Here is a 55,125-nt window from a genome sequence, read left to right as displayed (position 1 = left end):
GTGTAGACCAGCACCGACGTGATGGCCGCCCCGATGAAGCCGAACCACACGTAGCCGGTCAGGGTCGTCACGCTGAAGACGCTGATCGCGATGACCACGAAGAGACCCGCTCCGGCGTTGACCCCGAGGATTCCCGGGTCCGCGAGCGGGTTGCGGGTGACGCCCTGGATCAGCGTCCCGGCCAGCCCGAACGCCGCGCCCGCGAGCAGGCCCACGAGCGTACGGGGAATGCGGGACTGCGTGATGATCAGGTCGTCGCGGGAGTCGGACGGGTCGAACAGGGCGTGCATGACCGTGTCGAACGGGATGGCGCGGGCGCCGACCGCCAGGCTCAGCAGGGCGGCACCGGCGAGGGCCACCGTGATCACCACCAGTCCGGTGGTGAGCACGGTGGCCCTGCGGTGACGGGGTTCCTCCGGCACAGGGTCAGCCGAGAGCGCTGGCCAGCAGCGGGGTGACCTTGTCGACGGCGTACGAGAGGCCGGCGACGGAACTGCTCGAGAACGCGTTCGAGATGTCCTTGTCGTCCATGTAGGCCACGTGGCCGGCCTTGACCGACGGGACCGCCTGGAAGATCTTGTCGTTCTTGACCTGGTCGAGGGTGGCCTGGATCAGGAAGACCACCGTGACGTTGGCGTCGGCCAGGTCGAGCTGCTCGTTCGACAGCGGGATGTAGAAGCTGTCCTTCTTCAGCGCCTCGATCTTCGGGGCGTTCTTGAAGCCGAGCTTCTCCAGGAAGTCGACGCGGCCGTCGCCGGTCACGTACGCGCCCCAGCCGTCGCCGGTGCGGGCGATCGCGCTCACCGTCTTTCCGCTGAACGACGGGTTGGCCTGGGTGGCCGCGGTGTACTTGGCGTCCAGGTCGGTCTTGAGCTTGGCCGCCTCGGTCTGCTTGCCGAGCGCCTTGCCGATCATGTCGAGCTGCTGCTCCCAGCTCGTCAGGTACATCTCGCCGCCCTTGGGCACGTCGACCACCGGCACGCCCAGCTTGGCCAGCTGGTCGTAGCGGGTCTTCTCGCCGCTGGAGCGGGTGTCGAGGATCAGGTCGGGCTTGAGCGCGGCGACCTTCTCCATGTCGAGCTCGAGCGTTCCCAGGATGGTCGGCGCGGTCGTGTACTTGCCGGCGTTCCACGGGCCCTGCCCGTCGCCGCCGAAGGCCAGCCAGTCGCTGGCCCCGACCGGCTGCACGCCGAGCGAGAGGGCCACGTCGGCGTCGCTCCAGCCGAGCGCGACGACGCGCTCGGGCTGCTTGGGGACCGTCACGTCTCCGAACGCCGTCGGGATCGTGACCGGGAACTGCGCGGCGGCCGAGGACGACGCGGCGGGCTCGGAGGAGTCCTCGGTGCCGGTCGTCGAGCAGCCGGCGAGGACAACCGCGGCGCTCAGGATGGCGACCGGCAGGAGCCGGCCAAGCGGGAGACGCATCAGAAACTCCAGTGGCAGGGAAAGGTGAGCCTAACCTAATGGGATCTACCTGATCTTCAAACTGGAGAAACGCACGTCACACCGTGGCTACTCCTTTACTCCGGCGTTATGAACGGCCGGGACGCGAAGCAGCCGACGTACCGGCAAAGTGGTGGTGACCAGGGCCAACGCCGTCGCTCCACCCAGAACAACGACCCAGCCCATCGGCGGTACGTAGGGGAGCAGGCTCCCGGTCAGCGCGTTCACGACCGCCGTGAGCGTCACCGCCGCGATCAGGGCTCCAATGGTGAGGGCGCCGCCGAGGAGCCCGACCTGTTCCGCGGTCACCATCCGCCGCACCTGGCGACGGGTCACCCCGGCCAGTTGCAGCACAGCCAGTTCCCGCTTGCGGGCCAGCGCCGCCATCACCATCGTGTTGCCGGCGGCCAGCGCCGCGTATCCGACCATCACGCCGATGAGCAGCTTGTTCAGCCAGGCGCTGAGGGCCAGATCGCGGCTCAGCTGACCGGTCAGCTCGGACGCCGGCACGAGCGTGGCCCCCGGAATCTGTACGGCCTCGCCGCGGATCAGCACCTGGTCGTCCGGCCCGGCCACGAGCTGGCGGGGGAGCAGCACATCGGCGAACCCGAGCCCGCGGTCGTAGATCGCCACCACCTTCAGGGTCACCTGGCGGCCGTCCGGCAGCCACAGCGGAGCGGCGGAACCCAGTTTCCAACCGGACGAGTCGGCCCGCAGCTGTGACACCGCGACACTGTTGCCCTTCAGTTCGTCCAGGCTGCCCTTGTCGACACCGAGATCCATCGTGGAGGTCAGGCCGTCCAGGTCGACCGCCTTGGCCGTGGCCGGCTCGCCACCATCGAAGATCGGCACCACCACCGACGTGTTCCGCACGCCCGTCGCGGCCTCGACCCCCGGCGTACGGCGGATCTTCTCGGCCGTTCCCGCCGGCAGCGAGCCCATCAGCGCGTAATCGGCCTTCATGCCGTCCTGGCTCTGCGTGACGGTCTGCCGTTGCAGGTTGTTCTGGAGGAACCAGACCGAACCCCCGAATCCGACGGCCAGCACGAGCGCGGTCAGCACGGCGGCCGAGCCGCGGGCGTTGGCCCGCAAGTTCGCCACGGCCAGACTTCCGGAGACACCCCAGGCCGTACGCAGCAGAGGGCCGAGCACACGAGCAGCGAGGGCGTTGATCCACGGAGCGAGCAGGGCGACCGCTATGACGTACAGATAAAGCAGCCCGATCGCCGACGCCTGAGCGGCCATCCCGGTCGTACCCAGCGCGAAGACGGTCGCGGCGCCACCGGCACCGAGCGTGAGAATGCCGGACACGAACCGGACCTTGCCGCCCCGCGGCGGCTCGACCGCGATGTCACCGAGCGCCTCGGCCGGCTTGATCCGGCTGACCCGGCGAGCGGCGATGCGAGCCGCGACGATGGCGACGAGCAGAATGAGCACGACGGCGACCCCGGCCGCGAGCGGCTGACCGGTGATGGGGAAGCCCTCGGGCACGAAACCGCGGCTGACCAGCTGGTCGTGCACCCAAGTGGTGGCGAGCAGGGCGGCCGGCACGCCGATCACGGCCGCGGCCAGTGCCAGCACAGCGTTCTCGGCCATGACCAGCTTGCGCACCTGGCGCGGGGTGGCGGCGATGGCCCGCAACAGCGCGAGATCGCGGCGGCGGTGCCGCACGGCCAGGCCGACGGTGCCGGTGACCACGAAGACGATGAGCAGCACCACGTAGCCGCCGAACGCGGAACCGGCCTCCATCAGGAACGATCGCGCGTCACCGGCTTCGGAGCGATCGGCGAAACCCCGATCGTCTCCGGCGTACGCCTCGACGCCGTTCTCTTTCGCGAGGCGCTTCACGGCGTCGACCGCGTCGCCCTTCACGCCGAAGGCCGCGACCCGGTCCGGCGTCGGCCCGGGAAACGCTGTCACCTCGGTGACGCCGGGCAGGGCGCGGAGCTTGTCGCCAACGGCGGCGGGGACGGTCCCCTCGGGCAGGGCGGCGGTGGTCACCGAGTTCTCGCCGTCGAATTCCTTGGTGACGATCTCGACCTGGCGGTGGGCGACCACCACGTCCATGGCGGCGTAGCGGCCGGGATCGGGCTTGTAGACGGCGGCCGAGACGATGAAGACGGACAACGTCATCAGGATCATGACGCCGGCCGCGAGCGCGACCAGGGTGGCCACCGAGGTGCCGAGGCGGTGGCGCAGCAGGCGTATCGAAAGCTTCAGCATCTCTTCAGCCCTCCACGGCCACGAGGCGGCGACCCAGCGAGGCCAGCATCTCGGCGATCCGGTCGGCCCCCGGCTGCGGCGTGTCGTGCACGATCCGCCCGTCGGCCAGCAGGAGCACGCGATCGGCGTACGACGCGGCCACCGGATCGTGCGTGACCATGACGACGGTCTGCCGGTAGTCGGTCACGGCCGACCGCAGCAGCGCCAGCACCTCACCGGCCGACGTCGTGTCCAGCGCGCCGGTCGGCTCATCGGCGAAGATCACTTCCGGTCGTATGGCGAGGGCGCGCGCGATGGCGACGCGCTGCTGCTGACCGCCGGACAGTTGGGCGGGCCGGTGCTTGAGCCGCTGCGTCAGGCCGACCCGCTCGACCACTTCGGACACCCAGCGCGGATCGGGCAGGAGGCCGGACAGCCGCCCCGGCAGGAGGATGTTCTCCTCGACGGTCAGCGCCCCGATCAGGTTGAACGCCTGGAAGACGAACCCGATCCGGTCCCGCCGGAGCTCGGTCAGCTTGGTCTCGTTGAGCTTCGACAGCTCGGTGTCGCCGATCCACACCCGCCCCGAACTGGGCCGGTCGAGCCCCGCCGCGGTCTGCAGCAGGGTGCTCTTCCCCGACCCGGAGGGCCCCATGATCGCCGTGAAGGTGCCACGCCCGAAGGCGGCGTCGACTCCGGCGAGGGCCGTGACCTTCTGCCCGTCGGTGGCATATGTCCGAGTGAGCTGCTCGATCCTGATGACTGCGTCCATGCCGAAAACGCTATTTCCGCCGGCCCCGATGATCGATCCGGCTAACTGCCCAGTCCGGGGTATAGCTGGCTGTACTACCGGGCCGCTTCGAGGTAGCGGAGGACGGCGGTGACGCGGCGGTCGGCGCGGTCGTCCGGGGCCAGGTCGAGCTTGGCGAAGATGCTGCGGATGTGTTTGTGCACGGCGCCCTCGGTCACGACCAGCTTCTCGGCGATCGCCGTGTTGCCGAGCCCCTCGGCCATCAGCGCCAGCACGTCGCGCTCGCGTGGGCTGAGCCGGGCCAGCGAACTCTCCGGCCGCTGCCGCGCCAGCAGCAGCCCGACCACCTCGGGGTCGATCGCCGTGCCGCCGTCGGCGACGCGGTGCAGCGCCACCAGGAACTCCTCGACGCGCCCGACCCGCTCCTTGAGCAGGTAGCCCAGCTTGGCCGCCCCGCCGGCCAGCAGATCGGTGGCGAAGGCCTGTTCCACGTACGCCGACAGCACCAGCACCGCCAACTCGGGCCGGCGCCGGCGAGCCTCGACCGCGGCCACGATGCCCTCGTCGGTGTGCGTCGGCGGCATGCGAACGTCGACGATCGCTACGTCCGGCTCGTGCTTGTCGACCGCCTCCAGGAACGGCTCCGGCGAATCGGTCGTCGCCACCACGTCGAGCCCCTCGGCCCGCAGCAACAACGCCAGCCCTTCCCGGAGCAGCGGGTCGTCCTCGGCGATCACGATCCGCACGGCAGCTCCACCCACATCGTCGTCGGCCCGCCCGGCGGGCTCTCCATGGTCAATCTCCCGTCGTACGCCTCGACGCGCCGCCGGATGCCCTTGATGCCCGACCCGTTCGCCTCGTCGGCCCCGCCGCGCCCGTCGTCCTCGACGCGGATCCGCAGGTTCCGCTCCGCGAGGCTCACCGACACCGTCGCGCTGGTCGCCCGGCTGTGCCTGGTGATGTTCGTGAGCGCCTCGGCCACCACGAAGTAGGCCGTCGCCTCGACCGACGCGGCACACCGCCCGGGCAGATCGACCTCGAGCTTGCACGGCACACCGCTGTCGGCGGTCAGCGCCTTGAGCGCACCGTCGAGCCCGCGCCCGTCGAGCACCGGCGGCAGGATCGTCTTCACCACCGTCCGCAGCTCGGCCAGCGCCTGCTCGGCCGCACCCTGCGCCCGCTCGAGAAGCTCACCGGCCCCGTCGGGATCGCGGGCCACCTGTCTTCGCGCCGCGCCGAGCAGCACGGTCACCGCGACCAGCCTGTTCTGCGCGCCGTCGTGCAGCGACCGCTCGATGCGGCGCAGCTCGGCCGCGTGCGCGTCGAGCGCGGCGGCCCGCGTCGCGGTCAGTTGGGCCACCCGCAGGGACAGGTCGGCGCCCGCCGGCGGCGCCAGCAGCGTGCGCCCCGGCCACGCCTGCACCCGGGCCAGGATCGGGTGGCCGAAGACGCAGACGGCCAGCCAGAAAACCCCGTACAGGCAAACCAGCAGTGCGCCGAAAAGCCCGTCCACGTACCAGAAAACGATGCCCGGACCGGTGCCCGCCGGCACCAGCGTCCACCACAGCGGGAAGGTCAGATCCTGCACCGCGTAAAGCGGCAGGCTGATGCCGAGGATGCCGAGAACCATGCCCCACGTGGAGTGGACGGCCACCCAGGCCAGCTCGCGCCACACCACCGGATCGCGGGCCGCCCGCAGCCCCGGCGGCAGCGGATCGGGCTCGATGATCTCGGGACCCCAGCGGGAGAGACGCGCCCGCTCCCGGTCGGCGGCGGCCCGCACGGCCCGGGCCGCGCTGTGCACGAACGGCAGGCCGACCCCGATCACGCTGGTGACCGCGACCGCCGCCACCCAGATCAGCGCGCCGATGGCCAGGATGGCCGTGCCGAGCCCGCCGACGAGCCGCTCCAGGGCGTCGACGGCCGCGCGGGCCCGGTCCATCAGGTTCACGGGCGTCACGTTAGAGCAAGGGTCCGACGGTTTTCGCCGATCGGCCGACGGGTCGACCAGATTCCCGCGTTGAGCGCCGCCCAGGCCACGCCGAGCATGACCGCGGCGACCGTCTCACTGAGCCGGCTCCAGCCCAGGTAGACCCACGACCCGGAACAGACGGTGACGGCGATCGCTGCGATCGTCCACAATGCCACCTGCGTACGCCTGGTCTCGATCCTCTGCACGACGAGCCAGGCCAGCAGCCCGACGACGGCGGCCAGGCGCGCGGTCTCACCGGCGGCCATGGTCGCCAGCGCCGACCCGGCGGCGGCGGACGGTAACGGCCCGTCGAACTCGCCGAGTGACGGCAGAACAAGCGCGTCCGGTTGGGTCCAGTCGACCGGATCGAGCAGTTCGAGGGTGATCGACAGAATCGCCATCGGCAGCACGGGCGCCAGGCACCGGAACAAGCCCGGCAGATCGGGCCGGGTGCCCCGCGCCCAATGGCCGAACAGCCACCCGCCCACCGAGATCGCCGCGGCCACGCCCAGCAGCGCCTCCGGGCTCACCGAGGTGGCGAGATCGAGCGCGAAGAGATAACCGTCCGAGGTCCACTCCCCACGGGCCCAGCGCGCGACCGCCTCGTCGGCTTCGGCCAGACCGCTGAACCGCACAACGGGCGGAATGGCCACCACCAGCAGGATCGCCGCCACCGCGAGCAGACCCAGGCTGACCAGCAGCGGGCTGCGAACCATGACGCCCGCGAGCGGCAGCCTCCCGCGCGCCATGACGCCCGTGAGCGGGATGCGAACCCTCAGACCCGAGAACGGGTGGCGACCCACCCAGCGCCCCGCCAGCACGAGAGCGACGATGAGGGCCGTCAACACGGCCAGGGCGCCGCCGGCTCGTCCGGCGCGGGCGGCCAGTACGTCGTACGAGGCCCCGGCGAAGTAACTCGCACCCACCAGCCAGGTCGCCCAGAGAATGACCGCCGGGGTATGAAATGCCGCGAAGCGGCGATAAGGCACCCGTTTCCGCCCGGCCAGTCGCGGCACCAGCGTGCGCGCCCCCACCACCCACTGACCGAGGAAGACCGCCCGCCCGCCGTAGCGCTCGAAGAGCCGCTCCGCCTTCCGATGCTCCTTGGGCGGCTTGCGTTGCCCCGCGAAGAACGCGAAGTTCCCACCCGCCAGCCCCGCGACCACCGCGCTGGCCAGCGCCGGGCCGATGCCCACCACCCCCTCGTTGGCGAGCAGACCCAGCGCCACCAGCGCGGTGGCCGACGGCAGCACAAGCCCGGCGACGAACGCCGCTTCCCCCGCCACCAGCGCCGCCACCACGACCATTACCAGAACGGGCGGGAGAGCCCCCAGGATCTCGTCGACCACCTGCACCTTCGGAGCGTATGGACGACACCCGATGCCCCGGATCGGTGAGATCCCCCCGCCCGACCCTGATCAGACACCCGTAGTGGCCGGCCGCCGCAGGGCCAGCGCCCCGCACACCGCCGCCACCCAGACCCCGGCCAGCTGAACGGCCTGACCGGCAGCCACCAGCGCACCTTCGTCGCCGCGGAGGTTGTCGAAGCCGGTCCCGCTGATCAGAAAACCCACCGTGATGAACAAACCGAGCACCACGGCGACCGCCGGCACCCACCGCCACGGCGCCCAGGCGACGAATACCGCCCCCACAAGCAAAATGACGATTCCCGGCGGTACCGCCACCGGAAACTCCACCCCGCCGGCCCACAGCAGCCCGATCCCCACCGCGCCGACAACCAGCCCCACCACCGAAAGCGTCTTCATGAGACCGATACTTCGGCGCGGAGCCACGTCACGAATCCGCCCGCGAGCGGCACTGCCGGTACGCCCACAGACGTACGAGGGAACTCGCTCCTTACGGTGAACGACTAACCACGAGCCATCCGTAAACAACGAAGACCCGCCCTAGCAGAAGGACTTCCGACCGATGAGCCGTCTCACCTCTCGCCTGGCGCTGGCCCTGGTAGCCACCGTCGCGGTCCTGCTGCCCGGCGCCCCCGCGTGGGCCCACAATTCCCTGGCCGAGGCGACCCCGGCCAAGAACGCCACGGTGAAGAAGGCCCCGGAAAGCGTGAAGCTCCGCTTCCTGCAAAAGCTGAACCCCACCGCCACCAAAATCACCATCACCGGCGCCACCCCCGTGACGGCCTCCGCCCCGAAGATCGAGGGCGCCACCGGCACCATCACGTTCGCCCCACTGCCCAACGGCGAATACACGGTCGCCTACGACGTCGTCTCGAAGGACGGCCACCCGGTGAAGGGCTCCTACAAGTTCACCGTCACCGCCCCGGCCCCCGCGACCACCTCGCCGGCCCCCGCCCCGTCACCCACACCGACCACCGAGGCGCCGACCACTCAGGCGCCCACCAGTGCGGCGCCGCCGGCCGCCCTGGTCTCCGACGACGAGTCCTCCAGCAACACGGGCTGGGTGATCGCCATGATCGCCGGCGCCCTCATTGTGGTGGGTGGCGTCTTCGTGGTCCTGCGCCGCCGTCGTATCTGACCTACTCCGCCGCTCGGTCGGTGTGGCCGAGGCTTCGGCCGGGGGCTATGCGGTCGCGGACCATGCGCTTGAGGTCGGGGAGCTCGGGGAAACCGCCCTGCTCCTTGCGGGACCACAGCAGCTCGTCGCCGAGCTTGATCTCGAAGATGCCGCCTGTGCCGGGGACCAGGGCCACCTCGCCCAGCTCCTTCTGAAATGTGGTCAGAAGTTCCTGCGCCGTCCAGGCCGCTCGCAGAAGCCAGCGGCACTGGGTGCAGTACTCGATCTCTAGGCGAGGTTCCCTGGTCGTCACAACCGACGATTAGACCAGCTCCGGCACCTTTTCCTCGACCTGGTCGGCGGTCGGCTTCACCGTGCGCAGCGTCCACAGCGCGATCGGCACCCCCACCGCCACCAGGATCGCCGCGACCACCAGCGAGAACTGGTAGCCCGCCAGGTAGCGGTGCATCTCCGAGCCGGTCGCGGCGTTCGACCGGTTTGTCAGGATCGCGCCGAGGATCGTGATGCCCAGCAGGCCGAAGACCTCGCGCGACACGTTCAGCATGCCGCTGGCGATGCCCGCCCGCGACGCCGGCAGCGTCCCGACGATCACGTTGTTGAGCGGGACCAGCAGGCCTCCGCCGACCCCATAGACGAGGAACCAGGGCAGAAGAGCCAAATACGAGGTTCCTTCGCCGTACGAGGAAATGCCCGCCACAGACGCAGCCATCAACGCCAGCGCCGCCGCGCCCGTCCGCCCGGCCCCGAACCGTGCCTCCAACCGCGGCGCGACCGTTGCCATCACCGCCATGACCAGCGCCATCGGCACGAACGCGGCCCCGGCCTCGGTGGGGGAGAAGCCGAGCACGTTCTGCATGTAGATCGCCATGTAGAAGTAGATGCCGAAGACCCCGAACGCCCAGAGCCCCATGGCCAGCAGCCCTCCACTGAAGACCCGTAGCCGGAACACGGCCAGGTCGATCATCGGGTTGGCCGAGCGCGTCTCGATGACCACGAACGCGATCGCCGAGACCAGGGCGGCGCCGAACGCCACGAGGATCCCCGGTGAGGTCCAGCCCTCCGACTCGCCTTCGATCAGGGCGTACGTCAGTGTGAAGAGCGCCAGCGACGAAGTGATCACACCCGGCAGGTCCAGGCCCCGCGTGGTGCCGCGCCCCAGGGCCGGAATGCTCCAGGCGGCCAGCGCGAACGTCGCGATCCCGATCGGCAGGTTGATCAGGAAGATCCAGCCCCAGGACACGTTCTCGCTGAGCCAGCCCCCGGTCAGCGGCCCGAAGGCCAGGGCCAGCGCCCCCACGCCGCCCCAGATGCCGATGGCCGTGCCGCGTTCGCGCGGATCCGGGAACAGCGAGGTGAGCAGCGCCAGCGCCGCCGGTGTCAGCAGCGCCGCCCCCACGCCCTGCACCGCCCGCGCCCCGATCAGCATCTCCTGGCTCTGCGCGAGGCCGGCGCCGACCGACGCCGCCGTGAAGATCGCGAGGCCCGCGTAGAACGCCCCGCGCTGCCCGAGCACGTCGGCGATCCTTCCGCCCGCGAGCAGCAGGCCCGCGAAGACCAGGACGTACGCGCTGGCGATCCACTCCAGGCCCGAGAGCGAGAGGCCGAGGTCCCGCTGGATCGAGGGGAGGGCCACGTTGACCACGTTGTTGTCGAGGTACGTCATGAAGGTGCCGAGCGCTACCGCGACGAGCGCCCACCACCGTCGGTTCTTGTCCATGCCACCCTCCCATACGAGGTACATGTACGGCGTACATGTACCTCGTACATGACACCTGTACGTTGTATGGTTGTCAAGTGGCAGGGGAGAAGCTGAGCAGGACCGCGGTGGCCGAGCGGGCGCTGCAGATCGGTGACGAGCACGGTCTCGAGGCCGTGACGATCCGCCGTCTGGCTCAGGAGCTCGGCGTCACGCCGATGGCCCTGTACTGGCACTTCAAAAACAAGGAAGAGCTGCTGCTCGGCATCGCCGACCACGCGCTGTCCACGGTCCGGGCCGATCGCGAGGCCGACGATCCGTGGCCGAAGCAGGTCCGCGCGATGGTCGAGGCGCTGCTCTCGGTCATGCGGAAGCACCCGATCCTGCCCGACCTGCTGGCTCTGGTGGAGAAATCCCGCACGGCCAGCTTCAGCCGCGCCTCGAACGACGCGCTGATGCTGCTCACCCGGGCCGGTTTCACGGTGCAGGAGGGCTACTGGATCTCGTCATATCTGATGCACGGTGTGATCGGCCTGCTCCAGGCCCAGCCCGAGGGCCCGCCGCACGCGGGCCCGGAGGAGACGGCCGAGTGGCGCCGCCGGCGCCGCATGGAGCTGGTGTGCCTGCCGACCGATCAGTTCCCGATGCTGGTCCAGTTCGGAGAGACGTACGCCGAGGCCGCCGACCCGGAGCGGTACTTCGCGTTCGGCGTCGACCTGCTGATGGCGGCCGTGGAGAAAATGGCCGAAGGCCCGGCGGGCGCATCGCCCACCGGGCCCTGAAGGCAGAACGCGTTACGCGCTTTCGAGCGCGCGGTCGCCCGTGGTGGGCGAGGTGTTGATGGCGATGCGGCGCGGCTTGGCCGCCTCGGCGACCGGAATGGTCAGCGTCAGCACGCCGTCCTGCCAGGTCGCCTCGATCCGGTCGAGATCGAGCCCGTCGCCCAGCGTGAGCCGGCGCTCGAAGGTGCCGGTGGCCCGCTCGCGGCGGACCCACTGCACCTCTTCGTCGGTGCGCGGCGAACGCTCGGCGCGAATGGTCAGCACCCGCCCGTCGACGCCCACGTCGACCGAGCCCGGGTCGACGCCGGCGAGGTCGCAGTGCAGCACGAAATGGTCACCGGACCGGTAGAGGTCGATCGGCATCGCGATGGAGTTGCCACCACCGAGCATCTGCCCCGCGAGACGGTCGAACTCGCGGAAGGGATCGAAAGTCAGCACCACGGAAAACCACCTCCTGGAGACGGCTCGCCGGCCTGCCCGGCGAGCGCGTGGCGCTCGGCTCAGATCAGTTCTGCCGAGGCCGGTGAGCTTGTGAGCAGCACCGACAAGACATTTTTTAGCACTGTCCTCCACCGAGTGCCAAGAGGTTCGCCAAGAAAAATTCGGGCCGCGCGGCCGAGCGGGTGAATGATGAGCTCATGACTCATGTGGTGGTGGGCGGCGGCCTGGCCGGCGCCAAAGCGGTCGAGACCCTGCGCGAGTCCGGCTTCGAGGGGCCGGTCACGCTGATCGGGGCGGAGACCGTCCGGCCGTACGAACGTCCGCCGCTCTCCAAGGGCCTGTTGCTCGGCAACGATTCGCCCGAGAGCGTCTTCGTGCACTCCACCGACTGGTACGCGGAGCACGGCGTCGACCTGCGCCTGGGCGTCACCGCCACCGCCCTCGACCGCGCGGCCAGGTCGGTGCGGCTCGACAACGGCGACGAGATCAATTACGAGAAGCTGCTGCTGGCCACCGGCTCCTCCCCGCGCCGCCTGGACGTGCCGGGCGGCGAGAGGGCGCTCCTGCTGCGTACGCTCACCGACTCGCACCGCATCGACGAAGCCGTCACCAAGGACACCCGTCTCGTGGTGGTCGGCGCCGGCTGGATCGGCCTCGAGGTGGCCGCCGCCGCGCGCAGCCGGGGCGCGCGGGTCACCGTCGTCGGCACGTCGGCCCTGCCCTTGCAGCACATCCTGGGCGACGAGATCGCCCAGGTCTTCGCCGACCTGCACCGGGCCAACGGCACCGACCTGCGCATGAACACCCACGTCACCGAGGTCACCGCCGACGGCGTGCGCCTGGCCGACGGCACGTCCCTGCCGGCCGACGTGGTCGTGGCCGGCATCGGCGTGACCCCGAATGTCTCGCTCGCGACCGGCGCCGGCCTCGCCGTCGACAACGGCGTGCTCGTCTCGTCGAAGCTGACCAGCAGCGACCCCGACATCTTCGCGGCCGGCGACATCGCCAACATCGACCATCCGCTGCTGGGCCGTCGCATCCGGGTGGAGCACTGGGACACGGCGATCCGCAGCGGCCCGGTCGCGGCCCGGGCCATGCTCGGCGAGGACGTCGTCTACGACCGCCTGCCGTTCTTCTTCACCGACCAGTACGACCTCGGCATGGAATACACCGGCCACGCGCCGGCCGACGCCGAGGTGGTGATCCGTGGCGATCTCGCGGGCCGCGAGTTCATCGCGTTCTGGCTGGTCGACGGGAAGGTCGCGGCCGGCATGAACGTCAACGTCTGGGACGTGTCCGACAAGATCGACGCGCTGATCCGGTCGGGCGCCACCGTCGACCGGGCCCGGCTGGCCTCCCCGGAAGTGGAATTGTCCGACCTGACGGCCTAGCGTCTCGCACTCGGTGTCCGTCGCGCCGGGGCCGGTGATCGGTAACGCTTCCCAGGTGGCGGCCTCGCAATGGTGGCCCGCGGAAGTGCTCACCCACGAGCGCCGCGGGTCCGACGTCGTGGTCTTCACGTGCCGCACCCGCCGGGCGATGCCGTTCCGGCCCGGGCAGCACGTGGAGATCGAGTGCCCGTACCGGCCGTGGCAGACATCGCCGTTCTCGATGGCGAACGCCCCACGGCACGACCGGGTGCTCGAGTTCCACGTGCGCGCCGGATCGCCGTCCGGGGTGTCGGCCGCCCTCGTCGAACGGCTCAAACCCGGCGACACTCTCCGGCTCGGCGCTCCGCGCGGATCGATGACGCTCAACCCGTACTCCCGAAGAGATCTTGTCTTCATCACCGGCGGCACCGGCCTCGCCCCGGCCAAAGCGCTGATCGACGAGCTGTCGAGATACAACCGGACACGATGGATCCACCTCTTCCGTGCGGAGCGAAACGACGGCGCCTTCTATGACCGCTGCTCACTGGACCGGCTCGCCGATCGCCATCCCTGGCTGACGATCGTGCGCACCACGGCGGACGTCGCGGAGGCCGTCTCCGCGCACGGTCCCTGGTCACATCACGACTTCTACGTGTCGGGGCCGGAGTCCATGGTGGAGTCGGCGAGGAAAGAGCTGGAGGCGTTGCGGGTGCCCGCGGCGCGCATCCAGCACTCCTTCTCTCAGAGGTAGGCGATCAGAGCGCCGGCCTCGGCCCGCAACTGCTCGGCCCGCTCGGGGCGGCCCAGGCCGGCGTATTCGGCGGCCGCCTGTTCCCGATCGTCCGCCTCGGCCCGGACGATCCGCCGCACGTCCTCCTCGGTCAGTACCCGGCGGGCCACCTCGGTCGCGCCGACGCCCACGGGCAAGGTCTCGATGGCCAGGCTCTCCGGCGGACCTCCCTCGGTTGACACGGCCTCGGCGTTGTCGATCGCCGCGAGCGTCGCCCGCAGGGCCGCGACAGCGGCCCGGTCCCTGGCTTTCATCGCGGCGGGGAGGGCCTCACGGAGCTTCTGCCGAAGCGGGGTGTCAGTCATGCCGAGACGTTATCCAGTTCGGCGAGGTGGGTCCCCTGGTTATCCACAGCCTCCTGGTTATCCACAGCGAAGGCGTTACGGAGGTACGGAAGCAGGGCGCCGAGCGCTACGCTCGCCCGTTTTCGCCAGACGAGAGCGAGCAGCGCCGGCATGCCCACGTCATCGATCGGCAGGGCTCTGAGGTGCGGAAACGCGGCGGCCATGGACTCGCTCAGCACGGCCACGCCCATGCCGCGCGCCGCGAGCTCGGCGACGGTCGCGGGCGCCGACGCGACCAGCGCCACGTCGGGGATCAACTTCGCCGCCACGCAGGCTTCGTCGAGAACGGCACGGATCCCGGTGCCTTGCGGCAGAGTGACGAGGGGGTACGCCATGAGGTCGGCCAACGAGATGCGATCGTTTCCCGCGCTCTTCTCCGGTGGGACGAGCGCGACCAGGCCTTCACTCACGATGATGTGGGCGGCCAGGTGCTCGGGCGGCCCGCCGGCGAGGCCGACGAGCGCGATGTCGATCGCACCGGCCCGGACGCCGGCGACCAGATCGTCCGAGTCTCCCTCGGTCAGCTCGAGCTCGATGCCCGGGTGCTCGGCGTGGAAACCGGCGATCCCCGCGAACAGCGGCGTGACCTCACAGCCGGTCACCATCCCGACCGTCACGTGCCCGCGGACCAGCCCTCTCACCTCGTCCACGGCCTGACGAAGATCGGCTGCGGCGTCCAGCGCGGCCCGAGCGTACGGAAGGGCGGCCAGGCCCGCCTCGGTGAGCCGCGCGACCCGCCCCGAACGGTCGAACAGCTCCGCCCCGAGCTCATGCTCCAGCGCCTTGACCTGCGCGCTCACCCCGGACTGGCTGATGTGCACCTTTTCCGCGGCCCGGGTGAAGTTCGCTTCCTCGGCGACCGTGACGAAGTATTCCAGCTGCCGCAGCTCCATAACCGCGGATTCTAGTTCCCATGAAAACCATGCGTTGGACTTCTCATGCGCCCCCGAGAAGGCTGAACCCATGACCGAACGAGAGAAGGCCCAGCGCCCCGAAGACCTGACCCGCCTGTTCGTCGAGCGTGCCAACGCCAAAGACGCCGAGGGTCTCGCCCTGCTCTACGAGAAGGACGCCGTGATGGCCTACCCGCCCGGCCGCCAGACCGTCGGCCGTGCCGCCATCCGGCGCATGTGGGAGGAAGCGTTGCCACACATGCCGGCCTTCGAGCCCGAGCAGCCCCTGCCGACCCTGCTGAGCGGTGACCTGGCGCTGACCTCCACGCCTCCCCGCGACGGTTCCGGCGCCCGGGCCCAGGTGGTCCGCCGACAGCCCGACGGCAGTTGGCTGCGCGTTCTCGACCAGCCTGAGTTCCAGACTCCGCGGTCGTGATTCCCGGCGCCGGCGACCAGGCGTTTCGCGAGATCGCCGACGGCTGGGAACGGTGATTCACAGGGCCAAGGGCTGGCCCGGGAAGATGCGGTGCGGGTTGTTCAAAGCGGCCCGGTTCAGGCGATATAGGGCACGCCAGCCACCTTCCACGTTCGCCTTGGCGGCGATTGAAGCGAGGGTGTCGCCGGGGCGCACTACGTAGTAGCGGCCTGTGGATGACCTTGTGGAAGGAGCCTTGGCGGTGGATTTGCGGATGGCGGTCCGGCTGGCCGCTAGACCTTCTGTGTTTGTGCTGCGATATTGGCGGGTAGAAGAAGCTTTTCGGCCGCAAGTAGGCCACGCGCCCAGGCCTTGGGAACGGCGTACCAGCTCGGCGATTTGGATTTGTTCCGCGCGTGATGCCTGGTCGGCGGTGCGGGCGAAACGGTGTCCGCCGTGGGAGCGCCACGTGCTGCGGCTGAATTGCAGGCCGCCGTAGTAGCCGTTGCCGGTGTTGATGCCCCAGTTGCCGCCGGATTCGCACTCGGCGATGGCGTCCCAGTTGACCGAGCCGCCCTTCGCGAGCGAGGCGGCTGAGGGTGAAGCGAGCGCCGGGGTAACGGGGGTGGCCAGAGTGACGACTGCGGCGGCCAGACCCAGGGTTACGCGGGCAGGTTTGCACATGTGTGCCATGACAGAGAGTCCTCCACGCCTACGAGGTCAGCTGTCGGGTTCGGGCTGAGGTGCCCGGCCGCGCGTGCGCGGCTTCACCCCGAGGCGCGCCAAAGCGCCGAAGAACTCGGGTCCCCCGCTCCATGCCGTAATGATGTGTTCCGTCGGGCGGCGGCAGGATTCGGCGTTCCGCCCGCACGGACCGGCGGCGCCCGCGAAAGGGCGCCGGCCGGATTCTTATAGGAATAGGCGAGACCGACGTTATCGTGTCGCGCGCATTCATGTGGCTTGTTGGAGAATTGGCAACCATGACCGAGCACGACATCGTCGTCTACGGCGCTTCCGGCTTCGTCGGTGCGCTGGTGGCACGGCATCTGGCCGAGCATTCCCCCGATGGCGTCCGGATCGCGCTGGCCGGGCGATCCGAAAGCAAACTCGACGCCGTGAAACGCCGGCTCGGTGTCGATTGGCCGATCCTGGTCGCCGACGCCGGTGATGCCGACGCGGTCGCCCGAGTCGCGGCGGCGACGCGGGTTCTCGTCACGACGGTGGGTCCGTACGCGAAATACGGCAAGCCATTGGTGGACGCCTGCGCCAAGGCCGGAACCGACTATCTCGACCTCACCGGGGAGGTTCTTTTCGCACGTCAGAGCATTGACGACAACCATGAGGTGGCTCGGGGCACGGGCGCCCGGATCGTGCATTCGTGCGGGTTCGACTCGATCCCGTCCGACCTCGGCGTGCATGTCGTGAACGAGGCCGTGCGCGGCGACGGCGCGGGCGAGCTCACCGACACCGCGATGGTCGTGACGAGCCTGCGCGGCGGGGTCAGCGGCGGCACGGTCGACTCGCTGCGGCACCAGCTCGACACGATCAAGCGCGATCCGTCGAAGAGGCGGATCGCCGCCAGCCCGTACTCACTGAGCCCGGACCGGGCCGCCGAGCCCGACCTGGGCCGGCAGTCCGACGTCGCCACCGTGCGGGGCGACCGGGTGCATCCCTCGCTGCGGGGGACCCTCGCGCCGTTCTTCATGGCGTCCTACAACACGCGGGTCGTGCGGCGCACGAACGCGCTGCGGGGCTTCGCCTACGGGCGCGGGTTCCGCTATCGCGAACTGATGAGCGTGGGCGCCTCGCCTCTGGTGTCGCCGGTGGTCGCGAACGGGATGAAGCTGGGCTTCGGAGCCCTCGTCGCCGGTCTGATGCTGCCGCCGACCCGATACGTGATCGATCGGGTGCTGCCAAAACCAGGGGAGGGGCCGTCGTCCGACGAGGGCCACTTCACCTGCGACGTGTTCGCGCGGACGAGCACGGGCGCCTACTACACGGCTCGGTTCCGCGCTCAAAGCGATCCCGGATACGGCGGCACGGCGATCATGCTGGGCGAGAGCGCCCTGGCCCTGGCCGTCGACCTGCCGAAGGGCGAGGGTGGCGTCCTGACCCCGGCCACCGCTCTCGGCGACACGCTCGTGGAGCGCCTCCGCGCCGCCGGCGTGGAGATCTCCGCGCGTGGCCCTCAGTGATGCTCACTATGGTTGAGGAGGTGGGAGCGTTCGCCCTCGTGGTCGAGGATGCACAGGACCTCGGCCGGGCCGTCCAGCGCGCCGAAGGCGTGGGGGACCATCGTCGAGAACGAGGCGGCCTCGCCGGCGCGGACGGTGATGGTGCGCTCGCCCAGGCGCAGGATGATCGTGCCGGAGAGCACGGTGAACCAGTCGCGGCCGGGGTGCACCCGCAGGTCCTTCGGCATGGTGCGGGTGACGCGCAGCTTGGCCACGGTCTGGTTGCTCTCGTGGGAGAGCAGCCACGTCGTGATGCCGCGGGCCTCGTCTCGGTGCGGGCGGATCACCACGTCGTCGTCGGCGCCCGACTCCACGAGCTGGTCGAGCGTGATGCTGAGGGCCCGGGCGATCGGGGCCAGCTGGTCGAGGGCGATCCGCCGGTGGCCGGTCTCGATGCGGCTGAGCGTCGACGGGCTCAGGTAGCAGCGGGCCGCCAGCTCGTCGAGCGACCAGCCGCGGGCGATCCGCAGGCCGCGGATGCGCTGCCGAACGAGGGAGTCCAGCTCACCGTCTTGCGTCATACGCAAGATGCTATGTCGCAGGCGCAAGAAGCGGCTACCTTCGAGACATGGCACATACCGCTTTCGCCGAGCTGCTCGACCTCGACGCCGAGGTGCTGCGCGACTATCACGACGAGGTCATCACCTGGGTCGGCTCGCTGGCCCCGGCCCAGCCGAAGATCATCGACCTGGGCGCGGGCACCGGCGTCGGCAGCCGCGCGCTCCTGCGCGCCCTGCCCGGGGCCGAGGTGGTCGCCGTCGACATGGACGACGAGATGCTCGCCCACATCCAGGCCAGCGACAGCCGCATCCGGACCGTGCGGGCCGACCTCGACCAGCCCTGGCCCGACTTCGGCCCGGCCGACCTGATCTGGGCCTCGGCCTCGCTGCACCACCTGGCCGAGCCGATCCGGGGGCTCCGGCAGGCGCTGGCGGCGCTGCGCCCGGGCGGGCTTCTGGTGGTCAGCGAGCTCGACTCGTTCCCGAGCTTCCTGCCCGAGGGCCCCGAGGCGGAGTTGGAGGCGCGCCTCAACGTGGAACTCGACAAGATGCGCGCCGAACACGGCCTGCACATGCACGCCGACTGGCCGGCCCTGCTGGCCGAGGCCGGCTTCACCGTCGAGGCCGACCGCCGCTTCGACATCGACCTGCGCCCGCCCCTGCCCGCCGCGACGGGCCGCTACGCGGAGATCTCGCTGGGCCGCGCCCGGGGCCGCATGGACGACCGCCTCCCCGCCGCCGACCTGACGGCCCTCGACACCATCGTGGCCGGCATCAAGAGCCGGGACGACCTGGTCGTCCGAGCCACCCGCACCGTCATCGTGGGCCGAAAGCCAAGCTGAAGGGCTCCCATTACAGACTTTCGGCCAGGGCCACCGCGATCGTGGTCAAGTGGTCGGCCAGCTGGTCGGGGTCGCCGGGCATGCCGTGGGTGATCCAGTCGATGATGACCTCGCTGACTCCGGCGACCAGGGCCAGCAGCGTGCGGTCGTACCTGTCCTGGTCCTGAGGTGGGCGTACCGGGCTCAGCAAAGCCGCCAGGAAGTGGGCGTCTTCTCGGAGCACTCCGCGGCGGCGGGTCTCCATCCGTGGTGCGTTGATGTAGATGACGCGTGCGGTCTCGGGGTTGTCGCGCAGCAGGCCGACCAGTGTGCGCAGCGCCGGGCGGAACAGGTCGGCCAGGCTGTTCGGGCTCGGCGGAGCCGCCGCCGCGACCCCGCGCAGCAGCCACTCGTTCCGTTCCCGCTGGACCTTGATCACCAGGTCCTCGCGGTCGCGGAAATGCTCGTAGAAGTACCTTTTGGAGACCTTCGCCCCGGCGCAGACGTCGGTGACCGTCACGTCGTCGTAGTCGCGCGTGCCGAACAGGTGCACCGCCGACGCCACGATGCGCTCCCGGCGGTCGGAGGAACGTTGCGCGCGCGACCGCCCGCCGTACGTCTCGCCCCGACGGGCCGAAGTAGCGTCCACGACGATTACCGTACGACTTCGGAGATCACCTCACGCGACAGCGTCCACATTGGGCACTGAGGGTGCAGAATCCGTGGCCATCCGCTTGATCATCCGACGCACGACGATCAACGGGATGATCCCGAAGACCCCGAACGACATGTCGATGAGTAACCACCACCACGGCAGCTCGCGGATCGGGCCGGCGATCAACGCGAGCGGGATGATCGCGAGGCAGCAGATCATCCCCCACTCGATCACCCAGATGTTGCGGACCGGATCGCGCCACGGCCCCCAGAACGCGATGGCGATCATCAGATGCGCGAAAGCCAGCCAGTCCGTGCCGTACGCGATGAAGGGGTAGTTCGTCCCGGTCACCTCCAGGCCCTCGCGCACCCGGTCGATCCACGCGACCAGGGCGTCCGGCGCCGGCACCGCGTGCAGCACGTCAGCCAGCACGCGAACCTCGGTGACCAGCGGGAAAGCCGTCACCCCGCTCAGCACCAGGCCGATGACGAAGACGAGCAGCCAGGCGCGTATCGCTTTCATGATCTTGACGCTAGAGGGCGGCGGAGCCGGCTACGACGACGCACACCACATCTCCACAAGATCCGCCAGCGTTCGCGACATGAGCAATCACTCATGAGCCAGATATGGATCGAGACTGGCTGCAACCGGCCCCTTACGGGCAGGATCGAAATCATGGCCGGCCGTCTTCCGTACCCGCTCACCTTGACGGGGGACGGCATCGTGCTGCGCGAATGGCGATCCGAGGACCTCGACGACCTGATCGAGATGCTCGACGAGCCCGAGATCGCCCGGTGGACACCGATGCCGTCACCGTTCGACGTGGAGGCCGGCATCGCCTATCTCAAACGCTCCCACCAGGGCCGCGTCAGCGGTTCGCGCATCCAGCTCGCGATCACCGCCGACGGCGGACGGCCGCTCGGCGAGGTGCTGCTCTTCGGCGTCGACCTCGGCCTCAAAGAGGCCGAGCTGGGCTATCTGGTGGGCAAGCATCATCGCCGGCGCGGGCTGGCGTCGGGGTCGCTCTCACTGCTTTCGTCGTACGCCCGCAGCACGCTCACCCTGAGCCGCCTGCTTCTTCGCATCGACCCGCGTAACACCGCCAGCACCGCCGTGGCCCAGCGCTGCGGATACCGGCTGACCGGCGAGCCGCCGATCCTGCAGGAGGGCCCGTACGGCTCCAGTCGCCTCGACACCTGGGAACTCGTCGAGGGACAGGCCGGCACCCGCCGCGAACGGCTCAAAAATGTCGCAGCCCGGCGGTACGGTCGTCGCACCTGAACTTCCCGGAGGTGTGCCATGGTCAGCGTCGATCGTGCACAGGTGATGGCGTACCGCGTCGCCGCTCTCGGCTTGGCCGAGCGCGCCGAGGCGCGCCCCGCCGATCTGCCCGTCCTCGACCTCGGCGTGCAGGAATACACGCCCGGCTCGGCCCAGGTCGCGCTGGCCGCCCGCACCAGCGGCCCGCTCGCCGACGACCGGCTGATCACTGTCTGGGCCGCGCGCGGCGCCCCTCATCTGCATCGCCGCGCCGACCTCGCGACCCTGGTCAAACAGCTGTGGCCGATCAGCGACGCCGACGCCACGGCGCGTATCCAGAGCGGCCAGATCCCCGACGGCATGAAACTGGGCATCGAGGCCTTCCGGGTCACCGCCGACGCGTTCCGCGAGGTCGTCCACGGCCCGATGCCGCGCGGCGAGGTGAGCACCGAGGTCAGCAAGCGGGTGCCGCGCTCGCTGACGTACGACTGCCGCAGTTGCCAGGCCCGCCACATCGCCGGCAACGTCTGGCAGCATTCCGGTCTGCCCGGCGGCGTCGAGGTGCAGTCCCGCGGCAAGGACGCGACGCTCGGCCCGATCCCCGGCGCGCCGCCGCGCCCCGGCGAGAACGAGGGCATCGGCGATCTGATCCTCACCTACCTGCGGTTCCTGGGCCCGGCGACGCCGCTCGAGGTCGGTAAATATCTGGGTAGTTCCACCGCCGAGATGAAATCGGCCTGGCCGTCGGAGCGACTGGCCGAGGTCATCGTGGACGGTAAGAAGAAATGGCTGCCCGCCGACGCCGCCGACGACCTCGCCGCCGCTAGCCGGCCCCAGGGTGTCCGCTTCGTCCCGCCGATGGACGCGCTGCTCCAGGCCCGCGACCGCGACATCCTGGTGCCCGACCGCGGCCGGCAGAAGGAAGTCTGGCGCGTCATCGGCAACCCGGGCGCGCTCCTGATCGACGGCGAGATCGCCGGCGTCTGGCGGGCCAAGCTCGCCGGCCGCAAGAGGGTCGACCTGACCGTGACGCCCTTCGGCAAGGTTCCGCCCGCCCGCCGCAAACAGATCGAGACCGAGGCGGCCGAGGTGGCCCGGGCCCGGGAGGTCCCGGAGGCGACCGTCGTCTTCGACTGACGCCGCGATCGCCCCGCGCCGTCCGGTCAGCGGCCGTCACCAAGGGCGTCCCGCACGCACAGGGCCGGGCGCGGCCGGATTGCTTCGTGGGATTCCCACGTCGTGGGTGCGGGCTCCCGGATCGCGGTCGGCGGGGCCGCCGCTGGAGGCTTGTTGGATCTCTTTGGCCTGGTCATATGCAGATCGGCGTGGCGAGCCAGAATCAAGAGGTATCCGGGAGGCAACATCTGAGTAACAATGGCATTGATCGGAGTGCGTGCCGTTCGATCAGGGCCGCTGGCCGAGGCGGAGGTGGCGTCATGTTGAGCAGGGAAGACAGCCGTCGACTGGCGCAGCTGGAGCGCCAGCTGCAACAGGATGATCCGGAGTTCTGCGCCCGCATGGGCAGCGGGCAGCTCGACCCGCCCCGGTCGAGACGACCCCCACTCACTTTGATCCTCACCGCCGTGGTCGTGTGGATCGCCGCCATAACCTTGGGCGTCCTGGGCTGGTGGATCGGCGCCGCGGTCGCCGCCGTCTTCGCGACGACGGTCGTCATCGCCGCCATCACTCAGCGAAAGCCGCGCCACCGCCGCCAGCCCCCGATCTGACGATCCGCTGCCGCGACCGCGCGGCGAAGGGCCGCACACGGTGACGGCCGCGCGGCGAGGAGCGGCTGCGTCCTCGGTCATGAGGTGCTTACGACGAAGAGAGACGGCGCCGGGTAGGAGTCGGCGCCGTCTCTCCGTCGGGGCTGAGGTTCCGGGGATTTCCGGCGCCGCCCTCCCGGCGCCGGCGGGGCCTCAGGCCCGGGCTCGGGAGCGGAAGACCCAGACGCGCAGCATCAGGAAGCGGGCCGCCGTGGCCAGCAGGTTGGCCACGATCAGGACTATGAGCTCGAGCGGCTTCGAGTGTGATGGCGAGGCGGCGTTCAGCAGGGCCAGTGAGCCGCTGGTCAGCAGGAGGCCCACGCCGAAGACGATCAGGCCCTGGGCCTGGTGGCGCCACGCGCCGTCGTTGCCGCGGACGCCGAAGGTCAGGCGGCGGTTGACGGCCGTGTTCGCGATGGCCGTGACCAGCAGGGCGATGAAGTTCGCCCACTGTGGGCCGGCGAACGTGCGCAGGATCGCGTAAAGGGCCAGGTAGGCCAGGGTGCTGGCCACGCCGACACCCGCGAAGCGGATGAGCTGGCCGGTCATGCCGGTGGGGACGCCCTCGACCGGCAGCGGGTTACGGCCCAGCTGCTCGCGCAGGGTGGCCAGGGGCAGCTTGCCCGAGCCGAAGGCGCGCAGCAGGCGGACGATGCCCTTCAGGTCGGCCATCGCCGTGGAGACGATGTCGACCCGGCTGTCCGGATCGTCCACCCAGTCCACCGGCACCTCATGGATGCGCAGGCCGGCCCGCTCGGCCAGCACCAGCATCTCGGTGTCGAAGAACCAGCCGGTGTCCTCGACCATCGGCAGCAGGCGCTCGGCGACGTCGCCCCGGATCGCCTTGAAGCCGCACTGCGCGTCGGAGAAACGAGCGGACAGCGTGCCCCGCAGGATCAGGTTGTAGCTGCGCGAGATGAACTCCCGCTTCGCCCCGCGCACCACCCGCGAGCCGCGGGCCAGGCGCGAGCCGATCGCCAGGTCCGAGTGCCCGCTGATCAGCGGGGCGACCAGTGGCAGGAGCGCGCCCAGGTCGGTCGACAGGTCGACGTCCATATAGGCGAGCACGGACGCGTCGGAATGAGTCCAGACGTACTTGAGCGCCCGGCCCCGGCCCTTCTCGGCCAAGTGCACCCAGCGCACCTCGGGCAGCTCGGTCGACAGCCACCGGGCCACGTCCGCCGTCGAGTCGGTGCTCGCGTTGTCGGCGATCGTGATCCGGAACCGGTACGGGAAGTAGGCCCGCAGATAGGCGTGCAGGCGCTGCACGCAGGGGCCGAGATCGATCTCTTCGTTGTAGACCGGAACGACGACGTCGAGCACCGGCGCATCGACGTGGGTCGTGGCAGCGTCAGGCGTGGGCTGCGTCGAAAGGCTCATACCGACAACGATGATCGTGGCGGCTGAGCGCCTTTTGTGCCGGTCCTGTGGTGGAACTGTGAGTCGGCGAATGTCCGAAATGGAACGGGCGGCTCCCCGTGTGGGGAGCCGCCCGTTCCTTCCGGGGGTGAATCAGGCTGTGGTGGAGGTGGTGGGCTGGGTCAGGTCGTAGACCGTCGTGGAACCCACGGTCTTGGCCGTGTAGTTGGCCGCCACCCACTCGGAGATCTGCGAGGAGTAGTTGCTGCCGCTGGAGTTGCCGCCGCCGCCACCGAAACCGCCGCCACCGATGAAGTAGTGGATCTTTCCTTCGGCCACGTACTGCTGGAACTGGGCCAGCGTGGGGGAGGGGTCGGTGCCGTTGAAGCCGCCGACCGCCATCACCGGGTCACCGGTGGCCAGCTGATATCCGGACGCGCTCTGCGAGCCGACCGCGGCCGCCACCCAGGTGTACTTGTCGGCGTCGGTCTCGAGCAGCGCCTTCATCTCGTCGCTGACCGTCGCCGCGTCGAGGAGGCCGCCCATGCCGCCACCGCCGCCGCGCATCCCGCCGCCACCGTTGCCGCCGGGGAACCCGCCCTGGCCACCACCGTTGCCAGTGCCGCCCTGCGCGCCGCCGTTGCCGGTTCCGCCGTTGCCGGTTCCGTTCTGGCCGCCGAAGCCGCCGCCCGGGAAACCGCCCGGGAAGCCGCCCTGGTTGCCGGTGCCGCCATTGCCCGTACCACCGGTGCCGTTGCCGTTTTGTCCGCCGGGGAAACCGCCGCCACCAGGGAAACCACCCTGACCGCCGCCGCCCGGGAAGCCGCCACGGCCGCCGCGACCGCCTCCGCCGAAGCCACCGAAACCGCCGGTGGACGGGCCCGCGGACGGGATGGAACCCGTGTGTGCGGTCGAAGCGGTCTGCACCGCGTACGCCGCCGGGCCCGCCAGCACCGCGGCCAGCGAGACCCCGGCCGCCAGGGCGGCGATCCGCGCCGGCAGGCGCAGGGCCGCGAGCAGCGCCACCGCCCCGGCCAGGCCACCGACCAGGACCACCCACCGCAACCAGGGCAGGAAGTCGGCGCTGCGCGACAGCAGGTGGAACGACCACCAGGCGCTCACCGCGACCGTCGCCGCCAGCGTGATCGTCGCGATCGCGTTCGACCGGTGCTTCCAGAGCAGCGCCGCGCCCATGCCGACCACCGCGCCGACCGCCGGCGCCAGGGCGACCGTGTAGTAGGCGTGGAAGATGCCCTGCATGAAGCTGAAGACCAGGCCGGTGACCAGCAGCCAGGTGCCCCAGACGATCAGGCCGGCGCGCTGACGGTCGGTGCGCGGGCGACGGGCCGTGATGACCAGGCCGGCCACCAGCACGATCAGCGCCGCCGGCAGCAGCCACGAGATCTGACCGCCCTGCGAGCTGTCGAACATGCGCAGGATGCTGGTCTCGCCCCACATCCCGCCGCCCATGCCGCCACCGCCACCGACGCTGCCGGTCTCGTCACCGTTGAGCCGGCCGAGGCCGTTGTAGCCCAGCGCCAGCTCGAGGATGCTGTTGTTCTGCGAGCCGCCGATGAAGGGCCGGTGCGAGGCCGGCACCAGTTCGACGATCGCGATGTACCAGCCGGCCGAGACGACCAGCGCGCCGACCGCCGCCAGCAGCTGCCAGAGGCGCTTGCCCAGCTTGGGCGGGCCGGCGATCAGATAGGCCAGGCCGTACGCCGGGACCACCAGCAACGCCTGGAGCATCTTGGCCAGGAAGCCGAAGCCGACGAAGACGCCCGCGAGCATCAGCCACTTCGTGGAGCCGTTCTCGATCGCCCGCACCGTCGCGTACGCGCCGGCCACCATGCAGAGCACCAGCATGGCGTCGGGGTTGTTGAAGCGGAACATCAGCGCCGCGATCGGGGTGAAGGCGAGCACGGCGCCGCCGATCAGGCCGGCCGCCGGTCCGTACCACCGCTTCACCGTCGCGTAGACCAGCGCGACGCTGGCCACGCCCATCAGAGCCTGCGGGACCAGGATGCTCCACGAGTTCACGCCGAAGATCCGGGCCGAGATCTCCATGAACCACAGCGATCCGGGCGTCTTGTCGACCGTGATCGAGTTGGCGGCGTCGGAGGAGCCGAAGAAGAACGCCTCCCAGCTCTTCGTGCCGGCCTGCACGGCGGCCGAGTAGAACGCGTTGGCCCAGCCGTTCTTGCCGAGTCCCCAGATGTAGAGGACACCGGTGACCAGCAGCAGGCCGAGCAGGGAGGGCCGGGCCCAGATCGGATCGCCGTTCGGCCCGAGGTAGAACCGCTGGAAGCGGGGTCGGGGTGGAGGCGGCGGCGCAGGCTGGGGCGGATCCGGCGCCACCGTCGGCGGGATGGGCAACGTCGAAGTCATCGAGGCTCTCCACGGAAGGAGGATCAATACCTCGCCACTGTCGACGCTGCCCCTGTCGCGCCCTTATGTCCTTCCTGTAAGCCCGCTGTGAGTTAGGAGGAAAGAGCCGAGCGGCGCTTCGCGGAGGCGACCGCGAGGCGCTCCAGCACGCCGACCGTGGGCTCCCAGCCCATGCACGCGTCGGTCACCGACTGGCCGTACGTCAGCTCTCCGCCCAGGTTCTGCCGACCCGGTACCAGGAAGCTCTCCAGCATCACGCCGCTGATCCCGCGCTGGCCGGCCTCCATCTGCGCGGCCACGTCGTCGGCCACGAGCGGCTGGCGCAGGTGGTCCTTGCCGCTGTTGCCGTGCGAGCAGTCGATCACCAGGCGCTCCGGCAGGCCGGCCTTGCGGAGCAGCTCCAAGGAGTGCGCGACATCGGAAGCGCTGTAGTTGGGCTTTCCGCCGCCGCCGCGCAGGACCAGGTGGGTGTCCGGGTTGCCGGTCGTGTGCAGGATGGCCGGCGTGCCCGAGTAGTCGATGCCGGGGAAGACGTGCGGCACCTCGGCCGCCTGGATGGCCTCGATCGCGGTGGCGATGCTGCCGTCGGGGCGGTTCTTCATGCCGATCGGCATGGACAGGCCGGAGGCGAGCTGCCGGTGGACCTGCGATTCGACCGTACGGGCTCCGATCGCACCCCAGGCCACGGTGTCCGCGTAGTACTGCGGGGTGATCGGGTCGAGGAACTCGACGGCGGTCGGCAGCCCACGGCCCACGATCTCCAGCAGCAGCCGCCGGGCGATCCGCAGGCCGGTGCCCACGTCGCCGGTGCCGTCCAGGGCCGGGTCGTTGATCAGGCCCTTCCAGCCGACGGTGGAGCGCGGCTTCTCGAAGTAGACCCGCATCACGATCAGCAGGTCGTCGCTGAGCCGCTGCGCCTCCTTCTCCAGGAGTGACGCGTATTCGCCGGCCGCGGCCGGGTCGTGCACCGAGCACGGGCCGACGACGACCAGCAGGCGCGGATCTCGGTGGTTCAGCACGTCCTCGACCTGCTTGCGGCCGGCCAGCACGGTGTCGTGCAAGGCGGACGTCAGCGGCAGCTCGTGGTGCAGCAACGCCGGGCTCATCAGCGGGACGACCTTCTCGATGCGCTGGTCGCGGACGCGCTGAACCTCGGGGGCAGTCATGGTCTCTCCTAGGCGGGCGGAAGCGGGGGCCGGCCCAGGAGCGAGCCGGCGGCAAACAAAAAGGCAGCGACATCAAGTCGCTGCCCGGGCCGGCTCTGGCGTGGTGTCTCAGTCCTTGCGAGATCAGTGCATGGCTGAGGCACCGGCGGGAGCCGGCCCACTAAACCACGAATACCAGCGAGACACGTCGGTCAGCATAGCGCGTCACCGCGGGAGCTGAGCCAACTGCTGCTCAGCAGGTGGGACGGCGGGTTGGGGCGCGTCGTACGGGAGCATGACGCTGAACACCGTACGGCCGGGCTCGCTCTGCACGGCCACCTCGCCCCGGTGGGCGGTGACGACCGCGTGCACGATCGACAGGCCCAGTCCGGTGCTGCCGGCGGCGCGTGAGCGGGAGCTGTCGCCGCGGGCGAACCGTTCGAAGATGTGCGGCTGGAGCTCGGACGGGATGCCGGGCCCGCTGTCGATCACGTGGATGACGGCCGCGCTCGGCATGGTGGTGACGGCCACGGTGACGGCCGTGCCCTCGGGTGTGTGGGTGCGCGCGTTGGCCAGCAGGTTGGCCAGCACCTGGTGCAGGCGGGCGCCGTCGCCGTAGACGATGACCGGCTCCTCGGGCAGGTCGAGCTGCCAGTAGTGCCCCGGGCCGGCGGCGTGGGCGTCGCTGACCGTGTCGACCACGAGCATGGTCAGGTCGACCGGGTCGTGCGCGAGCGGCCGGCCGGCGTCGAGGCGGGCGAGCAGCAGCAGGTCTTCGACCAGCAGGGTCATGCGCTTGGCCTCGGACTCGACCCGGTTGAGCACGTGCGCGATCTCCTCGGAGATCGGGGCCCGGCTGCGTCGGCTGAGCTCGGCGTAGCCGCGGATGGCGGCCAGCGGCGTACGCAGCTCGTGGCTGGCGTCGGCGACGAACTGCCGCACCTGCATCTCGCTGGCGTGCCGCGCCTCCAGGGCGTTGCCGACGTGGTCGAGCATCTGGTTGAGCGCGGCGCCGACCTGGCCCACCTCGGTGCGCGGGTCGGTGTCGCTCTCGGGAACGCGCTGGGCCAGCTCGACCTGACCGCGGTCGAGCTTGAGCTCGGAGACCTTGGTCGCGGTGGCGGCGACGCGGTCGAGGGGAGCGAGGGTACGTCTGACGATGAACGCACCCGCCCACCCGGCCACGCCGATCGCGATGAGGATGGCGCCCGCGGTGACGAGGGCGATGCGCAGCAGGGTGTTGTTCACCGTGCTCAGCGTCACCGCGGTGACCCTGATGGCGCCGTCGGGCTCGGTCGTGGCGGTCGCCCGGTACGAGCCCTCGCCGTCGACGTCGACGGTGGTCTTGTCGCCGAGCGCGACGGCCGTGAGTTCCTTTTCGGCCTCGTCGCTCAGTTTCTGGTACTCGGTGTCGGGGTTGCCGTTGTCGTCCGGGACGGTGACCACCTTGCCGCCCGCGAGGAAGGCGCCGTCCTTGTAGTAGATGGTGATCGAGCCGGGTTCCTGACCGCCGTACGGCTGACTCCGGTCGAAGCCTCTCGACGGGTCGAAGGCCGGCAGGTTCGCGCCGTTGATCTTGCCGCCGCGGAACGGGTTGTTGGCGCCGTCGAGTTTGGTGTCGATCTGGCTGTAGAGCTGGTCGTGCAGGAAGACGTACGCCGTGGTGCCGACCGCCAGGCCCAGGATCGTGAGCAGCGTGATGATGATGGCGACGATCCGGGTGCGCAGCGGCCAGCCGCGCGGGCTGCGCCAGCGGGCCGGATGTTCAGTCCGCGGGCTTGAGGACATAGCCGGCTCCGCGCATCGTGTGGATCATCGGCGAGCGGCCCGCGTCGATCTTCTTCCGGAGGTACGAGATGTAGAGCTCGACCACGTTGGCCTGGCCGCCGAAGTCGTAGTTCCAGACCCGGTCGAGGATCTGGCTCTTGCTCAGCACCCGCCGCGGGTTGCGCATGAGATAGCGCAGCAGCTCGAACTCGGTCGCGGTCAGCGTGATCAGGTCGCCGCCCCGGCGCACCTCGTGGCTGTCCTCGTCCAGCGAGAGATCACCGACGATCAATTGCGAGTCCGTACGCATGGGCGAGTGCCCCATCCGCCGCATCAGCCCGCGCAGCCGGGCCACCACCTCTTCCAGGCTGAACGGCTTGGTGACGTAGTCGTCGCCGCCGGCGGTCAGCCCGGTGATGCGGTCCTCGACCGCGTCCTTGGCCGTCAGGAAGAGCACCGGCACCTCGGGCGACTCACCGCGCAGCCGGCGCAGCACCTCGAGCCCGTCGATGTCGGGCAGCATCATGTCGAGGACGACGGCGTCCGGGCGGAAGTCGCGAGCGGTCCGGACGGCCGAGAGCCCGTCGCCGGCGCTCTTGACGTCCCAGCCCTCGTAGCGCAGCGCCATCGAGAGCAGCTCGGCCAGGGTCGGCTCGTCGTCGACCACGAGAACCCGGACGGGGCTGCCGTCGGGCCGCCGGAGCTCGGTGCTGGAATCTGCGTTCGCCATCGTCATGCCCCTACTTTCGCGGGCCACGCTTTGCGCCGGCTTTCTGGTTCCTGTGTACCACCTGTGACCCGGACCCACAGGAACCGCATAAATTTCGCACAGCCGACAGACACCGTACGCCTAGATCGTGGTCCTCATGACGCAGACGACGAAGCACCTCGGATGGCAGCGGCGCACCGGTTTCATGGCGCTCGGCGCGGCTCTCGCCCTGACCGCGGCCTTCGGGCCGACCACGCTCGGCACCACACGGTACGCCGCGAGCGAGGTGGCCGGCTACGCGACGGTGACCGCGGCCGACACGATCACCGCCACTCCGGTGCTGGCCGAGGTGGCCGCGGCCGGCCGAGGCGTGTCGAAGACCCCCGAAAGCGTATAAAACGCCCATAATGGTTGCATGCGACGGATACTTGTGATCTTGGCCGTCGCCGCGGCGCTCACCTTGTCGGCGGCGCCCGCGTCGGCCGCCGACGACCAGCTCGTCGAGGTCGGGCTCCACCAGCGCGTCGTCCAGCTCGTGGCCGACGGCGACAGCACCTGCGCCCTCACCGAGAAGGGCGAGGTCTACTGCTGGGGCGCCGGTTATCCGCCCCACCGGCCGGCCGGCGACACCACGCTGCTGCTGGTGGCCATCGGCGCCCTGCTGATCGCCGGTGGCGCCTCGATGCTGCTGGTCAGCCGTTCGTCGCGGTCAGGGCCGCGTCGCGCAGCTGCGACGCTCCCTGCTTCAGCCGCTCCGTGTAGTTCGGCCGATTCCAGTTCGGCCACTTGACCTGCCCGATCGCCTGCTCGGTGCCGGACGCCGTCAGTGAGACGGTCACGCCGGGACTGGCCTCGAGGGTCAACTTCCCGTTCTTGGGTACGGCGACACGGCGCGTGGACGGGTCGGCGAAACCGAGCATCGCCCACGGCACGCGAACCGTGAGCCGGTCGTCGTCGAGGTGCCACAGCGCCCGGCTGTCGGCCTCGTCGTCCGACGGGTCCCAGCTGCCGTGCACGAGCAACCCGGCGTTCTGGAGCTCGATCGGCTGCTTGGCGTTCGTCGTCGGCACGGTGTGGGCCCGGTTGGTGATCAGCTCGAACGGCTTCCAGCCCTCCGGCGCCGGCCCGCGCGCCGACTCCGGCACGGCGAAGTCCAGCTTCAGCGGATCGAGCTGGTCGCGCAGATAGGCCTGCCCGGTGTGGCCGATCAGGTTGAGCGCGAAGACCGCGTCCGGCCGCCGGTCGGTGCTGCCGGCCATCGGCGGGCCGGTCACGCCGTCCAGCACGTCGAACCCGACGATCATCGACCCCGGCGGCGACTTCGCGAGCTTGACGTCCAGGGTCACGTACGCCTCGTCGGTCGTGGCCTTGACCTCGCGCGCCGGCCAGGCGTCGCCGCTGTCGAGCAGCTGCTGCTCGGCCGCGTCGCGCGCCCCCGCCGGATCCATCGCGAGCACCCCGAAGTGCTGCTCGTTGGTGAGCGGGTCGTGCCACAGCTTGCGGCGCTGCCCGTCCTGGTGCCCGACGGTGTTCCAGGTGTAGCGGTACCACTCGTCCATCCAGCCGAACAGGAACCCGCCCGCCAGACCCTGGTTCTTCATCATCCGCAGCAGGTCCGCGCTGATCCGCATCGCCTCCTGCTCGCTGTGCTCGCCCTGCGAGCGGCCCAGCGGCCCGCTGTGCGCCGAGCCGATCGAGGACGGCACGCCGAACTCGGTGATCATGGTCGGCATCGTGGAGTGGTGCTTGCGCAGCGCGGTCACATATCCCGCGTAGGGATCGGCCTGCCCGTCGTACTCGAAATTGTTGAGATCGGGCTCGTAACGCAGGAAGTCCGGATAGTAGGGGTACGCGTGGTAGCTGGCGAACGTGCCGGCCGGCCAGTCCGCCGTCGGCAGCACGTGGTTGGCGTCGATCTGGAGCAGATCCTCCTGGTCGAGCGGCTCGGCCGGGTGGCGCAGCGGATCGGTGGTGGCCCAGTTGACGAAGGCGATCGGCTGGCTGACGCCCTTCTTGGCCACGTAGCCGGCCAGCTCGTCCATCCGGGCCGCGAACCAGCGCTCGGTCGGCGTCGACTTCGGTGTGTTCCGGAAGTACTTGCCGGCGTACCGCTTCACCGAGGCGTTGCGCTGGTCGGAGGCGGCGCCGGCGCGCGGGTCGAGCTCGGCGCCGATGATCCAGCCGATCAGCCACGGCGTGACGTCGGTGTTCCAGACGCCGCCGGGCCGTCCGGGCCGGGTCGAGCGGCTGAAGTCGCCCGAGACGGCGTGGGCCGCGGCTTCGAGCTCCTGCCGGAACGTCGTGGTCACCCGGGCGTCGAAGAGGTTCTTCTTGCCGATGTACGACTCGTCGGTCATCGACACGCCCTGCACCAGGTAGAGCGGCCGCTCCGGGTTGTCCTGGTTGTAGGCGGCCAGCTGCTCGTAGAAGGCGGGCGGATGGATCTTGTAGATGCGGACCACCCGGATGCCGAGCCAGCCCATGGCCGCGAACCAGGCCCGATACTGCGCGGCCGAGATGGCCGGCTCGCCCGGCAGGTGCCCGGGGGTGGTGTCGCTCAGGTCGACGCCGGGCAGGAAGGTGCGGTCGCCGCCCGCGGTGTGCAGCTGGAAGGACTGCCCGTCGGCGCCGGCGACCATCCGCAGGCCGCCGGCCTCGCGCGGGGCCGGCGCCCACGAGCTGCCCGACGGCGGGGAGGGGATCTCGCGCATCCCGGAGATCAGGAAGGCGGGCGAGTTCACCGCCGGCGTCGACGTCCCGCCGGCCAGCAGCAGGCACAGCGAGATCGCGAAGACCCCCACGACGATCGCCTTGAGTCGCCCGGATCGTGGACGGGCCGGCGCGGACACGAACTGACTCGGAAAGTCCCCCACGCAGGCATTGTCTGACGGCTGGGTTGCCATATGAGCCGTTTTGTCGGGAAGCTTGGATCATCGGAACACTCGCCGTTCGGCTCTTGTTGTGCAAGCGTTGAGACAGGCGCGTGGGCAGAGGAGCGTGGGACGTGGATCTTCTGGAGGACTACCGCAAGGCGACCTTCTACTTCGAGTCCGGCGACCCGCTCGGGGCCGCGCGCCTGCTCGAGCCGATAGTCGAGGCGGAGCCGCACAATTCGGCCGTACGTCTCCTGCTCGCCCGGGCCTATTTCAACTCGGCCCAGCTGAACGGGGCGGAGAAGCAGCTCAGAGAGCTCGTGGAGCATGATCCATCGGATCACTACGCGCACCACGTGCTCGGCCGGACCCTGGAGAGGGCCGGCCGCTTTCGTGAGGCCCTGCCTCACCTGCGGCTGGCCGCCGCGATGAAGCAGCACACCGACTACTCCGAGGCCGTGCACCGGGTCGAGGAATGGCTCGGCAAGTCCGACACCGAGAAATAGGATCTTCGACGTGAAGCTGAAGCTCGACCTGCACGACATCTTCAACAAGGGCACCGAGATCGACCGCGCGCTGCGCGGCGTGATCGACGAGGCCATCCAGAAGAAGGCCGCCATGGTCGAGATCATCCCGGGCAAGGGGAGCGGGGCGCTGAAGAAGAAGGTGCTCCGCTTCCTCGACCAGAAAGAGATCAAGCAGCTCTATCACCGGGTGGAGAAGGACGGCGACAACTGGGGCCGGCTCTTCGTGCACTTCCGCCACGACGCGCCCACCGGCCGTCGTGGCCGGGGCCGCTAGTTCAGCCGCCGCCCCATGAGCACCGCCCCGTCGAAGACCTCGCCGGCCAGAACGCGCCAGCCCTTGCGGTGATAGAGCCGCCGGGCCGGCGCGTTCTCGTCGTCGGTCGCGGTGAGCAGGGCGACCCGGTGCGGCAGCCCCTCCAACAGGGCGTCGTGCAGTGCGGTCCCGAGTCCGCGCCGCTCGTGCGAGGGCCGCACGGCCAGCTCGACGAGCTCGAAGTGCCCGCCCAGCCACTCCTCGGACAGCTCGGGGGAGACGCGGGCGGCGATGTGGTCGGTCCACCACTGACCGAAGTCGCCCGTGTAGCCGTACGTGAATCCCACCATCTCTTCGCCGTCCCACGCGGCCAGGCACTTGAAGCCGGCCCGGCCGGCGTGCGTGGGCAGCGTGTCGTCCCGCCAGGTCTCCTGGAACGCCTCGGTGTACACCTCGCGCAGCTCGGCGGCGTGCTCCGTCCCGGCCGGGGCGATCCTCACGCCTTCACGACTCGGTACCAGAGGCCGGCCACCGGATCGTGGTCGACCTGCCGGATCCGTTCCAGCTGGATCTCCGCGCCGCCCGGCTGGGTGAACAGCCGGGTGCCGTCGCCCAGCAGCACGGGCGAGACGAAGGTCAGGATCTCGTCGACCAGCCCGGCGGCCAGGGCCTGCCGCGCGACGTCGGCGCCGAGCAGGTTCACGTAGCGGTCGCCGGCCGCCTCTTTGGCTTTCTCGACGGCGTCGCGCAGGTCGGTGACGAAGGTGACGCCCGGCACCGGCGTCTCCGGTGGCCGGTGGGTGAGCACGAACTGCGGGCCCTGCCAGGCGCCGGACATGGCGCCCTCCTTGTCGGTGCCCTTGTTCGGGTCGTCGCCGCCGAAGGTGCGGTTACCGGCCAGCATCGCGCCGATCCGGTCGACCAGGCCGTCGGCGGTCGGGTTGGGCCCGAGGTGCGGGGCGAGCCAGGACATGTCGCCACCCGGGCCGGCGATGTAGCCGTCCAGGGACATCTGCACGGAGTAGAGGACCTTCGCCATGGTCACAACGTATAGGTCTTCGCCACTGCGAGCAGCTCACTGGTGTGTGAGCCGACGGCGCCGACATCGGCCGGGCGGGCCTTGAAGCCGGGCAGGGCGGTGAGGCCGTCGCTGCCGTCCATGGCCCTGAATCTGATCGGGCCGGAGGCGCGCACGGTCACCGTCACGTCGATGCCGCCGGTGGGCGGGGCGTGGAAGGCGAAGCCGAAGCCCCACGGGCTGCCGGCGGCGGGCTTGTCGACCGGCACGTTGTGGCCTTCGACGGTGGCCGCGCTGACCGGCGTGTCGGCCCCGACGTGCAGGGTGACCAGCCGGACCGGCCGCTGCGGCTCGACGTGCACCTGCACCGTCCGCGTGTCGCCCGACCGGGTGTCACTGATGAGGGAGAGTTTCGGGGCGGGCAGGGAAGCGGGCTGGGCCGTGCCGGTGCGGACCTGTTCGGCGCCGAACGCGGGCAGCGTGTCGTCGACGCGGTGAAGGTCGCCCGAGACGTACTGGCTGGTCCATTCCTGGGTTTTCGGCTCGTCGCTGATCCACCGCGCGGTGTTGTCGTCGGCGTTCATCGCGTACATGAGCTGGGTCGGCGAGGGGTGCTCGGCGTCGAACCGGTCGACCGCGAGGCCCACGACGGTGAAGACGACCGCGGCCAGGGCGGTGGCCACGGTGGGCAGCGCACCGAGCCGCCGGTCGCGCGCCGCCTCCACGCCCCGGCGGCCGCCGGGGACGGGATGGATCAGGTCGATCACGGGCAGCAGGGCCAGGCCGAGCAGGACGGTGAGGAACGCGCCGGCCGCGCCCAGTTGCAGGCCGAGCGCCGGGAAGAGCATGACCACCGTGGGCAGCAGGATCACCACCGCGACGGCCCCGCCCACGGTCACCGCGAGCACCTGGAGCCAGGGCCGGGCGTGGACGGCGACCAGGCCCGCGACCGCCCCGGCCAGGGCGGGCAGAGCGGCCAGGTAGGAGCCGCCGGGGGTGACCGCGGCCAGCGCCACGCCGAGCACGGCCAGCCAGGCCAGCCCGGCGATGGACAGCGCGGCCGGGCCCACCTTGCGCCGGAACAGGGCGAACCAGGCGAACAGCACGGCCGCGGTGAGGGCCACGACGGCCAGCCGGTACCACCCGGGGCGGTACGGATCGATGGGCAGCTCGGCGTAACCGGGCCGGATCAGCGTGAGCAGCCACCACAGGACCTGGGCCAGCACCGGCGCCAGCAGCAGCGGGATCAGCGTGAGCCCGGCCGAGGCCGCGAGCCGGCGCCCGGTGATCAACCCTCGGCGGCGGGTCAGCCAGGCCAGGGCGGCCACCGCGAGCAGCGCCAGCACGGCCAGCGGCCAGACCAGCGCGCCCGGATAGCGCACGAGCAGGCCGGGCACCGGGAAGTAGGTGGCGTCCTGGCCGCTGCTCAGCTTCGTCAGATCACGATCGCCCAGCTCACGGGTGAGGGCGAGGGTGTTGTCGCCGTGATGCTGAAGGCTGTCCTTGTCCATCACCCCGGGCACGTCGGTCGGGGCGTGATAGATGGCGGCGCCGTCGATGTAGGCGGCGTTCAGACCGGCGAAGCCGGCGTCCTTGAACGCGGTGAAGTCGGTGTCGTTCGGCATCAGGCGGTAGATCTCGACCGCGAACGACGTGCCGACCGGGCGCGGCGCCGAGCCGTACACGCCGACCAGCCGGCTGTTCCGGTCGGTGGTCTCGAACATGATCGCCGGGCCGGAGCTGCCGCGGGCCTCGAGGTTGAGCACGATGCCGCCGTCGCGGGCCAGCGGATGCTGATCGACGAACGCCTTGGCCCCGCACAGGCAGGCCTCCTCGCCGTCGGTCAGCACCAGCACGACGTCGTTGCGCGGCCGCGGACCGGCCAGCAGGGCCCGTGCGGTCTCGAGGATGGCCGACGTGCCGGCGGCGTCGTCGTTGCCGCCCGGCCCGGTCTGCACCGAGTCGTAATGCGCGACCAGGAACAACCGGCCGGTGGAGGCCGTGCCCGGTATCACCGCGACCACGTTGCGGACGTGGGCGAAGCTCGTGCCGCCCGCGCTGGAGGAGAGCCCGGCCCCCTGCACCGAGACCGTGTCCTGCACCTCGGGCGAGAGCCCGAGCCCGCGCAGGGTGGTCAGCAGATGCTCGCGCACCTCGTCCTGCGCGGCGCTCCCGACCGGGTGGGGCCGGGTGGCGATCGCCTCGACCTGCTGGAACGCCCGCCCCGCGCTGAACTCCCCGGCCGGCGCCGAGGCGGACCGCGCCTCGGGCGGCCGCACCGCGCGCGCCGCCGCGAAGCCGGCCAGCACGAACACGACAATCGCGATCACGGCGGCCGATGCCCGGCGGGCCGGGTCGGCAAGGGCTGGTGCGCGCATGCGCACATCTAAGCGCCTGTACCGGGCAGCGGGTAGTGGAAAGATCGTTTCGGGCGTGGCCTAGCGTTGTCGGGGTGAGCACGCCGTTCGACCCCGCCGCCGTCGTCGCGGAGTTCATCGACCGGGTGGCGCCCTATGACCCTCAGCCAGGGGCCGCGCCGGTCGCCGTCGTCGGCGTGCGCACGGCGCTGGGCGAGGCGACCTTTACCGTCGGCGATCACGTGATCCGCGCCATGTGCCGGGCCCTGGAGTCCTACCGCGATCCGGACGACCGGGGCACCTGCGTCGAGTGCGGCAGCCGCCTGCTCGACGAGAATCTGCACTGCCGGGAGTGCGGACGGCTCCATGGCATCCTTGGTGAGGTCATCGCCCACCACGCCCGGCGCGTGGCGGCCGAGGAGGCCATGTGAGACCTCCTCGGTGTTGTGCCCGGCCAGCCGGTGGTACACGATCAGCGGGTCGGCGCGGGGTGGGAGCGATCGGGGTGGGGCATGACTGAGCGGTCCGTCGCGCCGCGTGCCCGCACCAGCAGTCCCGTCCCCCAGGAGCGCCTGCGCATCCTGCTGGTCGAGGACGACGAGGGCGACGCCTTCCTGGTGCGTGAGCTGCTGGACGAGGCCGAGGCCCCGTTCGACCTGCGGGTGGCGACCAGCCTGCGCGAGGCCCGCGGCATGCTCCGCGGCGTGCAGTGCGTGCTGCTCGACCTGGGCCTGCCCGACGCCGAGGGCATCGACGGCCTGCGCAAGCTGCTGGCCGTGGCCGGCAGCGCCGCGGTCTGCGTGCTCACCGGCCGCTCGGACGAGCACCTGGGTGTCGCCTCGGTCGCCGAGGGCGCCCAGGACTACCTGGTCAAGGGCCAGGTCGACGGCGTGCTGCTGACCCGCGCGCTGCGGTACGCGGTCGAGCGCAAGCGGGCCGACGAGAACGCGCAGCGGCTGCGTGAGGTGGAGCTGCGCCAGGCCGAGTCGGCCCGTCTCGAGCGCGGCCTGCTGCCCCAGCCGCTGATGTCCACCGAGCAGGTGTCGGTGCACACCTTCTACCGCTCGGGGCGGGCCATGGGCCTGCTCGGCGGCGACTTCTTCGACGTCGTGCAGGTCGGCGACGACAAGCTTCAGGTGATCGTGGGCGATGTCTGCGGGCACGGTGTCGACGAGGCCGCCCTCGGCGTCGAGCTCCGGGTCGCGTGGCGGGCGCTCGTGCTGGCCGGCGTGCCGGACGATCAGATCCTGGCCTCCCTGGAGCAGGTGCTGATGAGCGAGCGGCGGGCCCGCGAGGTCTTCGCCACCTGCGCCGCGGTGACGCTCGACCTCTCCCGCAACAAGGCCGTCGTACGGCTGGCCGGCCACCCGCCGCCGGTGCTGCTCTCGGGTGGACGGGCCGTGCCGGTGAACGCCCGGACCGGGATCGTGCTCGGGGTGAGCCCCCGGCCCACGCCCGCGACCGAGATCGAGTTCTCCGGAGATGACTGGTCCTTGCTGATGTACACCGACGGCCTGATCGAGGGTCACACCGGCGACGGGAACGAGCGGCTCGACGTGGAGGGCCTGTGCGGCCTGCTCGGCGAGGACGCGGCCCGGGCGGTGCCGCTGCCCGCGCTTCCGGCGTGGCTGGTGGGCCGGGCCGAGCAGGCCAACGGCGGCCCGCTGGCCGACGACGTGGCCATGTTGCTGATCTCGCAGGGGAGTGGGCGGTGAACGTCTTGAGCGTGCGCACCTGGACGTTGCGGCGCCGGGTCGTCGCCCTCTGCATCGCGGTCGGCATCCTGCTCTCCGGGCTGGCCGTGCTGGCCGCGATCACCGCGACGGAGAACAACCGCCAGCTCGACGACGTGCTCAACCGGGCCAGCCCGATGCGCGCGGCCGGCGAGGCGCTGAACACGGCCTACGTCGACCAGGAGACCGGCATCCGCGGTTACGCGATCACCGGTGACAAGGCCAACCTCGAGCCGTACACGACCGGTGTGGCCGACGAGACGCGGCTGATCGCCCGGCTCGACGGCTATCTGCACTCCGACGACACCGCCATCCGGGAGTCGCTGCAGGTGGTGCAGGAGCGGGCCGCCGTCTGGCACAGCCAGGTCGCCACCCCGGTCATCCAGGCCATCGAGACCGGCGGCGCCGACGCGGGCCAGGAGAAGATCAACGCGGCCTCGACCACCCAGTTCGACGAGCTGCGCAAGTCGATCGCGCTGATGCAGGACGACATCCAGGTGCTGCGGCAGAAATCGGCCACCGCGGCCAAGGACTCGAGCCAGAGCATGGTGGCGATCCAGATCGCGGCCGCGGCCATCATCATCCTGGCCGGGGCCGCTCTCCTGCTGCTGCTCGACCGCCTGGTCACCCGGCCCGTGGTCGAGCTGGCCGGCCAGGTCCGGCAGGTGGCCGACGGCGACTACGAGAAGCACATCACCAGCACCGGCTCGCCCGAGCTGGCCAGCCTGGCCGACGACGTCGACGGCATGCGGCAGAAGATCGCGGCCGAGCTGGCCGAGGTCCGCGAGGCCCGCACCCAGATCGAGTGGATCAACGACCAGCTCAAGATCCAGGCGGAGGAGCTGACCCGCTCCAACCGCGACCTCGAGCAGTTCGCGTACGTCGCCTCGCACGACCTTCAGGAGCCGCTGCGCAAGGTGGCCAGCTTCTGCCAGCTCCTCCAGCGCCGCTACTCGGGTCAGCTGGACGAGCGCGCCGACCAGTACATCGCCTTCGCGGTCGACGGCGCCCAGCGCATGCAGCGCCTGATCAACGACCTGCTCGCCTTCTCGCGCATCGGCCGCCTCACCGCGGGCTTCACCGATGTCGACCTGGGCCGGGTCCTGCCCGAGGTGAAATCGCAGCTGGAGGCCCGGGCCGGCGAGGACGCCGAGATCGTCTGGGACGACCTGCCGACCGTCGAGGGCGAGGAGCCGCTGCTCACCACGCTCTTCGTCAACCTGATCGGCAACTCGCTCAAGTTCCGCCGCCCCGGCGTGCCACCGGTGATCAAGGTGAGCGCCGAGCGGGAGGGCAAGGAGTGGCGGATCAACGTCCGGGACAACGGCATCGGCATCGAGGCCGAGTTCGCCGACAAGGTCTTCGTGATCTTCCAGCGCCTGCACGCCCGGGACGCGTACGAGGGCACCGGCATCGGACTGGCGATCGTCAAGAAGATCGTCGAATATCATGGCGGACGGATCTGGCTGGACCTCGAGGTCGAGGAAGGCACGTCGATCTACTTCACGCTTCCGGTGCTGCCGGGAACTGACGAGGACGACGACGCGCCCGAGGTTCCGGCGCAGGAGACGCGGAAAGAGGTCACGGCATGACAGGCGCTGTTCGGGCGGACGGCACCCCCATCGAGGTGCTGCTGGTCGAGGACGATCCGGGCGACGTGCTGATGACGCAGGAGGCGTTCGAGGAGCACAAGGTCCGCAACCGGCTCAACGTCGTCTCCGACGGCGCGCAGGCTCTGGCCTACCTGCGCCGCGAGGGCGAGTTCGCCGACGCCGTACGCCCCGACCTGATCCTGCTCGACCTCAACCTGCCCAAGCGGGACGGCCGCGAGGTGCTGGAAGAGGTCAAGAAGGACCCCGACCTGGGCCGCATCCCGGTCGTCGTGCTCACCACGTCCGCCGCCGACGAGGACATCCTGCGCAGCTACCAGCTGCACGCGAACGCGTACGTGACCAAGCCGGTCGACTTCGAGCGGTTCATCGCGGTGATCCGGCAGATCGACGAGTTCTTCGTCAGCGTCGTGAAGTTGCCGCCGCGTGCTTGACCAGGTCGCCGATCTCATCCGCGAGGTCGCGGCGACCGAGGTGCTGCCGCGTTTCCGCCACCTGGCCGACGACGAGATCAAGCAGAAGGCCCCGGGTGACCTGGTCACCATTGCCGACCAGGAGTCCGAGAAAGCCCTGACCCGCGGGCTCACCGCGCTGCTGCCCGGCTCGACGGTGGTCGGCGAGGAAGCGGTCGCGGCCGACCCTCGTGTGCTCGACCGGCTGCGCGACGGCGGCGACGTCTGGATCGTCGACCCGGTCGACGGGACCAACAACTTCGCCGCCGGCAAGACGCCGTTCTGCGTCATGGTGGCGCTGGTGCGTGACGGCGAGCCGACGGCGTCGTGGATCCTCGACGTGGTCGGCGACCATCTGACGCTGGCCGAGGCCGGCTCCGGGGCTTATCGCGACGGCGTACGGGTGAAGACCCGCACCGACGATCCCGGCGCCGCGGCGCTGCGCGGCATCGTGGCGCGGCACTACCTTCCGCAGCATCTGCGCGAGGTGGCCGACGCCCACACGTCCGCGTTCGGCGAGGTCACCAACGGTCATCACTGTGCCGGCTACGAATATCCGGCCCTCGCCCTCGACGAGCAGCAGTTCGTGCTCTTCTGGCGGATCCTGCCATGGGACCACGTGCCGGGCTCGCTGATCATCCGGGAGGCCGGCGGCACCGTGCTGCATCTCGACGGCACGCCCTACAAGCCCACGGACAGTGAGCGCGGCATGCTCGTGGCGCCCAACGACGACGTGTGGCACACCGTCCGCGACACGTTGTTCCCCGATCCGTCGATCCTCTAGGGGCGCACGTGTCGACGTACCTCGAAAGCGTCTTCGGTCTGAAAGGCCGCACGGCCGTGGTGACCGGAGGCAGCTCGGGCATCGGCCGCGCCATGGCGGTCGCGCTGGGGCAGGCGGGCGCGCGCGTGATCGTGATCGCCCGTCGCGCCGAGCCGCTGGCCGAGGTCGTCGAGGAGCTGCGCGCGGCCGGCGCCGAGGGGCACGCCATCTCGGCCGATCTCGCGGTGCGTGAGGCGGTCACGGCCGTCGCTTCGGAGATCATTGAGACGTACGGGTCCCCCGACGTGCTGGTGAACTCGGCGGCCGTCAACCGGCGCCCGCCGCTGGACGCGCTCACCGACGACGACTGGGACGTGACGCTCGCGGCCAACCTGACGGCTCCGTTCCTGCTCGGGCAGGCCTTCGGCCCGCGGATGGCGTCGCGCGGCTGGGGACGAATCATCAATGTGGTCTCACAGCAGGCATTCCGGGCGTACGGCAACAGCGGCGCCTACGGAGCGGCCAAGGCCGGACTGGTCGGGCTGACCCGGTCGCAGGCCGAGGCGTGGTCACCGCGCGGCGTCCGCGTCAACGCGATCGCGCCCGGCGTCGTCCACACGCCACTGACCGAACCGGTCTTCGCCGACCCGGCCACGGTCGCCAAGCACGCCGCCCGCACCATGATCGGGAGAAACGGCGTACCGGATGATTTCGGGGCATGTGCCGTCTTTCTGGCCAGTGATGCTGCCGTCGCCGTGACGGGCCAGACACTCTTCGTCGACGGTGGTTACTCGGCTACTTGATCGATCTGCCGATCCCTTGCGCAGCACGGTAAAGTTCCCCGCGCTGACGATAGGGGAGGTATCCGTGGCGGCGGTTTTCCTGCGCCGGATCAGCGCTGGGCTCGCCCTGCTCATGGCAGTGGTCGTTCTGGTGCTGACCGTGCCGAGCCCGGCGCAAGCCGATCCCGACGAGGGAGACAGCAAGACCCTGCGCAGTGCGCTCGAGTCCGCCGCCAAGGGCCAGGCCACCGCGATCCAGAAGCTCAACGCGTCGAAGAAGCGCCAGACCCAGCTCCAGGCCACGGTCAAGCAGTCGGAGGCGCGGGCCAAAGGCATGGAGGGCCAGGTCTCCGAGATCGCCAGCCGGTCCTACCGGCTCGGCCGGCCCAGCACGATGTCGATGCTGCTCGACAGCAGCTCGCCCGACGTCTTCCTGGAGCGCATCGAGCGCCTCGACATGATGGCCCAGCTCGACAGCCAGATCCTCAACCAATATCGCGACTCGGTGACCAAGGCCAAGGCGGCCAAGGTGGCCATCGACAAAGAGGTCGTCGAGCAGACCAAGCAGGTCGCGGCGCTGACCAAGAAGAAGAAGGAAGCGCAGCGCGCCCTGGCCAGCGTCGGCGGCGGGGCCACCTCGGGCGGATTCGTCTCGGCCAATTCGCCGGCGGCCCAGCCGGCCCCGCGTAACTCCGACGGCTCCTGGCCCGACGAGTCCTGCTCGGTCAAAGACCCGTCGAGCTCGGGCTGCCTCACGCCGCGCACGCTCCACGCGTACAAGGAAGCCCGCCTGGCCGGCTTCACCCACTACACGGTGTGCTGGAGTCAGCGCTCCTCGGGCGAACACCCCAAGGGCCGGGCCTGCGACTTCTCGGCCAACGCGTCCACTTTCAAGAACTCGGCCGCCACCGGCAGCGACAAGGCGTACGGGGACCGGCTCGCGTCGTACTTCATCAAGAACGCCGACGAGCTCGGCGTGATGTACGTGATCTGGTATCGGCAGATCTGGATGCCCGGCACCGGCTGGAAGAGTTACAGCGCGAGCGGCGGGCCCTCGGTGGTCCACACGAACCACGTGCACCTCTCCATGCTCTGATCGTGGCCCGGATAACATCCGGCTGATGGGAAACCCACCGCGCGCCCTGCCGTCCGGTCTCGCCACCGCCCTGGTCTTCGGCTCCAGCGGGGCCGTGCTCGTCCTCGAGATCGTCGCGCTGCGGCTGGTCGGTCCCTATGTGGGCGTGACCCTCCAGGTCAGCAGCTCCGTCATCGGGATCGCGCTGGCGGCCATCGCGTACGGCACGTGGCTGGGCGGCCGCCTCGCCGACCGCTACGACCCGCGTTCGCTGCTCGCCCCCGCCCTGCTGCTGGGGGCGATGGGCACGGCGGTGACCCTGCCGCTGGTCCGCTACGGCGGCGAGCTGCTGCGCGGCGGGGCGGCCCCGGCGGTGCTGCTGCTGGCCGCCCTGGCCGTGTTCCTGCCCGCCTTCATCCTGTCGGCGGTCAGCCCGCTGGTGGTGAAGCTCCAGCTCAGCGACCTCAACCGGACCGGGTCGGTGGTCGGCCGGCTGTCCAGCATCGGCACGCTGGGCGCGATCACGGCCACCCTGGCCACCGGCTTCATCTTCGTGGCGGCGGTGCCGTCGTCGTGGATCGTGCTCACGCTGGCGGTGCTGCTGGCGGTCGCGGGCGGGGTGCTGTGGTGGTGGCTACGGGCGTCGGTCCCGGTCAAGCCGAAGGTCAAGGCCGCGCTCGTGACGGTGGGCCTGGTGGGGGCAGGGCTGGGGGTGTCGTCGCCGAATCCGTGCGACGTGGAGACGGCGTATCACTGCGCGAGGGTCGAGACGGACGCGGCGAAACCGAGCGGGCGGACCCTGATCCTGAACTCGGCCCGGCACTCGTACGTCGACCTGAACGACCCGAAGCATCTGGAGTTCGCATACATCCAGTGGATCGCGTCGGCGGCCGACGTGCTGCCGCCGGGCCCGGTGGACGCGCTGCACATCGGCGGGGGCGGGTTCACGATGCCGAACTACCTGAAGGAGACCAGGCCCGGCAGCGATCAACTGGTGGCCGAGCTCGACGGCGGGCTGGTCGACCTCGACAGGGAGAAGCTGGGCCTGGTGACAGGCCCCGACCTGAGGGTCCGGGTGGGCGACGCGCGGGTGGCGGTGGCGGCGCAGGAGACAGCGGCGTACGACTTCGTGATCGGGGACGCCTTCGGCTACCTGGTGGTGCCCTGGCATCTGGCGACGAAGGAGATGGCGCAGGACATCGCCCGGGTCACGAGGCCGTCCGGCCTCTACGTCCAGAACGTGATCGACTACCCGCCGAACAGGTTCATCCGGGCCGAGATAGCAACGGTGGCGGCGGCGTTCCCGCATGTGGCGGTGATCGCGCCGCAGGACGCGCTGGACGGCAAGGCGGGCTCGAACTTCGTCATCATGGCGTCGAAGAGCGAGCTGCCGCTGGACGCGGTCCGTTCCCGGCTGGCCACCCAGGCCAAGGAGCCGGTGACCGTGCTGGCCGGCGCTCCGCTGGACGCTTTCGTGGACGACGCCCGGGTCCTGACCGACGACTACGCCCCGGTCGACCAGCTGCTGGCCGGCTGAGATTCCGCGCGCCCGCGCGCCCGCGCGCCCGCGCGCCCGCGCGCCCTCGCGCCCTCGCGCCCTCGCGCCCTCGCGCTCAGAGGGCCAGGGAGTAGCCGGTGCCGGTTGCCTTTCGGGCGATCGGTGGCGAGGTGGCCGGCGCGGGCGTGGCCGTCTTGGTGGGCTTCGGAGCGGGAACGCCGACCTTCCTCTGCGGCGTGCCCTCTTTGCGGCGTTTCGTCCCGCCGCCCTGGCCGTGTGATTTCTCGGCGGCCACGGCCTCGGCCTGATCGGTCTCGCGGAGGCCCGGATCGGGAGCGCGGTCGCGGCGGCTGGCGGGAGTGCTGCCGAGCACCTCGGCCTGACACTTGTGGTCGTCCACACTGAACGACAGCGGTAGCGGGTTGTGGTCGCGGTATTCACCACGCAGGGTGAAGCTCTGATGCTTGCCGCTACCCTTCGCCGTCACCCGTTGACCCTTCTGGGTGACGGTCTTCGGGACGCTGGTGAGACGCTGCGTGCCCGGATAGGAGAACTGGAGCCGCCACTCGGCGTCCGTCTCGCTGGTGGCCACGGTCAGCCGGGCCACGTAGGCGCGGCCGGAGTCGCTGCGCAGCTGATAGCGGACCGAGCAGGTGACCTCGGCCGGGCCGGCCGCGACCACGCCGGCGCCGGCCGCCTGCGCCTCCTGGACGTCGGGGCTGTCGCGGGTGGTGGCCCAGCTGATCCCGGCCGCCGCGAGCACAGCCAGCGTGACCGCGCCGGCCTGGAAGCGATTGCGCCCACCCGGCAGCTCCGGGCGCCCCGGATCGGGGCGCCGAAGGCCGCCACCCGCGAAGAGGCCGTCCCCGAGCGGCCGGGGCCGGCGGCGCAGGACGGCGCCGATCCTCAGCCGGGCCCGCAGCCGGAGCACCTTCACCGAGGGGCGCAGGCCCGACCTCAGATGGGCGAGCAACGAGCGGCCCGGCTTGGCCGGAACGGGATCGGTGGGGGCCGCCCGCGGCGGCTGTATCGGGCCGGTCGGTCCCAGCCCGTTCACGTCCGCCGCCTTCTCATCGTCGGCCTTCGCGGCGCCCGCATCGTCAGCGGGCGTGGCAGCGGGGGAACGGTGCGCGAATCCAGGGTGCGTGGCTGAACCCCGTACGGTCGCCGGGGAATCTGAAAAGCGCTGGGGGAGCGCGGGGATGACCGCCTGGACGCCGATGATGGCGGCCAGCGCGTGTGCCACCTCGGCGGCGCCGGGGCGCTCCTCGGGACTCTTGGTCAGGCAGCGCATGCACAGGTCGGCTACGGCCGGCGGCATGCCCGGGAGGGTGGGCAATGGCTCCGGGTCGGCGTACAGGTGGGCTCGGAGGGCGTCCGCGGTCGTCTCGGCCGGCCAGGGCAGGCGGCCGGTGAGCGATCGGTAGAGGAGCAGGCCGAGGGCGTACACGTCGGCCGACGCCGAGACCTGTGAGCCGCCGAGCCGTTCCGGTGCCAGATAGGCGGGGGTGCCGAGCAGGCTGCCGTCGGGTGCGGCGTCGCGCTGGCCGACGATCGCCGAGATGCCGAAGTCGACCACCTTGGCCCCGGCCCCGGTCAGCATGACGTTGGCCGGGGTGACGTCGCGGTGCACGACCCCTCGGGCGTGCGCGGTGGCCAGCGCCGACGCCACCTCGACGGCCACGCCGACCGCGTCCCGCCAGGCCAGCGGCCCCTGCCGGGCGATCCGGGCCGCCACCGACTCGCCGTCGTTGAGCTCCATCACCACGAACGGCACGGTGACCTGCTGGTCCAGCGCCGACTCGCCGAAGTCGTACACGCCGGTGATGTGCGGATGGCAGAGCCGGGCGGCGGCCAGGGCCTCCTGCCGGAGCCGGTCCCGGAAGCTCTGGTCCGCGGCCAGCTTCGACGACAGCACCTTGACCGCTACCGATCGCCCGAGCGTCTCGTCGAACCCGCGCCACACCTCGGACATGCCGCCGCTGCCGAGCTTTTCGACGAGGCGATAACGCTCGGCTATACGAAGCGAATCGTCTTGTCCGTTTCGCTCCGTCCGCCCCATGTGCCGATTGTGACCCGAGGGGCGGCCCGCCCGGTGCCCGTCCGCCGAAACCCGCGTCCCTCGTCCCACAATGCCGGATTCGGGGCCGGCGGTTATCGTGAGGCGTCCGATGTCCCGGCTTCTCGGAGGGCTCGCATGCAACTCACCAAGGTGACCGTCCCCGCCCTGGCGCGAGGACTCGCCGCTCTCTGACAGCGGCACACGGCTCCTCTCCTCGGGGCGGTCCTCGTGACCGTTTTCCTTCGCTCGAGGAGTACCTTTGCGTGCCCTTTTCACCGCGCCCCTGGGCGCGGACTTCTGGAAGCTCTGGACGTCGTCCGCCGTCACGAACCTGGGTGACGGCATCACCATGGTGGCCGGCCCGCTGCTCGTCGCCTCGATCACCGACAGCCCGGCCGCCGTGGCCGGGGCCGTCTTCGCCCAGCAACTGCCGTGGCTGCTGTTCGCCCTGGCCAGCGGCGCCTGGGCCGACCGGCTAGACCGGCGCCAGCTCGTCGTCACGGTCAACGTCATGCGGGCCGTGGCGTTGGGTGGCCTCGCCTTTGCGGTCGGGTACGGCGCTGCCTCCGTACCCCTGATTTATGCGGTGTTCTTTCTGTTGGGCATCGGTGAGACGCTGGCCGACACGGCGAGCTCGGCGTTCGTGCCGGCCCTGGTTCCGGCCGACCGCAGGCCCGTCGCGAACTCGCTGCTTTTCGCGAACTTCAACGTCCTCAACCAGTTCGCGGCCAAGCCGCTGGGAGCCTGGCTCTTCGTGGTCGCGGCGGCCGTGCCGTTCGGCGTCAACGCGCTGACGTTCGCGCTGGCCGCGGCCCTGGTGGCGGCGATCCGCTCGGTGCCGCCGCCGGAGAAGCGGCCACGGGCCCGCCTGCGTACGGACATCGCCGAGGGAATCCGCTGGCTGACTCGGCACCGTCTGCTGCGAACCCTGGCCTTGACGATGGCCGTGGGCAACGTCGTGTTCTGCGCGGCCTTCGCGGTCTTCGTCCTCTACGCCGAGCAGCGCCTGGGCCTGACCGGCGTCGGCTACGGCGTGCTGCTGATCGCGTTCGCGGTCGGCGGGCTGCTGGGCACGCTGGTGGCGCCGGCGCTGATCCGCCGGCTGGGCGCCACGACCCTGCTGCGGGCCGGGCTGCTGATCGAGGTGGCCCTGCACGCGACGCTGGCCGTGACCCGCGAGCCGGTGGTGGCCGCCGCGATGATCGTCGTCTTCGGCGTGCACACGACCATCTGGGGCGTCGTGGTGACCACGATCCGCCAGCGCGATGTGCCCTCGTCGATGTTCGGGCGCATTTCGAGTGTGTACGCCTTCCTGGACCTCGGCGGCGCCGCCGCAGGCTCCCTGCTCGGTGGCGTCGTGGCCACCGCGTACGGCCTGGTGGCGACGTATTGGACGGCGGCCGCGGCCATGGCCGTCGTGGCGCTCGCCGCGTGGCGTCCGATCGCCATGGCTGCCGGTGCGGCGGTTCGTCGATAGGGTCGGTGGCATGTCGAGGCTAGCTGTGGTCAGTGGGGGCGGAACGGGCATCGGCCGGGCGACGGCCGGCATGCTCGCGGGCGAGGGATACGACGTGATCATCGTCGGCCGTCGGCCCGAGGTGCTGGCCGAGGCGGTCGACTGGATCGGGCCGCAGGCGTCCGCGGTGACCGCCGACGTGTCCGACCCGGCCCAGGTCTCCACGGTCGTCGAGGCGGTCGGCGATCGCCGGCTCGACGTGCTGGTCAACAACGCCGGCGCCTACGTGGCCGGCGGCGGCGCCAAGCTCGACGAGGTGGCCGACCACTGGCGGGCCAACTTCGAGTCCAATGTCGTCACGGCCGTCCTGCTGACCACGGCGCTGCTGCCCGCGCTGCGCCGTCCGGGCGGCCACATCATCCTGACCAGCTCGATCGCCGCTCAGCGGGGCGGTGGCGGCCCCTATTCGGCCGCGAAGGCCGCCCTGCACGGCTACGTCCTCGACCTGGCCGCCGACCTGGGCGAGGAGGGCATCACCGCGAACGTGATCTCTCCCGGCTATGTCACCGACAGCGAGTTCTTCGCCGGCCGGATGACTCCCGAGGGCCACACCAAGCGCGTCGACGCCACGCTGCTCAAGCGGGCCGGCGAGCCCAGCGACATCGCCGAGGCGGTCCGCTGGCTGGTGGGCCCGGGCGGCCACTACGTGACCGGCCAGATCATCAACGTCAACGGCGGGTCGGTCCTGGGCCGCTGAGTCATTTGGCGCCGCCGGTGAAGCGGCCTTCGCCTTCGCGGTTCGGGCGGAAGCGGAGGCCGGACCAGCGGTCGTCGATGGAGACCTGGCCGCAGGGCCGCATGTCGAAGTCGGCGACGATCGGCCACAGGGTGTCGCGGTTGATGTCGGCCTTGTTGCCCTTCGGATAGGCGACCCAGAACACGCCCGGCCGGGCCAGATCGGACGCATGTTTCTCGAGCTGCTCGCGGGCGCCGGCCGCGCTCTCCGCGAAGAGCACCGCCGTGCTCGCCGTGGCCAGTTGGTCGGCCTCGCGCACCCCGTCGGGCATCGGCGTGAGCAGGGGCAGCTGCGCGGGGTCGGAAAGCCAGACGGTGGTGTTCGGCTTGATCAGGAGCTTCTCGGCAATCGTCTTCGACATGCGTTCGAGCCTGGCACCGACAAAAAAAGTTGTCAAGGAGGTTGTGGATAACCGCCGGGCCTGTGGATAACTCGGGTTCTGTCGGACCGGGCTGATAGACATGCCGGGTGACCGAGACGACGCGTGCGACGACCGAAGTGACGCCGGCCCAGCGGGCCGAGGTGCGTGAGCGGGCCGAGGCGATCCTGCGCCGGCTCGCGGGTGACCATGCGAAACTCCGCGAGGACCAGTGGCGGGCGATCGAGGCGCTGACCGTCGACCGCCGCCGGGTGCTCTGCGTGCAGCGCACGGGGTGGGGCAAGTCGGCTGTCTACTTCGTCGCGACCGCCCTGCTGCGCGCCGGCGACTCGGCCGCGGGCCCGACGGTCATCGTCTCGCCCCTGCTCGCCCTCATGCGCAACCAGGTCGACGCCGCCGCCCGGGCCGGCATCCGGGCGCGCACGATCAATTCGGCCAACCTCGACGAGTGGTCACTGATCGAGGCCGAGGTGCGCGCGGGCGAGGTCGACGTGCTGCTGATCAGCCCCGAGCGGCTCAACAACCCCGACTTCCGCGACAACGTGCTGCCCGGCCTCGCCGCCAGCACGGGTCTGCTGGTGGTCGACGAGGCGCACTGCGTCTCCGACTGGGGCCACGACTTCCGCCCCGACTATCGGCGGCTGCGGACCTTCCTGGCCGGCCTTCCTTCCCGTACGCCGGTGCTGGCCACCACCGCGACCGCCAACGCCCGGGTCACGGCCGACGTCGCCGATCAGCTGGGCGACGCCCTCGTGCTGCGCGGCCCGCTCGACCGCGATTCGCTGCGCCTGGCCGTGCTCGACCTGCCCAACCCGGCGCACCGGCTGGCCTGGCTGGCCGACCATCTCGAGCGGCTGCCCGGTTCCGGCATCGTCTATACGCTGACCGTCGCCGGGGCCACCGAGACGGCCGAGTTCCTGCGGACGCGCGGGTTCGCCGTGGCGTCGTACACGGGCCAGGTCGAAGACGCCGATCGCCGGGCGGCCGAGCAGGACCTGCTCGACAACAAGATCAAGGCATTGGTGGCGACGTCGGCGCTGGGCATGGGCTTCGACAAGCCCGATCTGGGGTTTGTCGTCCACTTGGGAGCGCCGTCCTCGCCGATCGCCTATTACCAGCAGGTGGGCCGGGCCGGCCGCGCCGTGGAGCACGCCGAGGTGGTGCTGCTGCCGGGCGCCGAGGACGCGGCGATCTGGCGCTACTTCGCATCGCTGGCCTTCCCACCTGAGGATCAGGTCCGCGCGGTGCTGGCCAACCTGTCGCCCGACCGCCCGATGTCCACACAGGCGCTCGAGCCGCTCGTCGACCTGCGGCGCAACCGGCTCGAGATGATGCTGAAAGTGCTCGATGTGGACGGTGCGGTCCGCCGGGCGCGCGGCGGTTGGCTGGCCACCGGCGAGCCGTGGACGTACGACACCGAGCGGTTGCGCCGGGTCGCCGAGGCGAGGTCGGCGGAGCAGAAGACCATGATTGAGTACGCCTCGACGACCGCCTGCCGCATGGAATTCCTGCGCCGCTGCCTCGACGACCCGGAGGCCGCGCCGTGCGGCCGATGCGACAACTGCGCCGACCCACTGTTCGACGCCGAAGTGTCAGGCGCCGCCCTGGCCGCGGCCGACGCTTTTCTCGGCCGCCCGGGCGTCGAGATCGCCCCGAAGAAGATGTGGCCGACCGGCTTGGCGGCGGTCGGGGTCTCCCTCAAGGGCAAGATCGCGCCGAGTGAGCAGATAGAGCCCGGCCGTGCCGTGGGCCGCCTCTCCGACCTGGGCTGGGGAAACAGGCTGCGCGCCTTGGTCGCGCCCGAGGCGGCCGACGCGCCGATCCCCGACGACCTGGCCGCGGCCGTGGTCGAGATCCTCAAGAACTGGGCCCACGGCGACAACGCGTGGTCGGAGCGCCCGGCCGCCGTGGTGGCGATCGTCTCCCGCCGCCATCCGGAGCTGATCCGCTCGCTGGCCGACCACATCGCCCGGGTGGGCCGCCTCCCGATGCTGGGCACCGTGACATCGGCCCACACCACGGAGTCGGGCCACCGAGGCAACAGCGCCCAGCGGGTCCGTTCCTTGCACGACGCGTTCACGGTCCCCACCGAGCTGACCGTCGAGCTGCCCTCCCTCACGGGCCCGGTCCTCCTGGTGGACGACTTGGTCGACTCCGGCTGGACGATGTCCTTGGCCGGCCGAGCCCTACGCCACTCAGGCGCCAAGGGGGTGCTGCCTTTGGCCTTGGCCGTCGCCGGCTAGAGCGGTGTCCATGAACGTTGACCGGGTTCGACGGCCGTGGCATCCTTGCTCCATGCCTAGACGTCGTGGCGCTAGCCTCGATCCGGTCGTGCACCGCACCGCCCGGGTTGGCCTACGCCTGACCCGAGCCCAACGCCAACGCTGCTTCGGCCTGCTGCGCTCCGCCGGGGACGTGTGGGCGTGTGTGCTAGAGGTCAACGGCTGGCGGCGCCGGCGTGGGGACGCCCCGGCGGCAAGCTTCCAGGAGCTGTGCCGCCTGCTGGCCCAGTCCGGGCCGGGCACGTTCGGTGAACTCGACAGCGTGGGCGCCCGGTCGGTGTTACGGCGTTACTCGGATGCCTGGTTCTCCGCGGCCGCCCGCCGCAAAGCCGGCGCCGTTGAGGTGCGGTTCCCGCGCCGCCGGCGCTCGTTGATGCCGATCCGCTGGTACCACGGCACTTTCACCGTCGAGGGCCGCCGGTTGCGGCTGCCGGTAGCGCAGGGCCGGCCGCCGTTGACCGTGCGGTTGGATCGGCTGGTGCCGTATCCGGCCGAGACGGTGCGGTCGGTGACCCTGCTGTTCGCCGACGGCCGACTGTGCATCGACGTCACCGCCGAACTCCCGATCGCCACGTATCCGGCCGGGCAGCGACCTGATCCGGGCCGGGCCGCCGGGGTGGATTGCGGGATCATCCACCCGTTCGCGGTCGCCACCCGCGACGGTGCGGCGCTGCTGGTCTCCGGCCGCGCGATTAGGGCCGAGCACCGGCTGCATCTGGCCGACACCAAAGCCCGCCGCCGCGCCACCGCCAGCCGGGCACCCAGCAAAGGTCAGCGGGGGTCACGGCGCTGGCGGAAGACCCGCCGCCGGGCCCGGCTGGCCGAAGGCCGGCACCACCGGCGGATCCGGCAGGCCTTACACGAGGCCGCCACAACGGTGGTCGGCTGGGCTGTCGAGCACCGGATCGGCACGCTGACCGTCGGGGACCCGCGTGGTGTGCTCGATCTGGCGGTCGGGCGGCGGAACAACCTGCGGCTCCGGCAATGGCAGATCGGCCGCACCCTGCAAATCCTGCAAGACAAAGCCGCCCTGGCCGGAATCCGGTGCATCTGGTCGACGAACGCGGCACCTCGTCAACCTGCCCCCACTGCGCCAAGAAGATCACCAAACCGCGCGGCAGGACCATGACCTGCCGGCATTGTCAGTTCGCCGGGCATCGCGACCTCGCCGCGGCGTTCACCATCGCCGCCCGCACCCCGGGCGACGTCACCACCACCTGCACCCCAGCGCCAGCGCAGGTAGTCAGGCACCGTCGAGCCGGACGGCACCTGCCCGGTGCCGGACCAGCACGGCGTGACCCCCGCCGCCACCCACGGGCGGCGGCCGGCGGGTCAGTTGGCCGGCGGAGGCCCGCCCCACCTGCACTGGTGGGGAGTCGCTCGTCCACCTCTGTGGGCGAGGATCCACAACACCACCGGAACCCATCCGGCGAACGTTCGTGGACACCGCACTAGAGCAGCCACCCGCGGCATTGCACCGGACGTGTGGGTGGTAACTATACGGGTAGGGGGTATGCTTGGGTTATGTCCGACGAGGCGACGGTGCAGCATGGGCCACATGGGTATTCGGGTGACAAGGCTGCGCTGCTGGGGCGCCTTCGGCGTATTGAGGGGCAGATTCGCGGGATTCAGCGGATGGTCGACGAGGACACGTACTGCATTGACGTGTTGACTCAGATCTCCGCTGCCAAGAGCGCTCTTCAAGCCGTGGCGGTGGGGCTCCTCGAGGATCACCTCGCCCACTGCGTGGTTGACGCGGCTCGGGCCGGGGATCCCAGTGCCAAGGTCAAAGAGGCGTCTGACGCGATCGCTCGGCTCGTTCGTTCCTGACTTGTTGTGAAAGGCTCTGCGATGGCTGTGACCAGCACCTACACCGTTACCGGCATGACCTGTGGACACTGCGTTCAGGCGGTGACCGGCGAGCTCTCCGCGCTTCCGGGCGTGGGGGACGTGCAGGTCGACCTTGCCTCGGGCGCGGTCACGGTGACCAGCGACGCCCCGCTCACCGACGACGCGGTGCGTGCCGCTGTGGACGAGGCCGGCTACGAGCTCGCGCATGCCTGACGACCCACCGGGCAAGCCGGCCGCCGGCGATGAGCCTGTCGTTCTGGGCATCGTCGGCGCGCGCCGGGCCGCCCGAGTGGCGGGCACGCCGGCGGAAGCGGAGCCCGCGAGCCACGACGAGCCGCCGGTGGAGACGCCGGCGGGGGATCGGGCCGGGTTTCGGCTGGCGGCGTTCGGGGCGGTGCTCATCGTCGTGCTCTTCGCGGGGTACGGGCTGGGGCGGCTCAACAACTCGACCGCTTCGGCCTCGGCGCCACCGAGCAGCGGCGGCACGGGCATGCCCGGGATGCCGGGCATGACGGTCAACGAGAACCAGCCCCACGTGCACAACACCGACGGGACCGTCAGCCAGGGCGGCGCCACCGGCTCCGCCTCCACCTCGGGCGCGGCCTTCGGTGGGCTTTCGCTCAGCTCGGGTGGGCTGACGCTTGTTCCGAAGGGGACTTCTTTCCAAGCCGGTAAGGCGCAACGGCTCAGTTTCCAGATCACCGGCTCCGGTGGGGCGGCCGTCACGACGTACGCGATCGTGCATGACAAGCCCTTGCATTTGATCGTGGTGCGGCGGGATCTGAGCGGCTTCCAGCATCTGCATCCGACCATGGCGTCCGACGGCACCTGGGGCATCGATCTCACGTTGGCCGAGCCGGGGATCTACCGGATGATCGCCGACTTCACCGCTGTCGTCGGTGGACAGGAGACCGCCACCACGCTCGGCGCCGATCTGACCGTCGCCGGCGACTACGCCCCGGTCGCCCTGCCCGCTCCCACGGCTGATGCGGAGACCGGGGGCTTCCACGTCGCGTACGAGGGGAAACCCGACACCCGATCGACCCAGCCGATCCTGATGACCGTCACCGGGGCCGACGGCAAACCGGCCCGGCTCGACCCCTATCTCGGCGCGTTCGGGCATCTTGTGGTCATGCGGGAGGGCGACCTC

Annotated in this window: 58 protein-coding genes and 1 riboswitch (2 of these 59 cut by a window edge); of the genes, 30 read left to right on the top strand and 28 right to left on the bottom strand. The window is 70.6% G+C overall.

The features are described from left to right. The 8 genes from ACFY36_RS25265 to ACFY36_RS25230 form a co-directional block, all read right to left on the bottom strand. Positions 1-422 carry the 5' portion of a FecCD family ABC transporter permease gene (locus ACFY36_RS25265; RefSeq protein WP_499748398.1) on the bottom strand. The gene continues 598 nt to the left of window position 1, outside the view, so only the first 422 of its 1,020 coding nucleotides appear in the window; the start codon lies at positions 420-422; its stop codon lies beyond the left edge, outside the window. Between the two features lie 4 nt (positions 423-426). After that, positions 427-1,425 carry an iron-siderophore ABC transporter substrate-binding protein gene (locus ACFY36_RS25260; RefSeq protein WP_499748397.1) on the bottom strand — a complete coding sequence of 333 codons (999 nt, stop codon included), beginning with the start codon at positions 1,423-1,425 and terminating at the stop codon, positions 427-429. Between the two features lie 87 nt (positions 1,426-1,512). Beyond that, the gene (locus ACFY36_RS25255; RefSeq protein ID WP_499748396.1) at positions 1,513-3,666 is read right to left on the bottom strand and encodes an FtsX-like permease family protein; all 2,154 of its coding nucleotides are present in this window, start codon (positions 3,664-3,666) and stop codon (positions 1,513-1,515) included. 4 nt (positions 3,667-3,670) lie between these two features. Continuing rightward, positions 3,671-4,417, bottom strand: a complete 747-nt coding sequence (locus ACFY36_RS25250; RefSeq protein WP_499748395.1) for an ABC transporter ATP-binding protein — start codon at positions 4,415-4,417, stop codon at positions 3,671-3,673. Positions 4,418-4,491: 74 nt separating this feature from the next. Next, positions 4,492-5,142: a response regulator gene (locus ACFY36_RS25245; protein WP_499748394.1), complete on the bottom strand. Its 651-nt coding sequence runs from the start codon at positions 5,140-5,142 to the stop codon at positions 4,492-4,494. Beyond that, the gene (locus tag ACFY36_RS25240) at positions 5,130-6,338 is read right to left on the bottom strand and encodes a sensor histidine kinase (RefSeq protein WP_499748786.1); all 1,209 of its coding nucleotides are present in this window, start codon (positions 6,336-6,338) and stop codon (positions 5,130-5,132) included. Before ACFY36_RS25240 ends, ACFY36_RS25245 begins: the two co-directional genes overlap by 13 nt. Before the next feature lie 14 nt (positions 6,339-6,352). After that, on the bottom strand, positions 6,353-7,723 hold the full coding sequence (locus ACFY36_RS25235) for a DedA family protein (RefSeq protein WP_499748393.1): 1,371 nt from the start codon (positions 7,721-7,723) through the stop codon (positions 6,353-6,355). 63 nt (positions 7,724-7,786) lie between these two features. Beyond that, complete coding sequence (locus tag ACFY36_RS25230) at positions 7,787-8,134, bottom strand: hypothetical protein (RefSeq protein WP_499748392.1); 348 nt, start codon at positions 8,132-8,134, stop codon at positions 7,787-7,789. Positions 8,135-8,297: 163 nt separating this feature from the next. Here ACFY36_RS25230 and ACFY36_RS25225 point away from each other — a divergent pair, with 163 nt between their 5' ends. Beyond that, a complete protein-coding gene (locus ACFY36_RS25225; RefSeq protein ID WP_499748391.1) occupies positions 8,298-8,873 on the top strand; it encodes a copper resistance CopC family protein in 576 nt (191 codons plus the stop codon). Between the two features lies 1 nt (position 8,874). Here ACFY36_RS25225 and ACFY36_RS25220 read toward each other — a convergent pair whose 3' ends face one another. Together ACFY36_RS25220 and ACFY36_RS25215 are read right to left on the bottom strand one after the other, a co-directional pair. Continuing rightward, entirely contained in the window at positions 8,875-9,165 is a 291-nt protein-coding gene (locus ACFY36_RS25220) for an Rdx family protein (RefSeq protein WP_498694195.1), read from the bottom strand. Between the two features lie 9 nt (positions 9,166-9,174). Continuing rightward, positions 9,175-10,590 carry a DHA2 family efflux MFS transporter permease subunit gene (locus ACFY36_RS25215; RefSeq protein ID WP_499748390.1) on the bottom strand — a complete coding sequence of 472 codons (1,416 nt, stop codon included), beginning with the start codon at positions 10,588-10,590 and terminating at the stop codon, positions 9,175-9,177. A gap of 77 nt (positions 10,591-10,667) precedes the next feature. Here ACFY36_RS25215 and ACFY36_RS25210 point away from each other — a divergent pair, with 77 nt between their 5' ends. Continuing rightward, positions 10,668-11,351 carry a TetR/AcrR family transcriptional regulator gene (locus tag ACFY36_RS25210; protein WP_499748389.1) on the top strand — a complete coding sequence of 228 codons (684 nt, stop codon included), beginning with the start codon at positions 10,668-10,670 and terminating at the stop codon, positions 11,349-11,351. Between the two features lie 12 nt (positions 11,352-11,363). Here the strand turns inward: ACFY36_RS25210 and ACFY36_RS25205 are convergent, their stop codons facing one another. Next, positions 11,364-11,792, bottom strand: coding sequence for an Hsp20/alpha crystallin family protein (locus tag ACFY36_RS25205; protein WP_499748388.1), 429 nt, complete (start codon positions 11,790-11,792; stop codon positions 11,364-11,366). 197 nt (positions 11,793-11,989) lie between these two features. Between ACFY36_RS25205 and ACFY36_RS25200 the strand changes: the two genes are divergently transcribed. Then, complete coding sequence (locus ACFY36_RS25200) at positions 11,990-13,183, top strand: NAD(P)/FAD-dependent oxidoreductase (protein WP_499748387.1); 1,194 nt, start codon at positions 11,990-11,992, stop codon at positions 13,181-13,183. Between the two features lie 13 nt (positions 13,184-13,196). Further along, positions 13,197-13,913 (top strand): FAD-binding oxidoreductase, encoded by a 717-nt coding sequence (locus ACFY36_RS25195; protein WP_499748386.1) that lies wholly within the window; start codon positions 13,197-13,199, stop codon positions 13,911-13,913. On the opposite strand, the gene ACFY36_RS25190 is transcribed toward ACFY36_RS25195, so the two are convergent. Both ACFY36_RS25190 and ACFY36_RS25185 read right to left on the bottom strand, forming a co-directional pair. Continuing rightward, positions 13,904-14,257, bottom strand: a complete 354-nt coding sequence (locus tag ACFY36_RS25190) for a GatB/YqeY domain-containing protein (RefSeq protein ID WP_499748385.1) — start codon at positions 14,255-14,257, stop codon at positions 13,904-13,906. The two genes, ACFY36_RS25195 and ACFY36_RS25190, sit on opposite strands and share 10 nt — an antisense overlap. Further along, positions 14,254-15,189, bottom strand: coding sequence for a LysR family transcriptional regulator (locus ACFY36_RS25185; RefSeq protein ID WP_499748785.1), 936 nt, complete (start codon positions 15,187-15,189; stop codon positions 14,254-14,256). Before ACFY36_RS25185 ends, ACFY36_RS25190 begins: the two co-directional genes overlap by 4 nt. Positions 15,190-15,259: 70 nt before the next feature. Here ACFY36_RS25185 and ACFY36_RS25180 point away from each other — a divergent pair, with 70 nt between their 5' ends. Further along, positions 15,260-15,625: a YybH family protein gene (locus ACFY36_RS25180; RefSeq protein WP_499748384.1), complete on the top strand. Its 366-nt coding sequence runs from the start codon at positions 15,260-15,262 to the stop codon at positions 15,623-15,625. Positions 15,626-15,682: 57 nt separating this feature from the next. On the opposite strand, the gene ACFY36_RS25175 is transcribed toward ACFY36_RS25180, so the two are convergent. Then, entirely contained in the window at positions 15,683-16,288 is a 606-nt protein-coding gene (locus tag ACFY36_RS25175) for a transglycosylase family protein (protein WP_499748383.1), read from the bottom strand. 10 nt (positions 16,289-16,298) lie between these two features. After that, positions 16,299-16,473: riboswitch (cyclic di-AMP (ydaO/yuaA leader) on the bottom strand. Between the two features lie 111 nt (positions 16,474-16,584). On the opposite strand from ACFY36_RS25175, the gene ACFY36_RS25170 reads away from it, so the two are divergent. Beyond that, positions 16,585-17,799, top strand: a complete 1,215-nt coding sequence (locus ACFY36_RS25170; RefSeq protein WP_499748382.1) for a saccharopine dehydrogenase family protein — start codon at positions 16,585-16,587, stop codon at positions 17,797-17,799. Here the strand turns inward: ACFY36_RS25170 and ACFY36_RS25165 are convergent. Beyond that, a complete protein-coding gene (locus ACFY36_RS25165; RefSeq protein WP_499748381.1) occupies positions 17,793-18,359 on the bottom strand; it encodes a helix-turn-helix domain-containing protein in 567 nt (188 codons plus the stop codon). The two genes, ACFY36_RS25170 and ACFY36_RS25165, sit on opposite strands and share 7 nt — an antisense overlap. A gap of 47 nt (positions 18,360-18,406) precedes the next feature. Between ACFY36_RS25165 and ACFY36_RS25160 the strand changes: the two genes are divergently transcribed. Then, positions 18,407-19,180 (top strand): class I SAM-dependent methyltransferase, encoded by a 774-nt coding sequence (locus ACFY36_RS25160; protein WP_499748380.1) that lies wholly within the window; start codon positions 18,407-18,409, stop codon positions 19,178-19,180. A gap of 10 nt (positions 19,181-19,190) precedes the next feature. On the opposite strand, the gene ACFY36_RS25155 is transcribed toward ACFY36_RS25160, so the two are convergent. Next, positions 19,191-19,808, bottom strand: coding sequence for a TetR/AcrR family transcriptional regulator (locus ACFY36_RS25155; protein WP_499748379.1), 618 nt, complete (start codon positions 19,806-19,808; stop codon positions 19,191-19,193). A gap of 30 nt (positions 19,809-19,838) precedes the next feature. Further along, entirely contained in the window at positions 19,839-20,336 is a 498-nt protein-coding gene (locus ACFY36_RS25150; RefSeq protein WP_499748378.1) for a hypothetical protein, read from the bottom strand. A gap of 153 nt (positions 20,337-20,489) precedes the next feature. On the opposite strand from ACFY36_RS25150, the gene ACFY36_RS25145 reads away from it, so the two are divergent. The 3 genes from ACFY36_RS25145 to ACFY36_RS25135 all read left to right on the top strand — a co-directional run bounded on the left by ACFY36_RS25145 (position 20,490) and on the right by ACFY36_RS25135 (position 22,801). Then, positions 20,490-21,095: a GNAT family N-acetyltransferase gene (locus tag ACFY36_RS25145; RefSeq protein WP_499748377.1), complete on the top strand. Its 606-nt coding sequence runs from the start codon at positions 20,490-20,492 to the stop codon at positions 21,093-21,095. Positions 21,096-21,113: 18 nt separating this feature from the next. After that, positions 21,114-22,211: a DNA glycosylase AlkZ-like family protein gene (locus ACFY36_RS25140; RefSeq protein ID WP_499748376.1), complete on the top strand. Its 1,098-nt coding sequence runs from the start codon at positions 21,114-21,116 to the stop codon at positions 22,209-22,211. A gap of 299 nt (positions 22,212-22,510) precedes the next feature. After that, on the top strand, positions 22,511-22,801 hold the full coding sequence (locus tag ACFY36_RS25135) for a DUF3040 domain-containing protein (protein ID WP_499748375.1): 291 nt from the start codon (positions 22,511-22,513) through the stop codon (positions 22,799-22,801). A 192-nt stretch (positions 22,802-22,993) separates the two neighbouring features. Here ACFY36_RS25135 and ACFY36_RS25130 read toward each other — a convergent pair whose 3' ends face one another. The 5 genes from ACFY36_RS25130 to ACFY36_RS25110 form a co-directional block, all read right to left on the bottom strand. Then, positions 22,994-24,220: a bifunctional glycosyltransferase family 2/GtrA family protein gene (locus ACFY36_RS25130; RefSeq protein ID WP_499748374.1), complete on the bottom strand. Its 1,227-nt coding sequence runs from the start codon at positions 24,218-24,220 to the stop codon at positions 22,994-22,996. Positions 24,221-24,352: 132 nt separating this feature from the next. Next, positions 24,353-26,587, bottom strand: a complete 2,235-nt coding sequence (locus ACFY36_RS25125) for a glycosyltransferase family 39 protein (protein ID WP_499748373.1) — start codon at positions 26,585-26,587, stop codon at positions 24,353-24,355. A gap of 92 nt (positions 26,588-26,679) precedes the next feature. After that, positions 26,680-27,753 carry a 3-deoxy-7-phosphoheptulonate synthase gene (locus ACFY36_RS25120; protein ID WP_499748372.1) on the bottom strand — a complete coding sequence of 358 codons (1,074 nt, stop codon included), beginning with the start codon at positions 27,751-27,753 and terminating at the stop codon, positions 26,680-26,682. 204 nt (positions 27,754-27,957) lie between these two features. Continuing rightward, the gene (locus ACFY36_RS25115) at positions 27,958-29,520 is read right to left on the bottom strand and encodes a sensor histidine kinase (RefSeq protein ID WP_499748371.1); all 1,563 of its coding nucleotides are present in this window, start codon (positions 29,518-29,520) and stop codon (positions 27,958-27,960) included. Next, positions 29,498-30,235 (bottom strand): response regulator transcription factor, encoded by a 738-nt coding sequence (locus ACFY36_RS25110; protein ID WP_097326660.1) that lies wholly within the window; start codon positions 30,233-30,235, stop codon positions 29,498-29,500. The genes ACFY36_RS25115 and ACFY36_RS25110 overlap by 23 nt, the downstream gene beginning before the upstream one ends. A gap of 130 nt (positions 30,236-30,365) precedes the next feature. On the opposite strand from ACFY36_RS25110, the gene ACFY36_RS25105 reads away from it, so the two are divergent. Both ACFY36_RS25105 and ACFY36_RS25100 read left to right on the top strand, forming a co-directional pair. Beyond that, positions 30,366-30,605, top strand: a complete 240-nt coding sequence (locus ACFY36_RS25105) for a hypothetical protein (RefSeq protein ID WP_499748370.1) — start codon at positions 30,366-30,368, stop codon at positions 30,603-30,605. Positions 30,606-30,623: 18 nt separating this feature from the next. After that, a complete protein-coding gene (locus tag ACFY36_RS25100) occupies positions 30,624-30,998 on the top strand; it encodes a hypothetical protein (RefSeq protein WP_499748369.1) in 375 nt (124 codons plus the stop codon). On the opposite strand, the gene ACFY36_RS25095 is transcribed toward ACFY36_RS25100, so the two are convergent. Further along, entirely contained in the window at positions 30,901-33,081 is a 2,181-nt protein-coding gene (locus ACFY36_RS25095) for a hypothetical protein (RefSeq protein ID WP_499748368.1), read from the bottom strand. The two genes, ACFY36_RS25100 and ACFY36_RS25095, sit on opposite strands and share 98 nt — an antisense overlap. Positions 33,082-33,212: 131 nt before the next feature. On the opposite strand from ACFY36_RS25095, the gene ACFY36_RS25090 reads away from it, so the two are divergent. Continuing rightward, on the top strand, positions 33,213-33,587 hold the full coding sequence (locus ACFY36_RS25090) for a tetratricopeptide repeat protein (RefSeq protein WP_499748367.1): 375 nt from the start codon (positions 33,213-33,215) through the stop codon (positions 33,585-33,587). 10 nt (positions 33,588-33,597) lie between these two features. Next, entirely contained in the window at positions 33,598-33,882 is a 285-nt protein-coding gene (locus tag ACFY36_RS25085) for a Smr/MutS family protein (protein WP_364663048.1), read from the top strand. Here the strand turns inward: ACFY36_RS25085 and ACFY36_RS25080 are convergent. From ACFY36_RS25080 to ACFY36_RS25070, 3 genes are read right to left on the bottom strand one after another with little or no spacing between them, the layout of a single operon-like run. Continuing rightward, on the bottom strand, positions 33,879-34,361 hold the full coding sequence (locus ACFY36_RS25080; protein WP_499748366.1) for a GNAT family N-acetyltransferase: 483 nt from the start codon (positions 34,359-34,361) through the stop codon (positions 33,879-33,881). The genes ACFY36_RS25085 and ACFY36_RS25080 overlap by 4 nt on opposite strands. Further along, on the bottom strand, positions 34,358-34,900 hold the full coding sequence (locus ACFY36_RS25075) for a dihydrofolate reductase family protein (RefSeq protein WP_499748365.1): 543 nt from the start codon (positions 34,898-34,900) through the stop codon (positions 34,358-34,360). The genes ACFY36_RS25080 and ACFY36_RS25075 overlap by 4 nt, the downstream gene beginning before the upstream one ends. 2 nt (positions 34,901-34,902) lie before the next feature. Continuing rightward, positions 34,903-37,257, bottom strand: coding sequence for a M28 family peptidase (locus ACFY36_RS25070; protein WP_499748364.1), 2,355 nt, complete (start codon positions 37,255-37,257; stop codon positions 34,903-34,905). Positions 37,258-37,331: 74 nt separating this feature from the next. On the opposite strand from ACFY36_RS25070, the gene ACFY36_RS25065 reads away from it, so the two are divergent. From ACFY36_RS25065 to ACFY36_RS25030, 8 genes are all read left to right on the top strand, one after another. After that, entirely contained in the window at positions 37,332-37,667 is a 336-nt protein-coding gene (locus ACFY36_RS25065; RefSeq protein WP_499748363.1) for a hypothetical protein, read from the top strand. A gap of 81 nt (positions 37,668-37,748) precedes the next feature. Then, a complete protein-coding gene (locus ACFY36_RS25060) occupies positions 37,749-38,951 on the top strand; it encodes a PP2C family protein-serine/threonine phosphatase (RefSeq protein WP_499748362.1) in 1,203 nt (400 codons plus the stop codon). Beyond that, on the top strand, positions 38,948-40,561 hold the full coding sequence (locus ACFY36_RS25055; RefSeq protein WP_499748361.1) for a sensor histidine kinase: 1,614 nt from the start codon (positions 38,948-38,950) through the stop codon (positions 40,559-40,561). The genes ACFY36_RS25060 and ACFY36_RS25055 overlap by 4 nt, the downstream gene beginning before the upstream one ends. Then, positions 40,558-41,013 carry a response regulator gene (locus tag ACFY36_RS25050; RefSeq protein ID WP_499748360.1) on the top strand — a complete coding sequence of 152 codons (456 nt, stop codon included), beginning with the start codon at positions 40,558-40,560 and terminating at the stop codon, positions 41,011-41,013. Before ACFY36_RS25055 ends, ACFY36_RS25050 begins: the two co-directional genes overlap by 4 nt. Next, the gene (locus tag ACFY36_RS25045) at positions 41,006-41,815 is read left to right on the top strand and encodes an inositol monophosphatase family protein (protein WP_499748359.1); all 810 of its coding nucleotides are present in this window, start codon (positions 41,006-41,008) and stop codon (positions 41,813-41,815) included. Before ACFY36_RS25050 ends, ACFY36_RS25045 begins: the two co-directional genes overlap by 8 nt. Before the next feature lie 8 nt (positions 41,816-41,823). Continuing rightward, positions 41,824-42,597, top strand: coding sequence for an SDR family NAD(P)-dependent oxidoreductase (locus ACFY36_RS25040; RefSeq protein WP_499748358.1), 774 nt, complete (start codon positions 41,824-41,826; stop codon positions 42,595-42,597). A gap of 112 nt (positions 42,598-42,709) precedes the next feature. Beyond that, complete coding sequence (locus ACFY36_RS25035) at positions 42,710-43,672, top strand: coiled-coil domain-containing protein (RefSeq protein WP_499748784.1); 963 nt, start codon at positions 42,710-42,712, stop codon at positions 43,670-43,672. 25 nt (positions 43,673-43,697) lie between these two features. Continuing rightward, positions 43,698-45,188: a fused MFS/spermidine synthase gene (locus ACFY36_RS25030; protein ID WP_499748357.1), complete on the top strand. Its 1,491-nt coding sequence runs from the start codon at positions 43,698-43,700 to the stop codon at positions 45,186-45,188. 76 nt (positions 45,189-45,264) lie between these two features. Here the strand turns inward: ACFY36_RS25030 and ACFY36_RS25025 are convergent, their stop codons facing one another. Then, a complete protein-coding gene (locus tag ACFY36_RS25025) occupies positions 45,265-47,211 on the bottom strand; it encodes a serine/threonine-protein kinase (RefSeq protein WP_499748356.1) in 1,947 nt (648 codons plus the stop codon). 259 nt (positions 47,212-47,470) lie between these two features. On the opposite strand from ACFY36_RS25025, the gene ACFY36_RS25020 reads away from it, so the two are divergent. Both ACFY36_RS25020 and ACFY36_RS25015 read left to right on the top strand, forming a co-directional pair. Next, complete coding sequence (locus ACFY36_RS25020; protein WP_499748355.1) at positions 47,471-48,688, top strand: MFS transporter; 1,218 nt, start codon at positions 47,471-47,473, stop codon at positions 48,686-48,688. Positions 48,689-48,698: 10 nt separating this feature from the next. Further along, positions 48,699-49,424 (top strand): SDR family NAD(P)-dependent oxidoreductase, encoded by a 726-nt coding sequence (locus ACFY36_RS25015; protein ID WP_499748354.1) that lies wholly within the window; start codon positions 48,699-48,701, stop codon positions 49,422-49,424. Position 49,425: 1 nt separating this feature from the next. On the opposite strand, the gene ACFY36_RS25010 is transcribed toward ACFY36_RS25015, so the two are convergent. After that, a complete protein-coding gene (locus tag ACFY36_RS25010; protein WP_499748353.1) occupies positions 49,426-49,824 on the bottom strand; it encodes a hypothetical protein in 399 nt (132 codons plus the stop codon). Positions 49,825-49,931: 107 nt separating this feature from the next. Between ACFY36_RS25010 and ACFY36_RS25005 the strand changes: the two genes are divergently transcribed. From ACFY36_RS25005 to ACFY36_RS24980, 6 genes are all read left to right on the top strand, one after another. Next, positions 49,932-52,085 carry a RecQ family ATP-dependent DNA helicase gene (locus ACFY36_RS25005; protein WP_499748352.1) on the top strand — a complete coding sequence of 718 codons (2,154 nt, stop codon included), beginning with the start codon at positions 49,932-49,934 and terminating at the stop codon, positions 52,083-52,085. A gap of 52 nt (positions 52,086-52,137) precedes the next feature. Continuing rightward, entirely contained in the window at positions 52,138-53,253 is a 1,116-nt protein-coding gene (locus ACFY36_RS25000; protein WP_499748351.1) for a transposase, read from the top strand. Continuing rightward, positions 53,169-53,579: a zinc ribbon domain-containing protein gene (locus ACFY36_RS24995; protein WP_499748350.1), complete on the top strand. Its 411-nt coding sequence runs from the start codon at positions 53,169-53,171 to the stop codon at positions 53,577-53,579. The genes ACFY36_RS25000 and ACFY36_RS24995 overlap by 85 nt, the downstream gene beginning before the upstream one ends. A 69-nt stretch (positions 53,580-53,648) precedes the next feature. Further along, entirely contained in the window at positions 53,649-53,954 is a 306-nt protein-coding gene (locus ACFY36_RS24990; RefSeq protein WP_499748349.1) for a metal-sensitive transcriptional regulator, read from the top strand. Between the two features lie 21 nt (positions 53,955-53,975). Further along, the gene (locus ACFY36_RS24985) at positions 53,976-54,188 is read left to right on the top strand and encodes a heavy-metal-associated domain-containing protein (RefSeq protein ID WP_499748348.1); all 213 of its coding nucleotides are present in this window, start codon (positions 53,976-53,978) and stop codon (positions 54,186-54,188) included. Then, on the top strand, positions 54,181-55,125 hold the 5' portion of the coding sequence (locus ACFY36_RS24980; protein WP_499748347.1) for a DUF8832 domain-containing protein. It continues 153 nt past the right edge of the window; 945 of the gene's 1,098 nt are visible here — the first part of the coding sequence; it begins with the start codon at positions 54,181-54,183; its stop codon lies beyond the right edge, outside the window. Before ACFY36_RS24985 ends, ACFY36_RS24980 begins: the two co-directional genes overlap by 8 nt.

Source organism: Actinoplanes sp. NPDC000266, from assembly GCF_042899005.1.
GTDB lineage: Bacteria > Actinomycetota > Actinomycetes > Mycobacteriales > Micromonosporaceae > Actinoplanes.
This window is presented reverse-complemented; position numbering and strand designations above follow the sequence as displayed.

Excerpts from the sequence above, each read along its gene's own strand:
- ACFY36_RS25260 (WP_499748397.1), bottom strand. The coding sequence starts at position 1,425 with ATGCGTCTCCCGCTTGGCCGGCTCCTGCCGGTCGCCATCCTGAGCGCC.
- ACFY36_RS25255 (WP_499748396.1), bottom strand. The coding sequence starts at position 3,666 with ATGCTGAAGCTTTCGATACGCCTGCTGCGCCACCGCCTCGGCACCTCG.
- ACFY36_RS25250 (WP_499748395.1), bottom strand. The coding sequence starts at position 4,417 with ATGGACGCAGTCATCAGGATCGAGCAGCTCACTCGGACATATGCCACC.
- ACFY36_RS25240 (WP_499748786.1), bottom strand. The coding sequence starts at position 6,338 with ATGGACCGGGCCCGCGCGGCCGTCGACGCCCTGGAGCGGCTCGTCGGC.
- ACFY36_RS25230 (WP_499748392.1), bottom strand. The coding sequence starts at position 8,134 with ATGAAGACGCTTTCGGTGGTGGGGCTGGTTGTCGGCGCGGTGGGGATC.
- ACFY36_RS25225 (WP_499748391.1), top strand. The coding sequence starts at position 8,298 with ATGAGCCGTCTCACCTCTCGCCTGGCGCTGGCCCTGGTAGCCACCGTC.
- ACFY36_RS25215 (WP_499748390.1), bottom strand. The coding sequence starts at position 10,590 with ATGGACAAGAACCGACGGTGGTGGGCGCTCGTCGCGGTAGCGCTCGGC.
- ACFY36_RS25200 (WP_499748387.1), top strand. The coding sequence starts at position 11,990 with ATGACTCATGTGGTGGTGGGCGGCGGCCTGGCCGGCGCCAAAGCGGTC.
- ACFY36_RS25190 (WP_499748385.1), bottom strand. The coding sequence starts at position 14,257 with ATGACTGACACCCCGCTTCGGCAGAAGCTCCGTGAGGCCCTCCCCGCC.
- ACFY36_RS25185 (WP_499748785.1), bottom strand. The coding sequence starts at position 15,189 with ATGGAGCTGCGGCAGCTGGAATACTTCGTCACGGTCGCCGAGGAAGCG.
- ACFY36_RS25180 (WP_499748384.1), top strand. The coding sequence starts at position 15,260 with ATGACCGAACGAGAGAAGGCCCAGCGCCCCGAAGACCTGACCCGCCTG.
- ACFY36_RS25175 (WP_499748383.1), bottom strand. The coding sequence starts at position 16,288 with ATGTGCAAACCTGCCCGCGTAACCCTGGGTCTGGCCGCCGCAGTCGTC.
- ACFY36_RS25170 (WP_499748382.1), top strand. The coding sequence starts at position 16,585 with ATGACCGAGCACGACATCGTCGTCTACGGCGCTTCCGGCTTCGTCGGT.
- ACFY36_RS25165 (WP_499748381.1), bottom strand. The coding sequence starts at position 18,359 with ATGACGCAAGACGGTGAGCTGGACTCCCTCGTTCGGCAGCGCATCCGC.
- ACFY36_RS25160 (WP_499748380.1), top strand. The coding sequence starts at position 18,407 with ATGGCACATACCGCTTTCGCCGAGCTGCTCGACCTCGACGCCGAGGTG.
- ACFY36_RS25150 (WP_499748378.1), bottom strand. The coding sequence starts at position 20,336 with ATGAAAGCGATACGCGCCTGGCTGCTCGTCTTCGTCATCGGCCTGGTG.
- ACFY36_RS25145 (WP_499748377.1), top strand. The coding sequence starts at position 20,490 with ATGGCCGGCCGTCTTCCGTACCCGCTCACCTTGACGGGGGACGGCATC.
- ACFY36_RS25140 (WP_499748376.1), top strand. The coding sequence starts at position 21,114 with ATGGTCAGCGTCGATCGTGCACAGGTGATGGCGTACCGCGTCGCCGCT.
- ACFY36_RS25135 (WP_499748375.1), top strand. The coding sequence starts at position 22,511 with ATGTTGAGCAGGGAAGACAGCCGTCGACTGGCGCAGCTGGAGCGCCAG.
- ACFY36_RS25130 (WP_499748374.1), bottom strand. The coding sequence starts at position 24,220 with ATGAGCCTTTCGACGCAGCCCACGCCTGACGCTGCCACGACCCACGTC.
- ACFY36_RS25125 (WP_499748373.1), bottom strand. The coding sequence starts at position 26,587 with ATGACTTCGACGTTGCCCATCCCGCCGACGGTGGCGCCGGATCCGCCC.
- ACFY36_RS25120 (WP_499748372.1), bottom strand. The coding sequence starts at position 27,753 with ATGACTGCCCCCGAGGTTCAGCGCGTCCGCGACCAGCGCATCGAGAAG.
- ACFY36_RS25115 (WP_499748371.1), bottom strand. The coding sequence starts at position 29,520 with ATGTCCTCAAGCCCGCGGACTGAACATCCGGCCCGCTGGCGCAGCCCG.
- ACFY36_RS25110 (WP_097326660.1), bottom strand. The coding sequence starts at position 30,235 with ATGACGATGGCGAACGCAGATTCCAGCACCGAGCTCCGGCGGCCCGAC.
- ACFY36_RS25105 (WP_499748370.1), top strand. The coding sequence starts at position 30,366 with ATGACGCAGACGACGAAGCACCTCGGATGGCAGCGGCGCACCGGTTTC.
- ACFY36_RS25100 (WP_499748369.1), top strand. The coding sequence starts at position 30,624 with ATGCGACGGATACTTGTGATCTTGGCCGTCGCCGCGGCGCTCACCTTG.
- ACFY36_RS25075 (WP_499748365.1), bottom strand. The coding sequence starts at position 34,900 with ATGGCGAAGGTCCTCTACTCCGTGCAGATGTCCCTGGACGGCTACATC.
- ACFY36_RS25070 (WP_499748364.1), bottom strand. The coding sequence starts at position 37,257 with ATGCGCGCACCAGCCCTTGCCGACCCGGCCCGCCGGGCATCGGCCGCC.
- ACFY36_RS25060 (WP_499748362.1), top strand. The coding sequence starts at position 37,749 with ATGACTGAGCGGTCCGTCGCGCCGCGTGCCCGCACCAGCAGTCCCGTC.
- ACFY36_RS25050 (WP_499748360.1), top strand. The coding sequence starts at position 40,558 with ATGACAGGCGCTGTTCGGGCGGACGGCACCCCCATCGAGGTGCTGCTG.
- ACFY36_RS25035 (WP_499748784.1), top strand. The coding sequence starts at position 42,710 with ATGGCAGTGGTCGTTCTGGTGCTGACCGTGCCGAGCCCGGCGCAAGCC.
- ACFY36_RS25030 (WP_499748357.1), top strand. The coding sequence starts at position 43,698 with ATGGGAAACCCACCGCGCGCCCTGCCGTCCGGTCTCGCCACCGCCCTG.
- ACFY36_RS25025 (WP_499748356.1), bottom strand. The coding sequence starts at position 47,211 with ATGGGGCGGACGGAGCGAAACGGACAAGACGATTCGCTTCGTATAGCC.
- ACFY36_RS25015 (WP_499748354.1), top strand. The coding sequence starts at position 48,699 with ATGTCGAGGCTAGCTGTGGTCAGTGGGGGCGGAACGGGCATCGGCCGG.
- ACFY36_RS25010 (WP_499748353.1), bottom strand. The coding sequence starts at position 49,824 with ATGTCGAAGACGATTGCCGAGAAGCTCCTGATCAAGCCGAACACCACC.
- ACFY36_RS25000 (WP_499748351.1), top strand. The coding sequence starts at position 52,138 with ATGCCTAGACGTCGTGGCGCTAGCCTCGATCCGGTCGTGCACCGCACC.
- ACFY36_RS24990 (WP_499748349.1), top strand. The coding sequence starts at position 53,649 with ATGTCCGACGAGGCGACGGTGCAGCATGGGCCACATGGGTATTCGGGT.
- ACFY36_RS24985 (WP_499748348.1), top strand. The coding sequence starts at position 53,976 with ATGGCTGTGACCAGCACCTACACCGTTACCGGCATGACCTGTGGACAC.